Origin of the sequence: Brachymonas sp. J145 (assembly GCF_036312245.1) — a bacterium.
GTDB classification, from domain to species: domain Bacteria; phylum Pseudomonadota; class Gammaproteobacteria; order Burkholderiales; family Burkholderiaceae_C; genus Brachymonas; species Brachymonas wangyanguii.
The window spans coordinates 1-55,982 of record NZ_JAZDCI010000013.1 but is presented as its reverse complement, the minus strand read 5'-3'; the positions used below and the strand labels follow the sequence as shown (position 1 = coordinate 55,982).

56 protein-coding genes (1 of these 56 running past the window's edge) are annotated in these 55,982 nt (G+C 63.4%); 25 read left to right on the top strand and 31 right to left on the bottom strand.

Going from position 1 to position 55,982, the window contains the following annotated elements; translation table 11 throughout:
• The 4 genes from V1261_RS10735 to V1261_RS10720 form a co-directional block, all read right to left on the bottom strand.
• Positions 1-56, bottom strand: partial view of a RelA/SpoT family protein gene (locus V1261_RS10735; protein ID WP_329771755.1) — the 5' end (the start) only. Its footprint begins 2,155 nt before the window's first position; 56 of the gene's 2,211 nt are visible here — the first part of the coding sequence; the start codon lies at positions 54-56; its stop codon lies off the left edge, out of view.
• Positions 57-233: 177 nt separating this feature from the next.
• Positions 234-437 carry a DNA-directed RNA polymerase subunit omega gene (gene rpoZ, locus V1261_RS10730; protein WP_018715455.1) on the bottom strand — a complete coding sequence of 68 codons (204 nt, stop codon included), beginning with the start codon at positions 435-437 and terminating at the stop codon, positions 234-236.
• A gap of 7 nt (positions 438-444) precedes the next feature.
• A complete protein-coding gene (gene gmk, locus V1261_RS10725; protein ID WP_329771753.1) occupies positions 445-1,083 on the bottom strand; it encodes a guanylate kinase in 639 nt (212 codons plus the stop codon).
• Between the two features lie 13 nt (positions 1,084-1,096).
• A complete protein-coding gene (locus V1261_RS10720) occupies positions 1,097-2,035 on the bottom strand; it encodes a YicC/YloC family endoribonuclease (protein ID WP_329771751.1) in 939 nt (312 codons plus the stop codon).
• A gap of 126 nt (positions 2,036-2,161) precedes the next feature.
• Here V1261_RS10720 and rph point away from each other — a divergent pair, with 126 nt between their 5' ends.
• The 3 genes from rph to hemW are packed head-to-tail and all read left to right on the top strand — an operon-like array spanning position 2,162 to position 4,751.
• Positions 2,162-2,893, top strand: a complete 732-nt coding sequence (rph, locus tag V1261_RS10715; RefSeq protein ID WP_329771750.1) for a ribonuclease PH — start codon at positions 2,162-2,164, stop codon at positions 2,891-2,893.
• Between the two features lie 6 nt (positions 2,894-2,899).
• Entirely contained in the window at positions 2,900-3,511 is a 612-nt protein-coding gene (gene rdgB, locus V1261_RS10710) for an RdgB/HAM1 family non-canonical purine NTP pyrophosphatase (RefSeq protein ID WP_329771749.1), read from the top strand.
• A 4-nt stretch (positions 3,512-3,515) separates the two neighbouring features.
• Entirely contained in the window at positions 3,516-4,751 is a 1,236-nt protein-coding gene (gene hemW, locus V1261_RS10705; RefSeq protein ID WP_329771748.1) for a radical SAM family heme chaperone HemW, read from the top strand.
• Positions 4,752-4,766: 15 nt separating this feature from the next.
• Here the strand turns inward: hemW and V1261_RS10700 are convergent, their stop codons facing one another.
• Both V1261_RS10700 and V1261_RS10695 read right to left on the bottom strand, forming a co-directional pair.
• Entirely contained in the window at positions 4,767-5,252 is a 486-nt protein-coding gene (locus V1261_RS10700; protein WP_329771747.1) for a Fur family transcriptional regulator, read from the bottom strand.
• Positions 5,253-5,314: 62 nt separating this feature from the next.
• Complete coding sequence (locus V1261_RS10695) at positions 5,315-6,514, bottom strand: GNAT family N-acetyltransferase (protein WP_329771746.1); 1,200 nt, start codon at positions 6,512-6,514, stop codon at positions 5,315-5,317.
• Positions 6,515-6,679: 165 nt separating this feature from the next.
• Here V1261_RS10695 and V1261_RS10690 point away from each other — a divergent pair, with 165 nt between their 5' ends.
• The 4 genes from V1261_RS10690 (at position 6,680) to V1261_RS10675 (ending at position 11,826) form a co-directional block, all read left to right on the top strand.
• Positions 6,680-8,101, top strand: a complete 1,422-nt coding sequence (locus V1261_RS10690; RefSeq protein WP_329771744.1) for a DUF2868 domain-containing protein — start codon at positions 6,680-6,682, stop codon at positions 8,099-8,101.
• Positions 8,098-9,612, top strand: a complete 1,515-nt coding sequence (locus tag V1261_RS10685) for a GTPase/DUF3482 domain-containing protein (RefSeq protein WP_329771743.1) — start codon at positions 8,098-8,100, stop codon at positions 9,610-9,612. Before V1261_RS10690 ends, V1261_RS10685 begins: the two co-directional genes overlap by 4 nt.
• A gap of 68 nt (positions 9,613-9,680) precedes the next feature.
• Positions 9,681-11,396 (top strand): NAD+ synthase, encoded by a 1,716-nt coding sequence (locus V1261_RS10680; protein WP_329771742.1) that lies wholly within the window; start codon positions 9,681-9,683, stop codon positions 11,394-11,396.
• Positions 11,397-11,487: 91 nt separating this feature from the next.
• The gene (locus V1261_RS10675) at positions 11,488-11,826 is read left to right on the top strand and encodes a P-II family nitrogen regulator (RefSeq protein ID WP_018715466.1); all 339 of its coding nucleotides are present in this window, start codon (positions 11,488-11,490) and stop codon (positions 11,824-11,826) included.
• Between the two features lie 40 nt (positions 11,827-11,866).
• Here the strand turns inward: V1261_RS10675 and V1261_RS10670 are convergent, their stop codons facing one another.
• Genes V1261_RS10670 through V1261_RS10660 form a run of 3 tightly spaced genes read right to left on the bottom strand, consistent with a single transcriptional unit; the run spans position 11,867 to position 13,459 of the window.
• Positions 11,867-12,466, bottom strand: a complete 600-nt coding sequence (locus V1261_RS10670; RefSeq protein WP_329771741.1) for an LOG family protein — start codon at positions 12,464-12,466, stop codon at positions 11,867-11,869.
• Between the two features lie 13 nt (positions 12,467-12,479).
• Positions 12,480-12,899: a diacylglycerol kinase gene (locus V1261_RS10665; protein WP_329771739.1), complete on the bottom strand. Its 420-nt coding sequence runs from the start codon at positions 12,897-12,899 to the stop codon at positions 12,480-12,482.
• Positions 12,896-13,459: an RDD family protein gene (locus V1261_RS10660; RefSeq protein WP_329771738.1), complete on the bottom strand. Its 564-nt coding sequence runs from the start codon at positions 13,457-13,459 to the stop codon at positions 12,896-12,898. The genes V1261_RS10665 and V1261_RS10660 overlap by 4 nt, the downstream gene beginning before the upstream one ends.
• 338 nt (positions 13,460-13,797) lie before the next feature.
• Here V1261_RS10660 and V1261_RS10655 point away from each other — a divergent pair, with 338 nt between their 5' ends.
• The 7 genes from V1261_RS10655 to V1261_RS10625 all read left to right on the top strand — a co-directional run bounded on the left by V1261_RS10655 (position 13,798) and on the right by V1261_RS10625 (position 22,978).
• Positions 13,798-15,570 carry an acetolactate synthase 3 catalytic subunit gene (locus tag V1261_RS10655; protein WP_329771737.1) on the top strand — a complete coding sequence of 591 codons (1,773 nt, stop codon included), beginning with the start codon at positions 13,798-13,800 and terminating at the stop codon, positions 15,568-15,570.
• Positions 15,571-15,681: 111 nt separating this feature from the next.
• Positions 15,682-16,173: an acetolactate synthase small subunit gene (gene ilvN / locus V1261_RS10650; protein ID WP_018715471.1), complete on the top strand. Its 492-nt coding sequence runs from the start codon at positions 15,682-15,684 to the stop codon at positions 16,171-16,173.
• Positions 16,174-16,224: 51 nt separating this feature from the next.
• Positions 16,225-17,241 (top strand): ketol-acid reductoisomerase, encoded by a 1,017-nt coding sequence (ilvC, locus tag V1261_RS10645; protein WP_018715472.1) that lies wholly within the window; start codon positions 16,225-16,227, stop codon positions 17,239-17,241.
• Positions 17,242-17,389: 148 nt separating this feature from the next.
• On the top strand, positions 17,390-18,031 hold the full coding sequence (locus V1261_RS10640) for a phosphatidylserine decarboxylase (protein ID WP_026320670.1): 642 nt from the start codon (positions 17,390-17,392) through the stop codon (positions 18,029-18,031).
• A 55-nt stretch (positions 18,032-18,086) separates the two neighbouring features.
• Complete coding sequence (gene pssA / locus V1261_RS10635) at positions 18,087-18,971, top strand: CDP-diacylglycerol--serine O-phosphatidyltransferase (RefSeq protein WP_018715474.1); 885 nt, start codon at positions 18,087-18,089, stop codon at positions 18,969-18,971.
• A gap of 214 nt (positions 18,972-19,185) precedes the next feature.
• Positions 19,186-20,727 (top strand): 2-isopropylmalate synthase, encoded by a 1,542-nt coding sequence (locus tag V1261_RS10630; protein ID WP_018715475.1) that lies wholly within the window; start codon positions 19,186-19,188, stop codon positions 20,725-20,727.
• Between the two features lie 1,105 nt (positions 20,728-21,832).
• The gene (locus V1261_RS10625; RefSeq protein WP_329771775.1) at positions 21,833-22,978 is read left to right on the top strand and encodes a D-alanyl-D-alanine carboxypeptidase family protein; all 1,146 of its coding nucleotides are present in this window, start codon (positions 21,833-21,835) and stop codon (positions 22,976-22,978) included.
• Positions 22,979-23,059: 81 nt separating this feature from the next.
• Here the strand turns inward: V1261_RS10625 and V1261_RS10620 are convergent, their stop codons facing one another.
• Both V1261_RS10620 and V1261_RS10615 read right to left on the bottom strand, forming a co-directional pair.
• Positions 23,060-23,851: an IclR family transcriptional regulator gene (locus V1261_RS10620; RefSeq protein WP_329771736.1), complete on the bottom strand. Its 792-nt coding sequence runs from the start codon at positions 23,849-23,851 to the stop codon at positions 23,060-23,062.
• Between the two features lie 80 nt (positions 23,852-23,931).
• Positions 23,932-24,690, bottom strand: coding sequence for an arginyltransferase (locus V1261_RS10615; protein ID WP_329771734.1), 759 nt, complete (start codon positions 24,688-24,690; stop codon positions 23,932-23,934).
• 96 nt (positions 24,691-24,786) lie between these two features.
• Between V1261_RS10615 and ung the strand changes: the two genes are divergently transcribed.
• Positions 24,787-25,446: a uracil-DNA glycosylase gene (ung, locus tag V1261_RS10610; RefSeq protein WP_329771732.1), complete on the top strand. Its 660-nt coding sequence runs from the start codon at positions 24,787-24,789 to the stop codon at positions 25,444-25,446.
• Between the two features lie 116 nt (positions 25,447-25,562).
• Here the strand turns inward: ung and aat are convergent, their stop codons facing one another.
• Positions 25,563-26,342 (bottom strand): leucyl/phenylalanyl-tRNA--protein transferase, encoded by a 780-nt coding sequence (gene aat, locus V1261_RS10605; RefSeq protein ID WP_329771731.1) that lies wholly within the window; start codon positions 26,340-26,342, stop codon positions 25,563-25,565.
• A 98-nt stretch (positions 26,343-26,440) separates the two neighbouring features.
• Here aat and V1261_RS10600 point away from each other — a divergent pair, with 98 nt between their 5' ends.
• The gene (locus V1261_RS10600; protein WP_329771730.1) at positions 26,441-26,857 is read left to right on the top strand and encodes a DUF302 domain-containing protein; all 417 of its coding nucleotides are present in this window, start codon (positions 26,441-26,443) and stop codon (positions 26,855-26,857) included.
• A 156-nt stretch (positions 26,858-27,013) separates the two neighbouring features.
• Here V1261_RS10600 and V1261_RS10595 read toward each other — a convergent pair whose 3' ends face one another.
• From V1261_RS10595 to V1261_RS10570, 6 genes are all read right to left on the bottom strand, one after another.
• A complete protein-coding gene (locus tag V1261_RS10595) occupies positions 27,014-28,996 on the bottom strand; it encodes a peptidase U32 family protein (RefSeq protein WP_329771728.1) in 1,983 nt (660 codons plus the stop codon).
• Positions 28,997-29,080: 84 nt separating this feature from the next.
• On the bottom strand, positions 29,081-29,872 hold the full coding sequence (locus tag V1261_RS10590; protein WP_329771726.1) for a peptidylprolyl isomerase: 792 nt from the start codon (positions 29,870-29,872) through the stop codon (positions 29,081-29,083).
• 22 nt (positions 29,873-29,894) lie between these two features.
• A complete protein-coding gene (locus V1261_RS10585; protein WP_329771725.1) occupies positions 29,895-30,173 on the bottom strand; it encodes a BolA family protein in 279 nt (92 codons plus the stop codon).
• Entirely contained in the window at positions 30,170-30,706 is a 537-nt protein-coding gene (locus V1261_RS10580) for a septation protein A (protein ID WP_329771724.1), read from the bottom strand. The genes V1261_RS10585 and V1261_RS10580 overlap by 4 nt, the downstream gene beginning before the upstream one ends.
• An 81-nt stretch (positions 30,707-30,787) precedes the next feature.
• Positions 30,788-31,231, bottom strand: a complete 444-nt coding sequence (gene msrB / locus V1261_RS10575; RefSeq protein ID WP_329771722.1) for a peptide-methionine (R)-S-oxide reductase MsrB — start codon at positions 31,229-31,231, stop codon at positions 30,788-30,790.
• A 71-nt stretch (positions 31,232-31,302) separates the two neighbouring features.
• Complete coding sequence (locus V1261_RS10570; RefSeq protein WP_329771721.1) at positions 31,303-32,781, bottom strand: protein adenylyltransferase SelO; 1,479 nt, start codon at positions 32,779-32,781, stop codon at positions 31,303-31,305.
• Between the two features lie 122 nt (positions 32,782-32,903).
• Between V1261_RS10570 and V1261_RS10565 the strand changes: the two genes are divergently transcribed.
• Complete coding sequence (locus V1261_RS10565; protein WP_329771719.1) at positions 32,904-34,532, top strand: 3-(methylthio)propionyl-CoA ligase; 1,629 nt, start codon at positions 32,904-32,906, stop codon at positions 34,530-34,532.
• A gap of 95 nt (positions 34,533-34,627) precedes the next feature.
• Here V1261_RS10565 and V1261_RS10560 read toward each other — a convergent pair whose 3' ends face one another.
• Entirely contained in the window at positions 34,628-35,221 is a 594-nt protein-coding gene (locus V1261_RS10560; protein ID WP_329771718.1) for a hypothetical protein, read from the bottom strand.
• A 183-nt stretch (positions 35,222-35,404) separates the two neighbouring features.
• Positions 35,405-36,163, bottom strand: a complete 759-nt coding sequence (locus tag V1261_RS10555; protein WP_329771717.1) for a 3-hydroxyacyl-CoA dehydrogenase — start codon at positions 36,161-36,163, stop codon at positions 35,405-35,407.
• A 148-nt stretch (positions 36,164-36,311) separates the two neighbouring features.
• Between V1261_RS10555 and V1261_RS10550 the strand changes: the two genes are divergently transcribed.
• A complete protein-coding gene (locus V1261_RS10550) occupies positions 36,312-37,235 on the top strand; it encodes a patatin-like phospholipase family protein (protein ID WP_329771716.1) in 924 nt (307 codons plus the stop codon).
• A 173-nt stretch (positions 37,236-37,408) separates the two neighbouring features.
• Here the strand turns inward: V1261_RS10550 and V1261_RS10545 are convergent, their stop codons facing one another.
• Positions 37,409-37,981, bottom strand: coding sequence for a phasin family protein (locus V1261_RS10545; protein WP_329771715.1), 573 nt, complete (start codon positions 37,979-37,981; stop codon positions 37,409-37,411).
• A gap of 257 nt (positions 37,982-38,238) precedes the next feature.
• On the opposite strand from V1261_RS10545, the gene V1261_RS10540 reads away from it, so the two are divergent.
• A complete protein-coding gene (locus V1261_RS10540; protein WP_329771714.1) occupies positions 38,239-39,627 on the top strand; it encodes a DNA recombination protein RmuC in 1,389 nt (462 codons plus the stop codon).
• Positions 39,628-39,677: 50 nt separating this feature from the next.
• Here V1261_RS10540 and V1261_RS10535 read toward each other — a convergent pair whose 3' ends face one another.
• The 3 genes from V1261_RS10535 to efp form a co-directional block, all read right to left on the bottom strand.
• Positions 39,678-39,914, bottom strand: a complete 237-nt coding sequence (locus V1261_RS10535; RefSeq protein WP_329771712.1) for a hypothetical protein — start codon at positions 39,912-39,914, stop codon at positions 39,678-39,680.
• A gap of 99 nt (positions 39,915-40,013) precedes the next feature.
• Positions 40,014-40,958, bottom strand: coding sequence for an LOG family protein (locus V1261_RS10530; protein ID WP_329771711.1), 945 nt, complete (start codon positions 40,956-40,958; stop codon positions 40,014-40,016).
• A gap of 111 nt (positions 40,959-41,069) precedes the next feature.
• Positions 41,070-41,624, bottom strand: a complete 555-nt coding sequence (gene efp / locus V1261_RS10525; RefSeq protein WP_329771709.1) for an elongation factor P — start codon at positions 41,622-41,624, stop codon at positions 41,070-41,072.
• Between the two features lie 169 nt (positions 41,625-41,793).
• Between efp and V1261_RS10520 the strand changes: the two genes are divergently transcribed.
• Entirely contained in the window at positions 41,794-42,267 is a 474-nt protein-coding gene (locus tag V1261_RS10520) for a hypothetical protein (RefSeq protein WP_329771708.1), read from the top strand.
• Between the two features lie 19 nt (positions 42,268-42,286).
• Positions 42,287-42,742 (top strand): dUTP diphosphatase, encoded by a 456-nt coding sequence (dut, locus tag V1261_RS10515; RefSeq protein ID WP_329771707.1) that lies wholly within the window; start codon positions 42,287-42,289, stop codon positions 42,740-42,742.
• Positions 42,743-42,748: 6 nt separating this feature from the next.
• Here the strand turns inward: dut and mnmC1 are convergent, their stop codons facing one another.
• Both mnmC1 and V1261_RS10505 read right to left on the bottom strand, forming a co-directional pair.
• Entirely contained in the window at positions 42,749-44,329 is a 1,581-nt protein-coding gene (gene mnmC1, locus V1261_RS10510; protein WP_329771706.1) for an FAD-dependent 5-carboxymethylaminomethyl-2-thiouridine(34) oxidoreductase MnmC1, read from the bottom strand.
• Positions 44,330-44,516: 187 nt separating this feature from the next.
• Entirely contained in the window at positions 44,517-44,789 is a 273-nt protein-coding gene (locus V1261_RS10505) for an oxidative damage protection protein (protein ID WP_329771705.1), read from the bottom strand.
• Between the two features lie 281 nt (positions 44,790-45,070).
• Here V1261_RS10505 and acs point away from each other — a divergent pair, with 281 nt between their 5' ends.
• On the top strand, positions 45,071-47,068 hold the full coding sequence (gene acs, locus V1261_RS10500) for an acetate--CoA ligase (RefSeq protein ID WP_329771703.1): 1,998 nt from the start codon (positions 45,071-45,073) through the stop codon (positions 47,066-47,068).
• Positions 47,069-47,189: 121 nt separating this feature from the next.
• On the opposite strand, the gene V1261_RS10495 is transcribed toward acs, so the two are convergent.
• Positions 47,190-48,209 (bottom strand): class 1 fructose-bisphosphatase, encoded by a 1,020-nt coding sequence (locus V1261_RS10495; protein ID WP_329771702.1) that lies wholly within the window; start codon positions 48,207-48,209, stop codon positions 47,190-47,192.
• 439 nt (positions 48,210-48,648) lie between these two features.
• Here V1261_RS10495 and infA point away from each other — a divergent pair, with 439 nt between their 5' ends.
• Positions 48,649-48,909, top strand: a complete 261-nt coding sequence (gene infA, locus V1261_RS10490; protein WP_329771701.1) for a translation initiation factor IF-1 — start codon at positions 48,649-48,651, stop codon at positions 48,907-48,909.
• A 133-nt stretch (positions 48,910-49,042) separates the two neighbouring features.
• On the opposite strand, the gene pepN is transcribed toward infA, so the two are convergent.
• Positions 49,043-51,736, bottom strand: coding sequence for an aminopeptidase N (pepN, locus tag V1261_RS10485; protein WP_329771699.1), 2,694 nt, complete (start codon positions 51,734-51,736; stop codon positions 49,043-49,045).
• A 30-nt stretch (positions 51,737-51,766) separates the two neighbouring features.
• Positions 51,767-52,880 (bottom strand): peptide chain release factor 2 gene (prfB, locus tag V1261_RS10480; protein ID WP_329771697.1). Its coding sequence is split into 2 segments (ribosomal slippage): positions 51,767-52,798 and positions 52,800-52,880, totalling 1,113 coding nucleotides; the frame shifts between segments, so codons are not numbered across the junction.
• Positions 52,881-53,128: 248 nt separating this feature from the next.
• On the opposite strand from prfB, the gene ppa reads away from it, so the two are divergent.
• Positions 53,129-53,656, top strand: a complete 528-nt coding sequence (gene ppa, locus V1261_RS10475) for an inorganic diphosphatase (protein ID WP_329771696.1) — start codon at positions 53,129-53,131, stop codon at positions 53,654-53,656.
• A 96-nt stretch (positions 53,657-53,752) separates the two neighbouring features.
• On the opposite strand, the gene V1261_RS10470 is transcribed toward ppa, so the two are convergent.
• Complete coding sequence (locus V1261_RS10470; protein WP_329771694.1) at positions 53,753-54,418, bottom strand: arylesterase; 666 nt, start codon at positions 54,416-54,418, stop codon at positions 53,753-53,755.
• 151 nt (positions 54,419-54,569) lie between these two features.
• Here V1261_RS10470 and V1261_RS10465 point away from each other — a divergent pair, with 151 nt between their 5' ends.
• On the top strand, positions 54,570-55,229 hold the full coding sequence (locus tag V1261_RS10465) for an ABC transporter ATP-binding protein (RefSeq protein ID WP_329771693.1): 660 nt from the start codon (positions 54,570-54,572) through the stop codon (positions 55,227-55,229).
• Positions 55,230-55,545: 316 nt separating this feature from the next.
• Here V1261_RS10465 and V1261_RS10460 read toward each other — a convergent pair.
• Positions 55,546-55,982 (bottom strand): integrase core domain-containing protein (locus tag V1261_RS10460; RefSeq protein ID WP_329771692.1); only part of this gene is annotated, 437 nt, incomplete at its 5' end.

The window sequence follows — 55,982 nt, the reverse complement described above, 5'->3', positions numbered from 1 at the left end:
TTCTCGAGCAGGCCGGCAAAGCTGGCGGCAGAGGCAATTTCAGCAGGCGAATTCATGGTGTCTCGGCTCACGATTTTTCAGCGTAGGCAGGACATTCCATGTTAACCGAGATGTTACCTGACTGTCATGAAGCTCAGGGTTAACCGAATGGAATGTTGCGCTGCAGCATATTTTCAACGGGCGCAAAAAAGGCATCTCAGCGGATGCCTTGTGGTGCGTCGGACCTGAGGGGATCAGGTCGGCACTTTCTTGAGCATTTCCAGGCCCACGTGGCCGTCGGCGATTTCACGCAGGGCGGTCACGGCCGGCTTGTTGCGGCTTTCGAGCTTGGCGGCGTGGCCCTGGCTCAGCATGCGGGCGCGGTAGGTGGCGGCCAGTACCAGCTGGAAACGGTTGGGGATTTTCTCGAGGCTGTCCTCGGCGGTGATGCGTGCCATGAAGCGGTTACTCCGGATCGGTGATGTGCAGGGCGGCGAAGGTATCAGCCTTGGCGCGGCGCTGCGAAGCGTACTTGAGTCGCTGGGCGTGCACGATGGTCTTGAGATCAAAAAGTGCACGCTCGAACAATTCGTTGATTATAACGTAATCGAAAGATTTCGCCTGCGCCAGTTCGGTGCGCGCATTGAGCAGGCGCTGCTCGATGGTGTCGGCGCTGTCTTCGCCACGGCGTTCGAGGCGCGAGCGCAGTTCTTCCCAGCTTGGCGGCATGACAAAGATCAGCACCGCTTGCGGAAAGATCTGTTTCACCTGCAGCGCGCCCTGGTAGTCGATTTCGAGCAGGGCGTCATCGCCCTGGTCCAGCCGCTCGATCACGGCCTGGCGCGAGGTGCCGTAGCGATTGCCGTGTACCTGCGCCCATTCCAGGAACTGGCCGTCGGCGACCATCTGCTCGAAACGGGCGGTATCGACGAAATGGTATTCGCGGCCATCCACTTCCTGGCCGCGCGGCGCGCGCGTGGTATGGGAGATCGAGGCGCGGACGCCGCTGTCCACTTCCATCAGGGCGCGCACCAGGCTGGATTTGCCGGCCCCGCTGGGGGCCGCGACGACGTAGAGGTTGCCGGGGTAATCGTGATTCTGCATGTCGGGTTCGGGATTATTCGATGTTCTGGACCTGCTCGCGCATCTGCTCGACCAGCACCTTCATGTCCATGGCAATGCGGGAAGTGTCACTGGACGCCGACTTGGAGCCCAGCGTGTTGGCTTCGCGGTGCAGTTCCTGGATCAGGAAATCCAGGCGCTTGCCGAGTTCGCCGCCTTTTTTGAGCAGGTCCTCGATCGTGTCCAGGTGCGATTGCAGGCGCGTCAGCTCTTCGGCCACGTCGATGCGCAGCGAGAACGCGGCGGCTTCGGCCAGCGCGCGATCCTGTGCCGCATCGCGCGAGACATTGCCGCTGCTGCTGCCGGCCTGCAGCGCGTCTTTCCACTTGTCGAGAAAGCGCTGGCGCTGTGCCTCGACCACCTGCGGGATCAGCGGTTCGGCTTCGGCGGACAGGGCGCGCAGCTGTTGCACGCGTTGCAGCAGGCTGTCGGCCAGCTGCCGGCCTTCGGTTTCGCGTGCTTCGCGCAGCTGGTTCAGCAGCTGGTCGGCGGCCTGCTGGATCCAGGGGCGCAACTCGGCTTCGGGCAGCAGGGCTGGTTGCGAGGGCGGGCTCAGGCGCAGCACGTCGGCCACGCTCAGCGGGGCGGCATCGGGCAGCCAGGTGCGGATGGTGTCCTGTGCGCTGGCCAGCTTTTGCAGCAGCAGCACGCCGGGCACCTGCAGCTGATCGGGCAGGCTGCCAGTGCGCTCCAGGCTGGCGCGCAGCTCGACCTTGCCGCGGCGCAGCTGCTTTTGCAGCTGTTCGCGCAGCGTGTTCTCATAGGGGCGCAGCTCGTCCGGCAGGCGGAAGTGCAGGTCCAGGAAGCGGCTGTTGACCGAGCGCACTTCCAGGCTCAGGCGCCAGGGGGAGGGCGGCGTCTCGCTGTGGTCGGCAGACGCGGTGCTCGGGGTGGATTGCAGGCTGGCGTAACCTGTCATGCTGTAAACTGGCATGGATTTTCTCTCTGGCAGGGGAGGGCCTGACCGTCTATGGCCGGCAATGGTGCAGTATATACGGCACCATTGCCAGGCGGCTTTCCGCGCCCCTGTCCGTCCCACATTTTCTTTCTCGTAGATTCCATGACCCAGACTGCTTCCCGTCCTGCAGGGCGTGCCCCTGACCAGCTGCGCCCGGTACGCATCACGCGCCACTTCACCATCCACGCCGAAGGCTCGGTGCTGGTGGAGTTTGGCAACACCAAGGTGCTGTGCACGGCCAGCGTCGAGGAAAAGGTGCCGCCGTTCCGCCGTGGCAGTGGCGAAGGCTGGGTCACCGCCGAATACGGCATGCTGCCGCGTTCCACCCACACGCGCTCTGACCGCGAGGCCGCCCGCGGCAAGCAGTCCGGCCGCACGCAGGAAATCCAGCGCCTGATCGGCCGCTCGCTGCGCGCCGTGTTCGACTTGGCGCAGCTGGGTGAGCGCAGCATCGTGCTCGACTGTGACGTGCTGCAGGCCGATGGCGGCACGCGCACTGCGGCCATTACCGGTGCTTATGTGGCTGCCTGCGATGCCGTGAATGGCCTGATCCGCAGCGGCAAGCTGACCAGCAACCCGGTGATCGAGCCGGTGGCAGCCGTGTCCGTCGGCGTGGTCGATGGCGTGCCGGTGCTGGATCTGGAATACGTGGAAGATTCCGCTTGCGATACCGACATGAATGTGGTGATGACCGGCGCTGGCCGCTTCATCGAGGTGCAGGGCACGGCCGAAGGCGTGCCGTTCAGCCGCGCCGAGCTGGACCAGATGCTGGCGCTGGCCGAGAAGGGCATCCTGGAACTGCAGGCCTTGCAGGCACAGGCGCTGGCGGAGTAAACCCATATGAAGATCGTTCTGGCATCCAACAACCAGGGCAAGCTGGCCGAGCTGCAGGCGCTGTTCGGCGAGCTGGGCGTGGAGCTGTTGCCGCAGGCGGCACTCGGAGTGCCCGAGGCCGAGGAGCCTTATCACACCTTCCTGGAAAACGCCCTGACCAAGGCGCGCAATGCCAGCCGCCACAGCGGCCTGCCGGCGATTGCCGACGATGCCGGCCTCTGCGTCGATGCCTTTGGCGGTCAGCCCGGCGTGCAGACGGCGTATTACGCCACGCAGTTTGGCTATGCCAAGAGCGACGACAACAATGTCAAGGCGCTGCTGGAGCAGATGCAGGATGTGGACCAGCGCCGCGCCGCCATGGTCAGTACGCTGGTGGCCGTGCGTTCGCCCGATGATCCGGAGCCGCTGGTGGCAGTGGGCCGTGTGGTCGGCGAGATCGCGCGTGAACCGCTGGGCGACGAAGGCTTCGGCTTTGACCCGGTGATGTTCATCCCGGCGCTGGGCAAGACGCTGGCCCAGGTCACGCCCGAGCACAAGAACCAGCTCAGCCACCGCGGCCAGTCCTCGCGCAAGATGCTGGAACTGCTGCGCGAATCCTGGCTGTCCGGCAGCCATTGAAGCGATGAGCAGCATTCCTCCGATCCTGAACGAGGCCGAAACCGGAATGGGCCTGCCGGCCGTGCAGGACTATCTGCGCCCGGGCAGCCTGCAGCTCACCAGCCAGCCGCCGCTGAGCCTGTACGTGCATCTGCCCTGGTGCCTGAAAAAATGCCCGTACTGCGATTTCAACTCGCATGGCCTGCAGGGTGAGCTGCCGGAATCGGCCTATGTGGCGGCCTTGCTGGCCGACCTGCAGCAGGCGCTGCCGCTGGTCTGGGGCCGCAGTGTCGAGAGCGTGTTCTTCGGCGGCGGCACGCCCAGCCTGTTTTCACCGGACACGCTGGCCGGGCTGATCAGCCAGATTCGCGCCTTGCTGCCGCTGGCACCCATGTGCGAGATCACGCTGGAGGCCAACCCCGGCACCTTCGAACGCGAGCGCTTTGCCGCTTTCGCCCAGGCCGGCGTGACGCGCCTGTCGATCGGCGTGCAGAGCTTCCAGGACACCCATCTGCAGGCGCTGGGCCGCGTGCATGACCGCGCCCAGGCGCTGGCCGCGGTAGAAGAAGCGGCGCGCAGTTTCAACACCTTCAACCTGGACCTGATGTACGCCTTGCCAGGCCAGACGCTGGCCGGGCTGGAGCAGGACCTGCAGCAGGCGCTGGCGTTTGCGCCGCCGCACATCAGCATCTACCACCTGACGGTGGAGCCGAACACCTATTTCGCCAAGTACCCGCCGGCTCATCTGCCGGATGACGACACGGCCTACGCCATGCTGGACCTGCTGACCGAGCGCACGGCGCAGGCCGGCATGCAGCGCTACGAAGTCTCGGCTTATGCCCGCCCCGGCCATGGCTGCGTGCACAATCGCAACTACTGGGAGTTTGGCGATTACCTTGGCATTGGTGCCGGCGCGCACAGCAAGCTAAGCTTTCCGCATCGCGTGGTACGCCAGGTGCGCGTGCGCGATCCCGGGCGCTATATGCAGCTGGCGCAGCAGGGCACGCCGGTCGCACAACAGCACGAGGTCGCGCGTGAGGATCTGCCCTTCGAGTACATGCTGAATGCGCTGCGCCTGCGCGACGGCTTTGCGCTGGCCGATTTCAGCGGCCGTACCGGCTTGCCGCTGACGGTGATCCAGCAGCCGCTGGAAGAGGCCGAACGCCGTGGATGGATTCAACGTGATCTGGCGCGTGTCTGGCCGACCGAGCAGGGTTTCGATTTCCTCAGCGACCTGCAGGGGCTGTTCCTGCCGGATTGATGCGCGGCTGCCGACTCAGGGCTTGTCGCTGTCTTCTTCGCAATCGTGGCACAGGCCGTGTACCGACAGCGTGATGTCGGTGCTGCGCAGGCCTGTCTGCTGCAGCCGGGCGTTGAGCTGCTCCAGCAGCGCCGGCAGCTGCGGATCGTCCGGCAGCGCAGTGAGCGAGTGGCACTGCTCGCATTCAAAAAATCCGGATGGCGCCGATTGTGCCAGCGTGAAGTGAGCGGTGCGGCCGCTGTCCTGGATGCGCGTCAGCAGGTTGACCTGTACCAGCCGGTCCAGCACGCGATACAGCGTGACGCGGTCCACCGGCTGGCCGCTGCCATCGGCTTGCAGCGCCTGCATCAGGGACTCATGTGTTTCAGGCGCCTTGCTGGCTTCCAGCAGGAGCAGCACGCGCAGCACATCGCGCGTGGCGCGCAAGCCGCGCGTGCGTACCAACTCGGCCCAGCGCGTGGCGGGCAGGGGGCTGGTGGGCTGGACGGCAGATGTGTTCATGGGATACAAGGGCGGTGCTGGCGCAGGACGCCAGTGTGCCTGTGACTATAGCAAAAGCCGGCTCAGCTGGCGCTGCGCCGCAAGGGATTGCGCAAGGCCAGTTCCTGCAGGTAGTCCTGCATGCCCAGGCTTTCACGGTCGAGAAAGCGCTGTACCGCGTCGGCAAATGCCGGATGGGCCAGCCAGTGCGCGCTGACGGTCGGGCTGGGCAACAGGGCGCGTGCCATCTTGTGTTCGCCCTGGGCGCCGCCTTCAAAGCGCTGCACTCCGTGGTCGATGCACCACTGCAGCGGCTGGTAGTAGCAGGCATCGAAATGCAGGCAATCGACGCGGCGCAGCGCGCCCCAGTAGCGACCATAGGCCACCTGGGGCTGACCGGTGGCATCCAGTTGCAGGCCGATCAGGCTGCAGGCGATGGGCTGGCCATCCTGCTCGGCAATGAACAGCAGCCAGTGTTCCGGCATGGTGTGGGCCATGTCGGCGAAGAATGCCGGTGTCAGATAGGGCGCGTTGCCGTGTTCCAGATAGGTGCGTTCGTAGCAGTGGTAGAAGAACTGCCAGTCCTGTGGCGTGATGTCCGCTCCGCGTGCCCAGCGGAAACACACGCCGGCCTGCGCCACCTTGCGCTGCTCGGCGCGGATCTTCTTGCGCTTGTCCTGCGCCAGGCTGGCGAGGAAATCCTCGAAACTGTGCCAGTCGGCTGCGCCAGGCTGCAGCTGCGCGCGGTTTTGCCAGTGGAATTGCACGCCGTCACGCAGCATCATGTCCTGCGCTTCGGCGCAAGCCAGATCAGCTTCGTCTCCGAGCAGCAGGTGCAGGCTGGACAGCGCGTTGTCATCGGCCCAGGCCACGGCCAGTTGCAGCAGCGCTTGGCGCCAGGCTGGCGACCGTGCCAGCAGACGGCTGCCCGGTACCGGCGTAAACGGCACGGCGATCAGCGCCTTCGGGTAGTAGTCCAGGCCGTGTTCGGCATAGGCACGCGCCCAGGCCCAGTCGAACACGTATTCGCCATAGGAATGGGATTTGAGGTAGAGCGGGCAGGCCGCCATCAGGCAATCGCCTTGCCACAAGGCCAGGAATTGCGGCTGCCAGCCGCTGTCGGCCACGGCACTGCCACTGGCGTGCATGGCCTGCAGGTAGGCGTGGCGCATGAAGGGCGTGGGAGCAGCCTGCAGCGCCAGCAGCGCGTCCCAGTCGGCCGCCGGAATCTGTCCTGGTGCCGATGCCAGTTGCAGCCGCAGCGCCCCATGGCATGCGGCCAAGGCTGACAGGACGGCTGTCGTTTGTGCGCCATAATCGGCCAGAGAGGGCGCGGTACCGGTGTGGTCCGCCTGCCCGATGGATGCTTGCTGCTGATTCGACATGGCCCAGATTATCCGATTCCCCCACTTGCCACTGCCCGGACAGGGTCTTGCCGGAGTGCGCCCATGAGCCTGCCGCACTCCCGCCTGCAACAGTTCAGCACCGCCCAGGCGATCCAGCTGCTCGAAGCGAACGGTCCGCTCGACGATGCCCAGGCGCTGCGCCAGGCGCATCGCCAGAGTACGGATCGCGGCACGCGCGTGCTCTGGCGCGCCTGGCTGCTGGGCGAGCGTCTGGGCCTGCCCGAGGCCTGGCAGCACTGGCGCAGCAGCGCCGGCTGGGTGATGCTGGGGCTGGCCGTGCTGATGCTGCTGTCGTCCTGGGGCGCAGCGCAAACCGTGCTGGGGCAGGGCCGCAGCATCAACGCGGTGGCGGCCTTTGTCAGCCTGCTCGGGCCGCATCTGCTGATGCTGCTGCTCTGGCTGCTGGGACTGGTGCTGTTGCGCAAGCCGCAGGGCGGCGCCCTGCTGGGCACGCTGGCGATGCGCCTGACCGCACGCCTGCCGCTGCAGCGCGGGCCACAGGCAGCGGCGCTGTTCCAGGGCCTGACGCGCACGCTGCAGCAGCAGCGCATCGGTAGCTGGTTCTACGGCGCCATCAGCCACGGCATCTGGGCGCTGTGCTTTGTGCTGATGCTGCTGGCGCTCTGGTTCGGCTTTTCCTTCCACGCCTACCGCCTGAGCTGGGAAACCACCATCCTCAGCGACGATTTCTTCCGTGGCTTTGTCCATCTCACTGGCTGGCTGCCGGCGCAGCTGGGCTTCCCCTTGCCCGATGCCGCCTCGGTGCACGCGGCCGGCCTGGGCGAGGGTGGTGACCAGCGTGCCTGGGCCTGGTGGCTGATGGGTTGCGTGGTTGTCTATGGCCTGATCCCGCGCCTGTTGCTGGCCGTGTTCTGCCTGCTGGCCTGGCGCTGGGGGCAATCGCGGCTGCAGGTGGATCTGAGCGATCCCTATGTGCGCCGCCTGCTGGCACGTTTCGAGGCGCTGGACCCGCCGCCGGAAGTGATCGATCCGGAGCGTGCCGCACCCCTGCAGCCGTCCCGCTACACGCATGATCCGGCGGCCGCGCCCGGCGAGCCGGCCCTGATCGGTTTTGAATTGCCGCCGGATTGGCCCTGGCCACCCGCCAGCCTGCAGCCCGATGACCGCTGCTGGCAGCAGAACCTGAGCGGCAGCAGCGAAGAGCGAGCAGCTCTGCTGCAAAAGGTACAGGAGCTGCATCCAACGCGCCTGCTGGTTGCCGTCTGGGCCGGCAGCAGTCCGGATCGTGGCACGGCGCGCCTGCTGCGTGACCTGCAGGCTGCCAGCGGTGCCACGCTGGCATTGTGGCTGCAGGGCCCACAGGCCACCGATGCGCAGGCGCAGCAGCGCTGGCAGCAGTGGTTGCAGGCCAGTGAGCTGCAGGCGCCGGTCTGGTCGCAGGACGCGCAGGCGCTGGCCTGGCTGCGCCAACCGGTCGCTGCCAACTCCGGAGAGAACGCATGAAACAGCCCCTGCACATCGCTGTCGTCGGCCACACCAATGCCGGCAAGACCTCGCTGCTGCGCACGCTGACGCGGCAGGTGGCGTTTGGCGAGGTGTCCGACCGGCCTGGTACCACGCGCCATGCCGAAAGCATCGAGCTGCGCGTGGACGGTGCCGCCGCCGTGCGCTTCTACGACACGCCGGGGCTGGAAGATTCCGTGGCGCTGCTCGATTACCTCAACACCCAGCCCGGCATCAGCCGCCCCGACAAGGTACGCGCCTTTCTGCAGGGCCCGGAGGCGCGCGGCACCTTCGAGCAGGAGGCCAAGGTATTACGCACCTTGCTGGAGCAGGCCGATGCCGCCATGTACGTGATCGACACGCGCGAAGCGGTGCTGCCCAAGCACCGCGCCGAGTGCGAGATCCTGACCTGGTGCGCGCGTCCGGTGATGCCGGTGCTCAACTTCGTCGCCTCGCCTGATAGCCGCGAACAGGCCTGGGACCAGGCCATGCTCGATGCCAATCTGCATGTACAGATCGCTTTCGATGCAGTGGCACCCTTTATTGGTGCCGAACGCCGCCTGTACGGCGACCTGGCCACGCTGCTGAGTCCGCATCGCGAGGAATTGCTCGAAGTCGTGTCCTGGCTGGAGCAGGAGCAGGAAGCGCGCCGTCGGGCCAGCTGCCGCGCCGTGGCCGATACCCTGATCGATCTGGCCGCCATGCGCCGTGTCATCAGCGCCGAGGAGCACGCCGACAGCGAACGCCAGCAGACCCATGTGCGCGATTTCCGCGAGGCGGTGCTGACGCGCGCGCGCCGCAGCGTCGATGAGTTGCTCGCGATCCAGGCCTTCCGCCCGGACGATGCCGAACTTGCCAGTCTGCCCGGCCTGCAGGGCCGCTGGGAAGATGATTTGTTCAACCCCGAGGTGCTGAAGGAAGCCGGCAAGAAGCTGGGCATGGGCGCAGCCGTCGGTGCCGGCATTGGCGCCGTAGCCGATGTGGCGCTGGCTGGCCTGTCCTTTGGCACCGGTACCACGCTCGGTGCCACCATCGGCGGCCTGGCCAGCCAGGGCTGGCGGCCGCTGTGGCGCAAGATCGACAACCGCATGCAGGGCGTGCAGGAGCTGACGCTGGAAGACCCGGTGCTGCTGGTGCTGACGGATCAGCTGCTGCGCCTGCTGCTGGCGCTGGAGCAGCGCGGCCATGCCGCCATGGACAAGCTGCGCCTGGCCGATGAGGCCAGTGGCGAAGGCAAGCTGGCACACCGCCTGTCGGGCGTGATCGAGGCGCTGGCACCAGCGCGTGGCCATCCCGAATGGGAACAGGTCAAGGCAGGCTGGTCCATGTCCGATCTCAGGCAGCAGGCGCAGGAAAGTCTGACCGATGCGCTGAATCCGTTCAGCGCCGTGCGCGCCGAGTTGGGTCGGCTGGGCGACTGGATGCCGTTCGGCTCCGGCGGCGATCGCGATGCCTGCCTGGCCGAGGTCAGCCAGGCCTTGCGTCAGGTGCTGCCAAGCCCAGGCCGCTGAAGCGGACTAGGACCTGGTTCATAATGCCGCATCGGCCTGCGTGCCCTGACTTTTTCTGATGGCCTGCCATGTCACTGTCCCTTTGTGTCGCCCAGCTCAATCCCACGGTCGGAGATTTTTCCGGCAACGTCCGCCGCATCGTCGAGGCGGCGCGCCAGGCCCATGCGCAAGGCGCGCAACTGGTGCTGACTGGCGAAATGTCGGTCTGTGGCTATTCTCCCGCTGATCTGTGGCTGCGCCCGGCCTTTGTCCAGGCCTGCGAGGAGGCGGTCGATGCCATCGCCGCCGAGCTGGCTGATCTGCCCGATCTCACCGTGGTGGTCGGCCACGTCAGTGGCCAGGCCGATATCCGCACGCGCTCGGTCAGCGTGCAGCAGCGCAGCAATGTGGTTACGGCGCTGCGTGCTGGCCAGCGCATTGCCAGCTATGCAAAGCAGCAACTGCCCAATTACCAGCTGTTTGATGAACAGCGCTACTTTGCGCCGGGCAGCGACAGCTGCGTCATCGAGGTGCAGGGCGTGCGCGTCGGCCTGGTCATCTGCGAAGACAGCTGGTTCGATGCTCCCGCGCAACAGGCTGTCGCCGCTGGTGCCGAGCTGATCGCTGTGCTCAACGCCTCGCCGTACCACATGGGCAAGTCGCGCGATCGCGAAAAGCGCATCGCCAGCCTGGCCGCACTGGTGCAGCGCCCGGTCGTCTACGCCCACATGGTGGGTGGCCAGGACGAAGCCGTATTCGATGGCGGCTCCTTTGCCGTGCAGGCCGATGGCAGTCTGGCCGGCCGTGCCGCCAGTTTTGCCGAAGACAACTGGCTGGTACAGCTGCAGCAGCAGGGCGATCGCCTGAACCTGGCTGCCAGCACCGCCGCCACCTTCGAGCGCGACGGCCAGATCGGCCTGCCGCCGTACCAGTACGGCTACAGCAGCGCCGAGGTCTGGCAGGCGCTGGTCATGGGCACGCGCGACTACGTACGCAAGAGCGGCTTCAGCGATGTGCTGATTGGCCTGTCTGGCGGCATGGATTCGGCGCTGGTGCTGGCGATCGCCGTGGATGCGCTGGGCGCGGACCATGTGCGCACCGTCATGATGCCCTCGCCCTATACCGCCGATATTTCCCTGATCGATGCGCGCGACATGGCCGAGCGCGTCGGCGTGCGCTACGACGAGCTGCTGATCCAGGACACTTTCGAGCAGTTCCGCAGTACGCTGGCGCCGCTGTTCGAGGGCCGTGCGGAAGACACCACCGAAGAGAACATCCAGGCGCGCGTGCGCGGCACGCTGCTGATGGCGCTGTCCAACAAGTTCGGCAGCCTGGTGCTGACCACCGGCAACAAGAGCGAGCTTTCCACTGGCTACTGCACGCTCTACGGCGACATGGCTGGCGGCTTTGCCCCGATCAAGGACGTGCTCAAGACCCAGGTATTTGCACTGGCGCGCTGGCGCAATGCCCACGATCCCTTCGGCACCGGCAGCAACCCGATTCCGGAGCGCATCATCACGCGTCCGCCCAGCGCCGAACTGCGCCCGGACCAGACCGACCAGGACAGCCTGCCGCCCTACGAGGTGCTGGACGCCATCGTCATGCGCTACATGGAAAACGATGTCCCGGTCGCCGAATTGCTGGCGCAGGGCCTGCCAGCCGAAGCAGTCGACAAGGTCACGCGCCTGATCCGCATCAGCGAGTACAAGCGCCAGCAGGCCGCCATCGGCGTGCGCATTTCGCATCGCAGCTACGGCAAGGACTGGCGCTACCCGCTGGTCAACCGTTTCCGCGAAGCAGTTTGAGTCGCAACAAGCCCACAACGCATTTCTGGACACAGGTTTTTGTTGCACAATTGGAACAGCAACCACTTACCCTACAGCAGGAGCACTTTTCATGAAACAGATCACCGCCATCATCAAGCCCTTCAAGCTGGATGAAGTCCGTGAGGCGCTGGCCGAATGCGGTGTCAACGGCCTGACCGTCACCGAGGTCAAGGGCTTTGGCCGCCAGAAGGGCCATACCGAGCTTTACCGTGGTGCCGAATACGTGGTCGACTTCCTGCCCAAGGTCAAGGTCGAGGTAGTGGTGCGTAGCGAAGACGTTGATGCCTGCGTCGATGCCATCGTGCAATCTGCCCGTACCGGCAAGATCGGCGACGGCAAGATCTTCGTCAGCCCGGTCGAGCGCATCGTGCGTATCCGCACCGGCGAAGAAGACGATATCGCGGTCTGATTTTGTCCCCGTTTTTCGCCCTGTTTGAGGGCTGACCCGTTCAGCCCTGCACCAGGTATTCCAGCGTCGGCGCCACCTCGGTGCCCACGTGGATCATCTCCATCTGGTAAGGCTTCATGAAGCCGGCGTTCACCGAGCCTTGCAGAAAGGTCATCAGGTGGTCGTAATAGCCCGCCGTGTTCAGCACGGCCACCGGCTTGTCGTGGTAGCCCAGCTGCTTCCAGGTCCAGGCTTCAAACAGTTCCTCGAAAGTGCCGATACCGCCAGCCAGTGCCAGAAACGCCGTGCAGCGTTCGGCCATCATGTGCTTGCGCTGGTGCATCGTCTCCACGATATGCAGCTCGGTGCAGGCATGATGCGCCCACTCGCGCTCCACTAGCGCCTTGGGAATCACGCCCACCACGCGGCCGCCGGCCTGCAGTGCCGCATCAGCCACCACACCCATCAGGCCATTGTGGCCACCACCATAGACCAGCTGGCCGCCATGGCGCGCGATCCAGCTGCCGACTTCGCGTGCGGCGTCGGCAAAGCGTTCATCCACGCCCGGCTGCGAGGCGCAGTAGACGCAGATGGAAAAACGCGGATCCGGATCGGAAAACAGGCCTTGCACGCTGGAAGCGGGGCTGGGGCGGTCGGTCATGGCAGGCTCCGGTTCAGAACTGGTTGGCAAAGTGCACCCAGAGCATGGTGAACCAGGTCACTGCGCAGAGCAGGGTGCTCAGGAATACGGCGGCGCTGCCAAAGTCCTTGGCCATCTTGGCCAGCGGGTGCAGCTCCAGGCTGGTGTGGTCAATCGCGCACTCGATGCCGCTGTTGAGTAGCTCCACGATCATCATCAGCACCAGCACCGTGGACAGCACCACGGTTTCCAGCCAGGTGCGGCCCAGCAGGATCGCCAGCGGAATGCCGATCACGGTCAGGGTGAGCTCCTGGCGGAAGGCCGGTGACTCGCGCACGGCGGCACGCAGGCCGGCCCAGGAATACTGCGTGGCGTGCCAGAGCCGGCTCAGGCCGCGACGCGTCTTTTGCGGAATGACGGCCTCCTGGGCCTTGCGAACGTCGTCTTCAATCATAGCTGCCACCATTTGCGCTCGCGTTCGGCGCGTGCCGGCGGCTTGCGGTAGACCAGCCGGGTACCGGCCAGCAGATCATGTAGAAATTGCTTGCCTGGCATCAGCAGGCTGAGCAGGGCCCATACAACCACCCAGCACACCAGCAGCAACACGGCCAGGCCGGCGTGTTCAGTCCAGTGGCTGCTGAACGACAGCAGCACCAGCGGTGGCAGGAACCAGATCCAGCCCAGCACATAGCGCAGGCAGGCACGCCCCAGTGTCACAGGCTGTCCGGACTTGTCCGTCATGCGGATATGCCAGGTCTTCATCGCCAGCGTATGGCCCTTGGTCCAGAAGAACACGAAATACAGGCCCAGCAGCAGGAATATGAACAGCTGCTGCCAGTGGCGGTTTTCCAGCGCATGGCGCTGACCAACGGCCACGGAAAACAGGAAGCCGCCCAGGAAGATCACGCCAAACAGCAGGATGCCCTCGTAGAACCAGCAGGCCATGCGACGTCCCAGGCCGGGCGTGATCATGGAGGTGTCGGGGGCAGGGGGGCGGGACGGTGTGGTGCTCATGCGGTATCTGGAAGGCGGGCGCGCATCGGCACAGGCCGATGACCAACCCGGAAGTATATCGGCAGCGTGCGGCTCTGCTGCGACAGACACAAACACCGGTAAACCATGCAAAGTGCAGCGAAAAGCTGACGAAACGCACGGACACTTGTAAAATCCCATGTTTTTGCGGCGCAACAATGCGATAATCTCGCAGTACACAACATATACGGCAAACGGGTCACTGCCCGGCGCGTTACAAAAGCGCCCATGGTTTTGGCCTCAAGTCTCGAAGCCATCTCACAAGGGTGGGCCGAGAGGCACCCAAGGTTTTTCTGCAAGAAATTCGCAAAGGTTCATCAATGGAAACTAGCAATACTCTCCCTGCTGCCAGCGCAGCCAAGTCTTCCCGTGCCCCCATGCTCATGGGCGCCGAAATCCTCGTCAAGTGTCTGGAAGCCGAAGGTGTCAAGCACCTGTGGGGCTATCCCGGCGGCGCCGTCCTCTATATCTACGATGCCCTGTACAAGCAGGAATCGATCCAGCACGTGCTGGTGCGCCACGAACAGGCGGCCGTGCACGCTGCCGACGGCTTTTCGCGTGCCACCGGTGAAGTCGGCGTGGCCCTGGTGACCTCCGGTCCTGGTGCCACCAACGCCGTCACCGGCATTGCCACCGCCTACATGGACAGCATCCCGATGGTGATCATCACCGGTCAGGTCGGCACTGCTGCCATCGGCTACGACGCCTTCCAGGAGTGTGACACCGTGGGCATCACGCGCCCGGTCGTCAAGCACAACTTCCTGGTCAAGGATCCGAAGGACATCGTCAGCACCATGAAGCGCGCCTTCCACATCGCGCGCAGCGGCCGTCCCGGCCCGGTGGTGGTGGACATTCCCAAGGATGTGTCCTTCCAGAAGGTGGCCTGGCACGGCTACCCGGAAACGGTCACCATGCGCTCCTACAACCCGGTGCGCAAGGGCCACGGCGGCCAGATCCGCAAGGCGCTGCAGCTGCTGCTGAACGCCAAGCGCCCCTACATCTACAGCGGCGGCGGCGCACTGCTGGGCAACGCCTGCAACGAGCTGCGCGCGCTGACCGACAAGCTGGGTGCTCCCTGCACCAGCACGCTGATGGGCCTGGGCGCCTTCCGCGCCGATGACCCGAAGTTCCTGGGCATGCTGGGCATGCACGGTACCGTCGAGGCCAACAACGCCATGCAGAACTGCGACGTGCTGCTGGCCGTGGGTGCCCGTTTCGACGACCGCGTGATCGGCAACCCCAAGCACTTTGCCCAGAATGATCGCAAGATCATCCATATCGATATCGATCCCTCCGTCATCTCCAAGCGCGTCAAGGTCGACGTGCCGATCGTGGGCGACGTGAAGGACGTGCTGACCGAGCTGCTGAATGCGCTGGAAGAGTCCGAGACCAAGCCGGACCACAAGGCGCTCGAGCCCTGGTGGGAAACCGTCAACAAGTGGCGCAAGACCGATTGCCTGGCCTATGACCGCGACAACAAGGACGTGATCAAGCCGCAGAAAGTGGTCGAGACCCTGTGGAACCTGACCAAGGACGATGATGTCTACGTCACGTCCGACGTCGGCCAGCACCAGATGTGGGCGGCCCAGTTCTACAAGTTCAACGAGCCGCGTCGCTGGATCAACTCCGGTGGCCTGGGCACCATGGGCGTGGGCGTTCCCTACGCCATGGGCATCAAGCTGGCCAAGCCGCAGGCCGACGTGTATTGCATCACCGGCGAAGGCTCGGTGCAGATGAACATCCAGGAACTGTCCACCATCCTGCAGTACGACACGCCGATCAAGATCTGTTCGCTGAACAACCGCTACCTGGGCATGGTGCGCCAGTGGCAGGAAATCGAATATTCCGGCCGCTACAGCCACAGCTACATGGATGCGCTGCCCAACTTCGTCAAGCTGGCCGAGGCCTATGGCCACGTGGGCCTGCTGATCGAGGACCCGCGCGACGTCGAGGGTGCACTGATCGAGGCGCGCAAGCTGAAGAACCGCACCGTGTTCCTGGACTTCCGTACCGATCCCACCGAGAACGTGTTCCCGATGGTGCAGGCCGGCAAGGGCATCACCGAAATGCTGCTGGGCTCCGACGAGCTCTGATCATCCACCCCCAAGATTGAATCTATTGTCCGCCAAGCCCGCGCATTACCGTGCGCGGGGGAGGGCGGCGAAAGCAGTGGCTTTCGCGCTGACGAAAAGAGGAAAGACATCATGAAACACATCATCGCCATCCTGCTGGAAAACGAAGCCGGTGCCCTGTCGCGAGTGGTCGGCCTGTTCTCGGCCCGCGGCTACAACATCGAGAGCCTGACCGTGGCTCCGACTGAAGACGAAAGCCTGTCGCGCATGACCATCGAGACCTCCGGTTCCGATGACGTGATCGAGCAGATCACCAAGCACCTGAACCGCCTGATCGAAGTCGTGAAGGTGGTGGACCTGACCGAAGGTGCCTACATCGAGCGCGAGCTGATGATGGTCAAGGTGCGTGCCGTGGGCAAGGAACGCGAGGAACTCAAGCGCCTGTCCGACATCTTCCGCGGCCACATCATCGACGTGACCGACAAGAGCTATACCATCGAGCTGACCGGCGACCAGGCCAAGAATGATGCCTTCCTGAACGCCATCGACCGTGGCGCGATCCTGGAAACCGTGCGTACCGGCGCCAGCGGCGTTGGCCGTGGCGAACGTATCCTGCGCGTGTAAACTGCAGCCCGATTCCGTTTTTTATTCCCCCTATACCTACTGGAGATACTCATGAAAGTTTTCTACGACAAGGACTGTGACCTGTCCCTGATCAAGGGCAAGACCGTTGCCATCATCGGCTACGGCAGCCAGGGCCATGCCCACGCGCAAAACCTGAACGACAGCGGCGTCAAGGTCGTGGTCGGCCTGCGCAAGGGTGGCGCTTCCTGGAGCAAGGTCGAACAGGCCGGCCTGAACGTGATGGAAGTGGACGAGGCTGTCAAGGCTGCCGACCTGGTCATGATCCTGCTGCCCGACGAGAACATCCCCGAGGTGTACAACAACAACGTCGCTCCCAATATCAAGCAGGGCGCCACGCTGGCATTTGCCCACGGCTTCAACGTGCACTACAACCAGGTCGTGCCGCGTGCTGACCTGGACGTGATCATGGTTGCTCCCAAGGGCCCGGGCCACACCGTGCGTTCCGAGTACCTGAAGGGCGGCGGCGTGCCGTCCCTGATCGCCATCTACCAGGACAAGTCCGGCAAGGCACGTGACCTGGCGCTGTCCTATGCCATGGCCAACGGCGGCGGCAAGGGCGGCATCATCGAGACCAACTTCAAGGAAGAGACCGAGACCGACCTGTTCGGCGAGCAGGCCGTGCTGTGCGGTGGCGCCGTCGAGCTGGTGAAGATGGGCTTTGAGACCCTGACCGAAGCTGGCTACGCTCCGGAAATGGCCTACTTCGAGTGCCTGCACGAGCTGAAGCTGATCGTGGACCTGATGTACGAAGGCGGCATCGCCAACATGAACTACTCCATCTCCAACAACGCGGAGTATGGCGAGTACGTGACCGGCCCCGAAGTCATCAACGAAGAGTCCCGCAAGGCCATGCGCGCTGCACTGAAGCGCATCCAGGACGGCGAATATGCCAAGATGTTCATCAGCGAAGGTCGCCTGAACTATCCCAGCATGACGGCCCGTCGCCGCCAGAACGCCGAGCACCAGATCGAGGTGGTCGGTAACCAGCTGCGCGCCATGATGCCCTGGATTGCCAAGAACAAGCTGGTCGACCAGAGCAAGAACTGATTGCCAGCCGGCAGGACACGGCCTGGCCGTGTCACAATCGCTGCTGAGCCTGCCGCGCAAGTGGCAGGTCTGGCGGCCCAGCAAAAGCCACCACGGTGGCTTTTGCCGTTTCTGGCGCTCCCCGCAGCGCATGACCCCTGTATACGACATGAACAAGCACTATCCCCATCCCATCCTGGCCCGCGAAGGCTGGCCCTTCATCGCCGGCAGCATCATCGTGGCACTGCTGCTGCATGTGTTCTTCAGTGGCTGGGTGGCCCTGCCGTTCTGGATCATCGCACTGTTCGTGGTCCAGTTCTTCCGTGACCCGGCACGTCCGATTCCGCAGCAGGCGAATGCCGTGCTGTCGCCTGCCGATGGCCGCATCGTCAAGGTCGAGAAGGTGCGTGATCCTTACGCCGACCGTGATGCGCTGCTGATCAGCGTGTTCATGAACGTGTTCAACGTGCACAGCAACCGCGCCGCAGTTGATGGCACGGTGACCAAGGTGCAGTATTTCCCTGGTTCCTTCGTCAACGCGGACCTGGACAAGGCCTCCACCGAAAACGAGCGCAATGCCGTGGTGATCGACAGCAACGGCACCACCGTGACGCTGGTGCAGGTGGCGGGTCTGGTGGCGCGTCGCATCCTGTGCTACGTCAAGCCCGGCGAGGTGCTGACGCGCGGCCAGCGCTACGGCTTTATCCGCTTTGGTTCACGCGTGGACGTCTACCTGCCGCTGACGGCACAGCCGCAGGTCGCGCCTGGCGACAAGGTGTCTGCCACCACCACGATTCTGGCAGTGCTGTAAGATGCCATGACCGCCCCGTGCCAGCCGGGCAGGGGGCTTTTCCCGCAGGAATCGCATGCAATCCGACGATCACGATATCGATACCCCACCCACCAGCGCGCCGGCGCGCAAGACGCCGCGCAAGGGCATTTACGTGCTGCCCAACCTGTTCACGCTGGCAGCACTGTTTGGCGGCTTCTATGCCATCGTCATGGCGATCAACGGCCGTTTTGACCTGGCCACCATTGGCGTGTTCGCCGCCATGGTGCTGGACAGCCTGGACGGCCGCGTGGCACGCCTGACCAATACCCAGAGCGCCTTTGGCGAGCAGATGGATTCGCTGTCCGACATGGTCAGCTTTGGTGCGGCGCCGGCGCTGATTGCCTACCTGTGGGCACTGCAGCCGCTCGGCCGCTGGGGATGGATTGCTGCCTTCATCTACTGTTCCTGTGCCGCGCTGCGCCTGGCGCGTTTCAATGTCAACACCGGCGTGGTCGACAAGCGCTTCTTCCAGGGCCTGCCGTCGCCGGCCGCGGCCGCACTGGTCACCGGCTTCATCTGGCTGACCAACGAGATGATCACGGCGCACCGCGATGTGCCCTGGTTCAAGGCTTTCCTGGAGCTGTTCATTCGCCGCGGTGAGGATCTGGTGCGCGGCGACCTGTCCTGGGTCATGTTTGCCATCACGCTGTTTGCCGGCCTGACCATGGTCACCAACGTGCCGTACTACAGCTTCAAGGACTTTGGCGGCCGCCGCAGCGTCCCCTTTGTCTGGGTCGTGCTGCTGGTACTGCTGATTGCCCTGATCAATATCGAACCGCCGACCATGCTGTTCCTGCTGTTCGTGGCCTATTCGATCAGCGGTTATGGGCTGTATGTCTGGCGCAAGTCGCGCGGCCAGTACGTGAGCATCGTCGCCACCTCGACCGACGAGCCCGATGAAAAAGGCCTGCACCAATAAACGGGCTTTCATATTCTGTGCTACAGTAAAACCCATGAAAAGCTTTGCGATCTCCCTACTACTGGCCAACGTCCAACGGGCGGGGTAAGTAGCGCGCGCAAAAACCTTTCAGCACAGGCCCGTTTGCACCCGCAGCGGGCCTTTTCGTTGGTGTCGTCACGGGTGCTGAACCGACCGTCCCATCCTTACCGCATACCAACCCAAGGAAAACACCATGTCCGACAAGCTCATCATTTTCGATACCACCTTGCGTGACGGCGAACAGTCGCCCGGCGCTTCCATGACCCGTGACGAGAAGATCCGCATTGCGCGCCAGCTGGAGCGCCTGCGCGTGGACGTGATCGAGGCCGGCTTTGCCGCCAGCTCCAACGGTGATTTCGAGTGCATCCAGGCCATCGCCAACACCATCAAGGATTCCACCGTCTGTTCGCTGGCGCGCGCCAATGACCGCGACATCAGCCGTGCGGCCGAAGCGCTCAAGGGCAGTGACCGTGCGCGTATCCACACCTTTATCGCCACCAGCCCGCTGCACATGGAGATGAAGCTGCGCATGACGCCGGAAGAGGTGCTGGAGCAGGCACGCCGCTCGGTGCGCTTTGCCCGCAACCTGGTAGCCGATGTCGAGTTCAGCGCCGAAGACGGCTACCGCAGCGACATGGACTTCCTGGTGCGCGTGTGCGAGGCGGTGATCAACGAGGGTGCTACCACCATCAATATTCCCGATACCGTGGGTTACGCCGTGCCCGAGCTGTATGGCAACTTCATCAAGACGCTGCGCGAGCGCGTGCCGAACAGTGACAAAGCGATCTGGAGCGTGCACTGTCACGATGACCTCGGCATGTCGGTGGCCAACAGCCTGGCCGGCGTGGCCATTGGCGGCGCACGCCAGGTCGAGTGCACCATCAACGGCCTGGGCGAGCGCGCCGGCAACTGCTCGCTCGAGGAAATCGTGATGGCGGTGAAGACGCGCAAGGACTATTTCAACCTGGAAGTCGGCATCGACACCCAGCAGATCGTTGCGGCCAGCCGCCTGGTCAGCCAGATCACCGGCTTTGTCGTGCAGCCGAACAAGGCGGTGGTTGGTGCCAACGCCTTTGCCCACGCCAGCGGCATCCACCAGGACGGCGTGCTCAAGGCGCGCGACACCTACGAAATCATGCGTGCCGAAGATGTGGGATGGAGCGCCAACAAGATCGTGCTGGGCAAGCTCAGTGGCCGCAATGCCTTCAAGCAGCGCCTGGAAGAACTCGGTATCCAGCTCGAGAGCGAGGACGAGATCAACAAGGCCTTTGCCAAGTTCAAGGAACTGGCCGACCGCAAGAGCGAGATTTTCGACGAGGACATCATTGCGCTGGTGGGCGACGAATCCGTGACCGGCGACAAGGAGTACTACGGCCTGGTGTCGCTGTCGCAAAGCAGCGTGATGGGTGCCCAGCCGCAGGCGGAAGTGGTGTTTACCGTGGGCGACCAGCAGGTCACCGGCAATTCCACCGGCAACGGCCCGGTCGATGCCTCGCTCAAGGCCATCGAGTCGCATGTGAACAGCGGTGCCGAAATGGTGCTGTATTCGGTCAATGCCATCAGCGGCAATACCGAAAGCCAGGGCGAAGTGACGGTGCGCCTGCAGCAGGCCGGCCGTATTGTCAACGGTGTGGGTGCCGACCCGGATATCGTGGTGGCATCGGCCAAGGCCTATATCAGTGCGCTGAACAAGCTGCACAGCAAGGTCGAGCGCGTCCACGCACAAGGCGTCTGATGCCCGGCTAGCATTGCCCATACCACGGCCTGTCTGCGGACAGGCCGTTGTTGTTTATGCGGGCGCGTTGCAATTGCCTGCAGTTGTTACACAAGCGGTCCCAACAGGCGTATAAATGGAGCTTGTCAGGTTTCTGAAAGACCATGTTCGCCAAATATTACAAATTAATGCTGTCTTAAGTTCATTTCCCAAGTCGTTGATATTGCGCCGGTTTTTATAGGGTGTAAACTTCTGTCATCGACGATCGGAAATCATTTCAAGGAAGTACACCATGTCCAATCGCCCCCAATTTGCGCAAAAAGGCTTTTTGACATTCCTTTCACAAGGTGCCTTGTGCGTAAGCGTGGCCTGTGCCACGCTGGCGCTGCCGGCACATGCCGCCAAGCCGGACGCCAAGGCCAAGCCGGCTGCGGCCAGTGCCAAGAAAACCAGCGTAGCCGCCAAGAGCAATGACAACAAGGCGGCTGACAAGGCCGCGCCCAAGGCAGAACGCGTTGCCAGGGGTAAGGCTGACAAGGATGAAGTCAAGACCACCACCCGCGTAGCCAAGGCGGGCAAGGACGACAAGGCCGCTACCACCAAGGTAGCCGCACGTGCCGCCAAGGATGACAAGGCAGAAGCCCCGGTCAAGGGCAAGGCCGCTACGGCCGAGCGTGCCTCCACCCGCAAGGGCGTGCGTCAGGCAGACGACAAGCCGGTGCTGCAGGTGCGTTATGCCGCAGGTGGCGTGAGCAAGGGCACGGCCGTGAAAGAGCCGGAAGTCCGCGCCGGCAAAGGTGCCAAGGCGGCTGCAACAGCAGAGCGCCCGGCACGTCGCCTGGGCAAGGCCGAGCGCCTGAAGGCTGAGCGCGAAGCGCGCCTGGAAGCCGAAGAACTGGCGCGCAAGCAGGCCATCGAGGCCGAACGCGAAAAGCGCGTGGCCGAAGCTGCGCGCCTGGAGCGCCAGCGCGAACTGGACCGTCAGCGCGAGGCAGAGCGCCAGAAGCGCCTGGCAGCGGCTGCCAAGGCGAAGCGAGACAACGAGCTGGAACAGGACCGCATTGCCACGTTGCTGGCCGAGCGCAACTCCAGGGTGCGTGAGGTAGGTGCGCCGGCTCCTTCCGTAGTGGCTGCGCCCGCAGCCGCTAGTGTGATCGCTCCGGCTGCCGTGCTGGCCGCCGCCAGCGCAGCACCAGCCCTGTCGCTGGTGCCGAGCCAGCCGGTCGCGGCCCGCCCGGTGGCAGCTCCGGCGGTGACTTACACCAGTACCCGCGTAGCCGCTCCGGCCGTGGTAGCAGCAGCGCCGGCACCGGCACCGATCGTGGTGGCGCCGGCTCCTGCACCGGTACGTACGCTGGTAGCCGCAGCCCCGGCACGCGTGCAACCCGAACAGAACCATTTCGTGCGCGTTTCCGTGCCGCAGCGTGATACCCTGGGCCGTATTGGTGGCCTGGGCAATGACAGCATGATGTCGCCGGCTGGCCTGCATTCCAGCGTGGCTTTCGTGATGGACCAGCAGACCGGCGAGGTGCTGCTGAACAAGAATGGCCGCATGGTGAGTTCGATTGCCTCCATCACCAAGCTGATGACGGCCGTGGTCATCATGGACGCCAACCTGTCCATGGACGAGCGCATCACCATCACCTATGACGACGTGGACCGCCTGAAAGGCAGCAGCTCGCGTCTGGCCGTAGGTACCACGCTGACACGCCAGGAGCTGTTGCACCTGACACTGATGTCTTCCGAGAACCGTGCGGCGCATGCACTGGGTCGTACCTATCCGGGTGGCATGAGCGAATTCGTGCGTACCATGAACATGCGCGCCATGATGCTGGGCATGAATGACACGCGTTATGTCGAGCCGACGGGCCTGAACAGCGCCAACCGTTCCAGCGCACGTGACCTGGCGTTGCTGACCAAGGTCGCCTACAGCTATCCGTTGATTCGCAACTACACCACCTATCCGGGTGCCGAGTTTGCCGTCAATGGCCGTTCGACCCGTTTCAACAACACCAACCGCCTGGTGCACAGCGTCAACTGGGACATCGGCCTGCAGAAGACCGGTTTCATTTCCGAGGCAGGCCGTTGCGTGGTGATGCAGAGCAATATCAATGGCCGCAACGTGCTGATCGTGCTGATGGATTCTTCCTCCAGCAACAAGCGCGTGGAAGATGCCGAGGCGATCCGCAACTTCGTGGAAGCCAAGTCGCGTGGTAGCCGTGGTTTTGCTTCCACCATCGCTTCGCGCGGCGCGGTGGACATGGCTTACTGAAGCCGGTAGCCAGCACACACGACAAAGGCGGGTTCGGATGAACCCGCCTTTTTCATGGGCACCCTGGGGGGCGTGCCGTGCTCAGGGACGATAGCCCATGTTGTGCGAAATTTCGTCGGCCGCTGTCTGCAGCTTGTCGACCCAGCCTTCATCGATGCGGTTGGCCGGTGCCGAGATCGACAGGCCGGCGATCAGCGTGCCCTGGTCGTTGTAGATGCCGGCGGCCATGCAGCGCACGCCCAGCTCCAGTTCCTCGTTGTCGCGTGCCAGGCCAATCTGGCGTACCTGCTGCAGCTCGCGCTCCAGCTGCGGCAGCTGGGTGATGCTGTTGCGCGTCTGGCCGCGCAGGCCGGTTCGCGTGGCGTAGGCACGCACGCGCTGGGCATCGTCACGTGACAGGAACAGCTTGCCGGTAGAGGTCAGGTGCAGCGGCGCGTGGGCACCGATGGCACGTACCACCTGCATGCCGGAACGTTCGCTGTAGGCGCGCTCGATATAGACGATTTCATCGCCCTGGCGCACGCTCAGGTTGATCGGCTGCTGGATCTGGCGGTGCAGCTCGCGCATCACGCGCAGGGCGGCATCGCGCACGCTGATGCGTGCCTTGACCAGGTTGCCCAGTTCCAGCAGGTGCATGCCCAGGCGATAGCTGCCGGTATCGGGACGATCGACAAAACCGCCGATCACCAGATCGTTCAGGATGCGGTGCGCGGTGCTGGGATGCAGCCCGGAGCGTTCGCTGATTTCCTTCAGGCTCAGTGGTTCGTCGCGCTCGGCCAGGATGTCGAGCAGCACGAACATGCGCTGCAGCACCTGGATGCTGATGTCGGCGTACTTGTCGGAATCGCCCGGAGAGGAGGTGTTTGCTTGCATGGGGATGGCGTCAACGGAAAACCGTATGGGCTGCTGTGACAGTAAAACCCCATTCTACAATATGAAAAGATGACGGGTGTTCAGGGCCGTGGCTGAAACAGCGGCGCGCTGCAGTCGGCAAAGCGCATCCAGCGGTCGTCCAGGCGCAATTCGAATGGGCGGTAGCGCACCTTGTAGCGCATCTTGTCTGACTGCTCGATCCAGTAGCCCAGATAGACATGGCGGCGGCGCGTGCGACGTGCCAGCTCGATCTGCCAGAGTATGGCGTAGCTGCCATAGGAGGCACCGGCATCGGACTCGTAAAAGGTGTAGACGGCCGAGAGGGCGTTTGGCGTAACGTCGATGATGGAGACGATCTTGAGTTCGCCATACAGCCGGAATTCGACCAGCATGCTCTCCAGCGGGCTTTCGAGCAGGAAGTTGCGATAGTCTTCGGGCGTGTTGTCGTCCATGCCGCCCCCATTGTGGCGCGCGTGCTGGTAGCGGCGGTACAGGTCGTAGTGTTCGTCGGTGTAGGCCAGTGGCAGCAGTTCGGTGGTCAGGTCGCCGTGCTGGCGCAGGGCGCGCCGCTGGCTGCGATCAGGCCGGAAGGCCTGCACCGGAATGCGCATGGGGACGCAGGCATGGCATTCGTGGCAGGCCGTGCGGTAGGTGGTGACGCCGCTGCGGCGAAAACCCTGTTCCAGCAGTGCATCGTAGCTCCAGGAATCGACTTTCTGGATCGGAACCACCACTTGCGATCGTGCCTCTTGTCCGGGCAGGTAGCCACATGCATAGCTGGCGGTGGAGCGCAGCTGAAACAGGTGTTGTTGCAAGGAATGCGGGCTGTGATCGGACATGCTGTCATGGTAGCGCATGTCATGGATTGGTGGTAATCAGGTTTTCCATGACGTATGATGCTGGCGCAAGAATAGGCCCTGCATAGGAGATTCGTTGTGCATACCTGGACCGACGCCATTGGCGCAGAAAAACAGCAGCCGTATTTCACCGATCTGTGGGCGCGCGTGCGCCAGGCGCGGCAGCAGGGTGCCACCATTTATCCGCCGACTGATGAGGTGTTCAGCGCGTTTTCGCTGACGCCGTTCGAGTCCGTGAAGGTGGTGATCCTGGGGCAGGATCCCTACCACGGGCCAGGTCAGGCGCACGGGCTGGCGTTTTCGGTCAAGCCCGGCATTGGCGTTCCACCATCGCTGCAAAACATCTACAAGGAGCTGGCGAACGATATTCCCGGCTTTGTCATGCCGCAGCACGGCTTTCTGCAGCACTGGGCCGAGCAGGGCGTGTTGCTGCTGAACACGGTGCTGACGGTGCAGGCCGGGCAGGCACATTCCCATGCGAGCTGGGGATGGGAGACGTTTACCGACCGCGTGGTGGAGCAGCTGAACCAGGGCCGTGATGGACTGGTGTTCCTGCTCTGGGGCAGCCATGCGCAGCGCAAGGGCGCCATGATAGACCGGCAGCGCCATCTGGTGCTCAAGGCGCCGCATCCGTCACCGCTGTCGGCCTACCGCGGCTTCTTTGGTTGCGGGCATTTTTCGAAGGCAAATGCCTGGTTGCAACAGCATGAACAGGCGCCGGTGGACTGGCAGGTGTGAGACTCTGTGTTACGCGAAGAATGCGTTGCAAGCTATTGATATTACAAGATATGCTCGACTTCATGTAAAACATGAGGTGCAAGCCCGGTGCTTGTCATATCATGTGAATCATGACATCACATATCTGATGTATCTACATGATATTCATCAATATTTAGGCCAAGTAACTGCCAATCATGCCGTTCCGACTGCCAATGCATGGCCGGCAGTTGTTGCTGGCGCCGGATGGAGCGGATAAAGTCTGCGCGCGGGATCGGGCTGGCGCCCAGACTGGCCAGATGCGGTGTCTCTTGCTGGCAGTCGATCATCTCCACACCATGGCGCAGGCACAGGCCGACCAGCGCTGCCAAGGCGATCTTGCTGGCATCGGGCACGCGCGTGAACATGCTTTCGCCATACACGGCGCGGCCCAGCGCCACGCCGTAGAGACCGCCCACCAGCCGGCTATCGATCCAGGTTTCCACGCTGTGTGCCAGGCCGCGTGCATGCAGTTCGCCGTAGGCGGCACGGATATCGTCGGTGATCCAGGTGCCGCCCTGGTCGGTGCGCGGACCGGCGCAGGCCAGCATTACCTCGTCAAAGCAGCTGTCGATACGGATCTCGCAGCCGGGAGTCTGTATGAAGCGTTGCAGCGTCTTGCGCAGCGACTTGTGCAGGCGGAAGCTCCCGGGGCGCAGCACCATGCGCGGATCAGTACTCCACCACAGGATCGGCTGGTCGTCGCTATACCAAGGGAAGATGCCATGGGCGTAGGCCTGCTCCAGCGTATCGGCATCGAGCACGCCGCCGGCAGCGAGCAGGCCGGGGAAAGGGGTGTTGTCGTCCAGCGCCTGCGCGGGAGGCGGGAAGGGCTGGTGCGGGTCTAGCCAGGGAATGGTGAATTGGGAGGCGGGCATCGTGATTTCCTGTTGCCTGTCATCTTAAGGCTGGCAAGGCTTGTGTTAGGCTGGATCAGCTTCCCTATCCCCATCCCTGCCTTTCAGGAGTCACGCTTATGAGCCATCCAGTGCACACGACCATTGACGGACTGGTCCAGCGACCCAGCCCGCTCTCTGCCCGGCAAACCGCCGACCGGGTCGAATCGCTGGTCCGGGAGCGCGGCCTGACGGTGTTTGCGCGTATCGACCATGCAGCGGGTGCGGAGGCGGCTGGGTTGGCGCTGCGACCGACCGAGCTGTTCATTGTTGGCAATGCCATGGGCGGTACGCCACTGATGGTCAGCGCGCAGACTGCTGCTATCGATCTGCCGTTGAAGATCCTGGTCTGGGAAGACGAAGCAGGGCAGGTATGGCTGGGCTACAACGATCCGGTCTGGATCGCGCAGCGCCATGGCGCGGCCGACAGCCCGGTGGGCCTGAAGCTGCGCGCCGTGCTGCAGCAACTGGCCGAAGCAGCCGTCCAGCAGACTTGAGGCAGGCAAGCCGAAAGCTGAAATGCCGTTTTCTCGCAAGCAGGGCAGACGAAGCCGTGGCAGCTGACTAAACGGCTGGCCGGACAGCGCAGTTGCTGTACCGCGGCATCATCCTGCGTACGTTGCCCAAGGTGCAGCCCCGCCAGACAGCTCGCCTCAACCCTGCGTCCGGTAGAACTGGACTGGCACTTCCATCGTCGCGCGGTCTGCGGCCGGTACCACGCCACGCTTCTTGATGTGCGGCTGCAGCTTGCCCATGACGTGCATCTCGCAAGGCTTGCAGTCGAACTTGAGCGTATAGGTCTCGTCTTCGTGCGTGATGGTGAGCGGTTCGGCGCGCACCTGGCCTTGCACGCCTTTCACGCCCTTGGCTTGCTTCGGGCACATGCTGAGCGAGTAGCGCACGCAGTGCTTGGTGATCATGAGCGGCACTTCGCCTTCTTCCTCGTGCGCTTCGTAGGCTGAGGCAATCACCTGCACGCCATGCCTGGCATAAAAATCACGCGCCTGGTGGTTGAAGACGTTGGCCAGATAGGTCAGGGTGTCTTCCGGGAACTGAGCCGGTGGCTCGACTGGTGTGGCGCGTTGCGGGCGCTCGTAGCCCTGCAGGCGCGCTTCGTCGAGTGCCTCGATGGCGGCGCGACGCAACGCATTCAGCTGGGAGGCCGGGATGAACCAGGGCTGGGCCGTGGCCACATCGACCGATACGGCCTGGTAGCAGGTGGCGCCGAGTTTGGCCAGATGCTCTTCGAGTGCCTGCTGGCCACGGGCCAAATCGCGTGCCGGCTCCTTGCTGCAGGCCAACGTGGCGCTGCCGGCATGGCCTTCGGCATCAATCAGCTGCAGCTGCACGCCGTCATCCGTATCTTCCAGCCGGATCCAGACGGCGATGCGACGCTCGGCGCTCGGGCGCTCCAGCGTGCGCACCCAGTCCATGTCACGGTTGCGGTTGATGATGGTGTCGGCGCGCAGGTCACGCAGGCTGGTGATCGGATCCTTGGGGAAGACGCGCCAGTGGCCGGCCTGGCCCAATGGCTCGGCACGGTTGATCTGCAGGCCAACCAGGTTGTTGCGCAGGTCGTGGTAGCACAAGCCATCGCCGTTGTGCAGCACGCTGGCGGTGTCGTCGGTGATCAGGTCCACGCTGTCGGGGTTGACCTTGCGCACGTAGCCAATCGGGCGGCCCGGGTTTTTCGGGCTGTCAAAGGCGCCGATGGTCTGCTGGCGGCCATGGGTGAAGTAGTCGGTGCTGCCGCGGTTGAAGTTCTGCGCCGGATCGGGCGTGAAGCCGAAGCTGCACTGGCCGCTGCTGCCCGGCGCCAGTTCGGGGCGCTGTTCCAGGATCGCATCGAGCAGGCTGCGGTAGTGGGCGGTGATGTTCTTCACATAGCCCATGTCCTTGTAGCGGCCCTCGATCTTGAAGCTGCGGATGCCGGCGTCGATCAGCGCTTCCAGGTTGGCGCTCTGGTCGTTGTCCTTCATGGACAGCACGTGCTTGTCCTTGGCGACGATGCGGTTCTGGCTGTCGGTGACTTGCCAGGGCAGGCGGCAGGCCTGGCTGCAGTCACCACGGTTGGCGCTGCGACCGGTGCTGGCATGGCTGATATAGCACTGGCCGCTGTAGGCCACGCACAGTGCGCCGTGGATGAAGTGCTCCAGATTGCAGCGCACCGGGTCGGTAGCGGCGCGGATGGCGGCGATCTGCTCCAGATCGAGTTCGCGCGCCAGCACGATCTGGCTGAAGCCGACGTCCTGCAGGAAGCGTGCCTTTTCCGGCGTGCGGATATCGGTCTGCGTGCTGGCATGCAGCTGGATCGGCGGCAGGTCGATCTGCAGCAGGCCCATGTCCTGGATGATCAGGGCATCGATACCGGCCTCGTAGAGCTGCCAGATCTGCCGGCGCACCGGCTCCAGCTCATCATCGCGCAGGATGGTGTTCTGCGTGACGAAGATGCGGGCATGGTAGCGGTGGGCAAACTCGGCCAGTCGCGCAATGTCCTGCACGCTGTTGGCGGCGTTGACGCGCGCACCATAGGCTGGCCCGCCGATATAGACGGCATCGGCGCCGTGGCGGATGGCCTCGATGCCGATGTCGGCGTCGCGGGCGGGGCTGAGCAGTTCAATCTGGTGCGGGAGCATGGCAGAATCGGGTGCGGAAAAAATGTCAAAGGGCGAACCGCCATGGTAGCGGTTCGCCCGGAAAATACCAGTGCTGGCGCGCGTTTACTGGATGCGTGCCTTGCTGATCAGGTCTTGCTGCATGGCTTCGACCTTGTCCTGCTGCAGCTTCTCGGCCAGCATGGCCTTGACCTGCTCGAACGGCGGGATGTTCTGTGCCGGACGCGCATCGTCCTGGCGGATGATGTGGTAGCCAAACTGGGTCTTCACCGGCTTGCTGACTTCGCCTTTCTTCAGTGCCTGCAGGGCGGCCGAGAACTCGGGCACGTAGGCCGCTGCCGGCGCCCAGTCCAGGTCGCCACCGAGTACGGCCGAGCCCATGTCCTTGGACTTGCTGCGTGCCAGGGTTTCGAAGTTGGCGCCCTTGGCCAGTTCGGCCAGCACGGCATTCGCTTCTTCCTCAGTGTCGAGCAGGATGTGGTGCGAGCGGTATTCCTGCTGGTCGCCGACGGCACGGTCGTATTCGGCCTTGATCTCGGCATCGGTCACCGGATGCTGCTTCAGGTGGTCTTCGGCCAGCAGGTTGACCAGGATGGCGTCACGCGCACTTTGCATGCGGGTGGCGAATTCAGGCGTCAGGTTCAGGCCACGCTGCTCGGCTGCCTGTATCAGCGCGGCATCCTCGATCAGCTGCTTGCGCACGTTGGCTTCCATTTCGGGCGGAATCGGCTGGCCGCTGCGGGCGGCTTCGGCACGCACCAGGTTCATCACGCCTTCGAACTTGGCGATCGGCACCGGCTTGCCATTGACGATGGCGATGTTCTGCGCCAGCACGGCAGTAGCGGTCACGGCCAGTGCGATGCCGGTCAGGGAATACAGGACTTTTTTCTTGATCATGGAGTGCTCGGGGGAAAGGGAATCAGTCTTTCAGGATGTCGATGGCGAGCGCGTGCAGGCCTGCCTCGATTTCTTGTTGCAGTGCATCATACACAAGGCGGTGGCAGGCCACGCGCGTCTTGCCGGTGAACACCGGGGCAGCGATGCGCACGCGGAAATGGGTGCCGTAGCCGAGGCCGTTGGCACCGGCGTGGCCGGCATGGTTGCCGGATTCGTCAATCACTTCCAGGCGCGTGGGTTGCAGGGCCTGCTCCAGCTTGTGTTGCAGCAGGTCGGCGGTTGGAATGGCGGCGGTGTTCATGAGGGTTCCTTGTCCTTCCAGTGGCGGGCAATGTACAGGCCCTGTCCGATCACGAACAGGATCGGGAAGACATAGCCCCAGAGCTTGAAATCGACCCATTGGGCAGTGGTGAAGTAGTGCGCGACGAGGCCGTTGATGGCGGCCATGAACAGGCAGTAGCCGATCCAGGCAATTGTCAGGCGATGCCAGACCGGCTGCGGCAGCACCATCTGCGAGCCGAGCAGGATCTGCAGCACGTTCTTGCGCATGCCCCACAGCGCGACCGCCAGGGCGATGGCCATGGCGGCGTAGAGCACGGTGGGCTTCCACTTGATGAAACGGTCATCGCGCAGGATCAGCGTGAGTGCACCAAACACCAGGATCAGCGCCAGTGTCGCTTTCTGCATGGTGTTGAGCTGGCGGTCCATGGCGTAGAGGATGGCCATCTGCACCACGGTGGCAGCCATCAGCACGGCGGTGGCCGTATAGATGTCGCCCAGCTTGTAGGCGGCAAAGAACAGGATGATCGGGATGAAGTCCAGCAGTTGTCTCATGGGCGGTGCGCAAAAGCGGCCGCATGCAGCGGCCAAACCACTATTCTCCCTGATTCAGGGATCATCCTGCAGACAAAAGGGTTACGGATGGTAGTCCGGATCAGTATCGTCGGGCTCGGCCGGCACGAAATCGAGCGAGGCCGAGTTGATGCAGAAACGGTCGCCGGTGGGCGCCGGGCCATCGGGGAAGACATGGCCCAGATGCGAGCCGCAGTTGCTGCACAGCACTTCCTCGCGGATCATGCCATGGCTGGTGTCGCGGCGGCTGACCACGGCATCAGCGCTGATCGGCTGGTAGTAGCTCGGCCAGCCACAGCCGGCATCGAACTTGGTCTGGCTGGCGAATAGCGGCTGGTCGCAGCAGATGCAGCGGTAGACGCCTTCGGCATAGTGGTCGGCGTAGACACCGGTAAAGGCGTGTTCGGTGGCGGCTTCACGCGTGACCTGGTAGGCGACCGGTTCGGCGTTCTTGCTGGCGAGTACTGCTTCCCATTCGATCGGGGTTTTCTTGACGGGGAAATCCATGGTTGCCTCCTTCGTGATGGTTTGTGCCAGTGTAGGACAAATGGCGGTGTGAATGTGTCAGACGGAGCCGCTCAGGACGAGCAGCTGATGGAGAGCTGGCTGGCCCAGTCCGGCGCCGGTTCGGCATAGGCGCTGCCATCCCAGCGCGTCTCATAAGGGTGGGTGCAGGCTTCGAGCAGGTCGCGCACGCCCTGGTCGTCGCCTTGTTCGGCGCGTTCGATGGCGAGCTGGCACAGGTGATTGCGCGGCACCACGGCCGGGTTGCTGCGCAGCATCTGCTGGCCGGCGTCGGGCAGGGCGTGCTGTTGCAGCAGGGTCTGGTAGCTGTCCAGCCAGGCTTGCAGGCCGGCACGGTCAGGCGTCAGCGCCAGCACGGCATCGAACTGGCCGGCACCGCCGTGCACTGCCAGCGAGAGCCGACGCCAGAAAGCGGTGACATCGATGCGGCCGGCCTGCATCAGCTGCTGCAGCTGCTGGCCCAGATCGCGCACCGGTGCATCGGCCTGCAGGCCCAGCTTGGCGGCCATGCGCTGCGCCAGGGCATCTGCATGCTGTTGTGCAAAACCGTCCAGCGCCTGCTTGGCCTGGTCCACCTCGCCAATCAGCGGCAGTAGCGCCTGGCCGAGCGCGTACAGGTTCCACAGCGCGACATCGGGCTGCTGCCCGTAGGCGTAGCGGCCATGGCTGTCGCTGTGGTTGCAGATATGGTTGGCATCGAAGCCGTCCATGAACTGGTAGGGGCCGTAGTCGATCGTCAGGCCGAGGATGCTCATGTTGTCGGTGTTCATCACGCCGTGGCAGAAGCCGATCGCCTGCCAGTCGGCCAGCAGGGTGGCGGTGCGGCGCGTGACTTCCTGGAGCAGCGCGGCATAGGGCGATCCAGCTGCCTGGCGGCATTCCGGATAGAAGGTATTGATCACGTAATCGGCCAGCTGGCGCAGTTCGGTATCCATCTGGCGTGCGGCAAAGTGCTCGAAATGGCCAAAGCGTACAAAGCTCGGGGCAAAGCGCGTGACGATGGCAGCCTGTTCCACGCGTTCGCGGTAGACCGGCAGTGGCGAGGCGCTCAGGCAGAGTGCGCGCGAGGTCGGGATACCCAGCGCTTGCATGGCTTCGGAGGCGATGAACTCGCGGATCGAGGAACGCAGCACGGCACGGCCATCGCCGCGGCGCGAGTAGGGCGTGAGGCCGCTGCCCTTGAGCTGGATTTCCTGCAGCTGGCCCTGGGCATCCGGCAGCGCGCCCAGCGTGAGCGCACGGCCATCGCCGAGCTGGCCGGCCCAGACGCCAAACTGGTGGCCGCTGTAGACGCTGGCCCAGGTCTGGCTGCCGGAAGGCAGGGCATTGCCGCTGAACAGCTGCAGCGCCTGCTCGCCCTGCAGCCAGGCTGGATTCAGGCCCAGGTCGGCAATCGCCTGCGGGCTGTGTGCGACCCAGCGCGGATCGGGCACCGGCACCGGTGGCAGCTTGCTGACAAAGGCATCGCCCAGGGCGGCCAGGCCGGGCTGCCACTGCGGTTCGTGCGGGAGGGAAGGGGAATCGGCTTGCATGGCCGCATTGTGCGGCAGACTGCAATTTCCTTGTGCCAGACGGGATTGTCGCCAAGGAAAATACGGCACAATGGAACAGGATAGCTATCGCTACATCATTACTACACACAAGGAGATTGCCCATGCTAGGCCAGATGCAGGTTCAGCAACTGCTGATTTCGTCCCTGATCGAGTTTGCTGCCGCCAACCACAGTGATACCGAGATCGTGTCGCGCCGCGTGGAAGGTGATATCCATCGCTACACCTGGGCCGATGCGGCATCGCGCTCGCGCCAGCTGGCGAATGCGCTGGACGCCCTGGGCCTCAGTAGCGATGCCCGCGTGGGCACGCTGGCCTGGAACGGCTACCGCCACCTGGAGCTGTACTACGGTGTCAGCGGTACCGGCCGCGTGGTGCACACCATCAACCCGCGCCTGCACCACGAGCAGATGGCCTGGATCGTCAACGACGCTGGCGATGAGGCCCTGTTCTTCGAGATCAACTTCCTGCACCTGGCGCAGCAGATCCGCCCGCTGTGCCCGGGCGTGAAGCACTGGGTCATGCTGTGTGATGACGAACACCTGCCGGCTGACCATGGCATTCCCGGCCTGGTCAGCTACGAAAGCCTGATCCGCCATCGCAACACCACCTACGACTGGCCCACGTTTGACGAGAACACCGCGGCCGGCCTGTGCTACACCAGCGGCACCACGGGCAATCCCAAGGGCGCGCTGTACTCCCACCGCTCCAACATCCTGCACGCCTACGCCGCCGTCATGCCCGACGCCATGTGCCTGAGCGCGCGCGACGTGGCGATGCCGGTGGTGCCGATGTTCCACGTCAACGCCTGGGGCACGCCCTACAGCATGGCCATGATCGGTTGCAAGGTGGTGTTCCCCGGCCCCAACCTCGATGGCAAGTCGCTGTATGAGCTGATCGATACCGAGAAGGTGACGTTTGCCGCCGGCGTGCCGACGATCTGGCAGATGCTGCTGATGCACGTGCAGATGAACAAGCTGGAATTCACGCACTTCAAGCGCACCGTGATTGGCGGTTCAGCCTGTCCGCCGGCCATGATCGATGCCTTCGAGCAGATGGGTGTCACCGTGATCCACGCCTGGGGCATGACCGAGTTGTCGCCGCTGGGCGCGCTGAGCACGCTCAAGGCCAAGCACGACCAGTTGCCGCTGACCGAGCAGAAGCGCCTGCTGGCCAAGCAGGGCCGCCCGATGTTTGGCGTCGAGCTCAAGATCGTCGATGCCGAAGGCCAGGCGCGCCCGCACGACGGTGTCGCCTATGGCAACCTGATGGCACGCGGCAACTGGGTGGTAGACCGCTACTATGGCTTTAAAGAGAGTGCCCTGAGTGAAGACGGCTGGTTCCATACCGGCGACGTGGCCACCATCGATGCCGATGGCTATATGCAGATCACCGACCGCAGCAAGGACGTCATCAAGTCCGGCGGCGAGTGGATCAGTTCCATCGATATCGAGAACATCGCCATGGGCCACCCGGCCGTGGCCATGGCCGCCTGCGTCGGCATGCCGCACCCCAAGTGGGACGAGCGTCCGGTGGTGGTGGTGGCACTCAAACCGGGCCAGCAGGCCACGCGCGAAGAGCTGCTGGCCTACTACGATGGCAAGATCGCCAAGTGGCAGACGCCGGATGACGTGGTGTTTGTCGACGAGATCCCGCTCGGCTCTACCGGCAAGATGCTGAAGAACAAGGTCCGTGATCTGCTGGGCGACTACAAGCTGCCCGATTTGCGCTAAACCCTGATCTTGCGGCTACTGCGGTAGTTTGGATAAGACAACGGCCATGCAGTCATTCACTGCATGGCCGTTGTCATTGGGGGCTGTCAGCGCGCTCAGTCGCGTCCCTTGCCATTCCCTTTGCCGTTGTTGCCCTTGCCCTGGTGGCCGCGCTCGCCATCGCGGCGATCCCAGCGGCGCTTGTCGTCATCGCGGTGCCAGCGGCGATCATCATCGCGATCTTTCAGGCGCACCGGCTGGCCGCGCGGATCCAGGTTGGCATTGCCGTTGTAGTACTTGCCTTTGCCGTAATGGCCATAGGCATTGCCGTTGTTCTTTTTCAGCGCCTTGGCGCGCGGGGAATTCGCGTTGACGAAATACACCGGGCGGTTGCAGCTCTTGTAGTCCTTGCAGTAACGTTTCCAGTCCTTGCGATGCGCATCTGGCACATACAGATAGACCGGCTGGTTGATATAGCCGGTACGCGTGATGATGCGCGGATCGTTGTAGTAGACCGGCGGGCTGACGCGGCTGTCACCCAGCACGATCTGGCCATAGACGCCGTGCGTCAGCGGGGCACCGACGGTGATGTTGTTGTACCAGGGGTTCACCGTGACGGTGGTCTGGGCCTGGGCACCCGTGGCAGCCAGCAGGGTGCCCATGCCGATGCCTGCAGCCAGCAGGATCTTGTGCGTGAGGCGGTTTGTCATGGGACTCTCCTTGTTCTGTCGTCCAGGACTGGACGGATGTGACTCTTCGCGCATTGTGCGCCCGGCACCGGTTGCCGGTGTATGTGCCTGTAACAAGAGAAAGCCAGCCCGGGGCACAAGGCTGGGGCTGGCTTACGCTTGCGGACACTTGTTACCAGTGTCCGCACAGGGCAGGGCGACGGATCAGCGCATGCCCATGCGGATGGCGCCGTCCAGGCGGATCACTTCGCCGTTGAGCATGTCGTTGTCCAGGATGTGCTTGACCAGCTTGGCGTAGTCATCCGGGCGGCCCAGACGGCTCGGGAAGGGTACGCTGGCAGCCAGAGAATCCTGCACTTCCTGCGGCATGCCGAACAGCATGGGCGTGCCCATGATGCCCGGGGCAATCGTCATGTTGCGCACGCCGTTGCGCGCCAGGTCACGTGCCACCGGCAGCGTCATGCCGATCACGCCGCCCTTGGACGAGGCGTAGGCGACCTGGCCGATCTGGCCTTCGTAGCCGGCAATGGAGGCGGTGGAGATCATCACGCCGCGCTCGCCGGTCGGCTCGGGGTCGTTCTTGCACATGGCCGTAGCGGCCAGGCGAATCATGTTGAAGGAGCCGATCAGGTTGACCGTGATCACTTTCTGGAACAGTTCCAGGCTGTGCGGGCCGTTCTTGCCCACGGTTTTTTCGGCCGGTGCGATGCCGGCGCAGTTCACCAGACCGACCAGCTTGCCCAGACCGGTGGCGGTATCGACCACTTTCTGGCCATCGGCCTCGTCCGCCACGTTGGCCTTGACGAACACGCCGCCCAGCTCGGCCGCCACGGCCTTGCCGCGCTCTTCATTCATGTCGGCGATGACGACCTTGCCGCCTTCGGCTGCCAGCATGCGAGCCGTGCCTTCACCCAGGCCCGATGCGCCACCCGTGACAATAAAAACCTTGCCCTTGATCTCCATGTTGTGCTCCTTGTGATTGACGTTTACGTAAAGGTAATGTCTGATTGTAGTGGGACAGGGCGCTGTCCGCCATGTTTTTCTGCGCCTTGCCGATGATTGTGCATGAATCCTGTGCATCATCGGGATATTGAGACACAGAGGAGGACGCATGTCGCGCATGCCCGGAAAAACCAAGCTGCTGGCCAGCTGTCTGCTGGCCGGCCTGATGACCCTGACGGGGTGTACCGTGACCACGCCGTATCCGGTGGTCAAGGAGCCGCCATCTCCGGTCGTGAACAGACCGGCCGTGGCGCGCAAGCCGGTATTGGCGCTGGCGCTCGGCGGCGGTGCAGCGCGCGGCTTTGCCCACGTGGGTGCGCTGCAGGCGCTCGATGCCGCCGGCATTCGGCCCGATATCGTGGTCGGCACCTCGGCCGGCAGCGTGGTGGGTGCCATCTATGCCAGCGGCCTGCGTGGTGATGCCTTGCGCCAGGCCGCCGAGAAAGTGGAGCAGACCTCGATCACCGACTGGCAGCTGCCGCTGCTGAACCGTGGTGTGCTGCGTGGCGTCTCGCTGGAGCGCTTCATCAACGAGCAGGTCGGCAATCGCAACATCCAGTCCATGCCGATGCGGCTCGGCATCGTCGCCACCGACCTGCAATCTGGCGAAGGCATCCTGTTCCGCAGTGGCAACACCGGCCAGGCGGTACGCGCTTCGAGCGCCGTGCCGGGCGTGTTCGAGCCGGTGCGCATTGGTACGCGCGATTATGTCGATGGTGGCCTGGTGGCACCGGTGCCGGTGCTGTATGCGCGCCAGATGGGTGCCGATGTGGTGGTTGCCATCGACATCAGCAGCAAGCCGGGCGATGCCGCCACCACCGGCCAGCTGCAGGTGCTGATGCAGACCTTCACCATCATGGGCAAGACCATCAGCAAGTTCGAGCTGACCCAGGCCGACGTGGTGCTGCGTCCACAACTGACTGGCATGTCGAGCGCCGATTTCAGCAACCGCCAGAAATCCATCGAGGCGGGACGGGCGGCCATGCAACAGGCACTGCCGCAGATCCGGGCCGCGCTGCAGCCGAAGCGCTAAACCAGCGACGGCTGTCGCAGACAAAAAAAGCCCCGCACGAGGCGGGGCCAATTGCATCTGCTACCGGCATTGCACCGGGAACGAGACACAAGGAGACAACTGGTGTCTGGCTGCGGGTAGCTTTATGGAAAGTCCCGCAGCATGGAAGTTCTTGTTAAGAAGCGGAAGCCTGATTACTTGGCAACCGGCTTCTTGGCAGCAGCAGCTGCAGAAGCAGTAGCCGTCTTGGTAGCGTTCACGGCGGTGTTGGCCATGGCGTTGAAGTTGGCTTCAGCAACGTCGGAAGCTTGCTTCACGGCTTTTTGCACGGATTCGAAAGCGGTGTTGGCAGCAGACACGGCGTTCTTCATCATGGCAACGCCAGCTTCGGAACCAGCCGGAGCGTTCTTGCTCATGTTTTCAACAACGGCGTTCACTTTGCTCTGGGCTTCGGTCGTCTGGGCTTCGAACACCTTGGTGAACTCGGCAGCGGTACCGGAAGTGATGTCGTACAGGTGACGGCTGTAAGCAGCAGTCTTCTCAGCCAGGGGCTGGAACAGGGAAGCTTGCAGAGCCAGCAGTTCCTGGGCGTCCTTGACGGACATGGCAGCCTGGGTGGTTTCAGCGGCGTCGGTCAGGGCGGCCTTGGCAGCGCTCACGTTCAGGTCGATCAGCTTCTCAACGCTTTCGAAAGCCTTGTTGGTCAGACCAAACAGGGTTTCCATGTTAGCTTTGTGAGCGGCGGCGATTTGTTCAGCGGTCAGCATAGTAGTATCTCCAAAAATGCACTATCAGGTGAAGAACTGCGGTTGATTATCTGGAATCCTTGCAGACCCCGCGCCGACGCCACAGCTTCCATCGGCTTTATGTTGCGCTGCAACATGACTCGTATTATAGGGGTGTTGTGTGACAGATCAAGCGATTTTTGTGCATTGCAGCAAAAAACCACTGCAGCTTTGCAACACCTTGTATCTGCAACTGGCATGACCCCTTGTGCCTGCCCCTGTTTTCCCATTCGTAGCCCATGTTTGATACCGATCCCTTCCTGCTGGCCGGCCTGCTGTTGCTGCTGCTCAACCTGATCCTGCTGCTGGTGCTGTTGTGGCGCCTGCAGAATCGCCAGGCGCTGCATGACATGCGTGAATCCCTGTTTGATGACCTGCGCGATCTGGTGCTGCACGGCAATGAGCGGCTGGAGCGCGAACTGCGCCAGGAGCTGGCCGAAACCAGTCGCAGCAATCGCCAGGAGCAGGGCGATGCTCTGGCACGCTTCCAGAACAGCCTGCTGCAACAGGGCGCCGAAGCTGCACGCAACCAGCACCAGCAGTTGGATGTCATGGCGCAGCAACTCGGCCAGCTGCAGCTGCGCCTGCTGGAAACGCTGGGCCAGCAACTCGATCGTGTGCACCAGACCAGCGCCGAACAGCTGCAGGGCGTGCGCCAGACGCTGGAGGCGCAGCTGCAGCAACTGCAGGAAGGCAATACACGCAAGCTGGAAGAAATGCGCCAGACCGTGGACGAAAAACTGCAGTCCACACTGCACACGCGGCTGGACCAGAGCTTCCGCCAGGTCGCCGAGCGGCTGGAGATGGTGCAGCGCGGCCTGGGCGAGATGCAGGCGCTGGCGCAGGGCGTGGGCGATCTCAAGCACCTGCTGACCAATGTGAAGACGCGCGGCATGTTCGGCGAGGCGCAGCTGGGTGCCTTGCTGGAACAGGTATTTGCGCCGGAGCAGTACGCCAGCCAGGTGCAGCTGCACCCGGAAGGCCGCCATGCGGTGGACTTTGCCATTCGCCTGCCGGGCCGTGGCGATGCCAGCCAGCCGGTCTGGCTGCCGATCGATGCCAAGTTTCCGAATGAAGACTACGAGCGCCTGCTCGAAGCGCAGCAGCGTGCCGATGCCATGGCGGCGGATGAGGCAGCGCGCCAGCTGGAAACCCGCATCCGCCAGGAGGCCCGCGCGATTGCCGAACGCTATGTGCGCCCGCCGTACACCACCGATTTCGCCATCCTGTTCCTGCCGTCCGAAGGCCTGTATGCCGAGGTGCTGCGTCGTCCCGGACTGGTGGAAAGCCTGCAGCGCGAGCATCGCATCACGCTGGCCGGACCGACCACGCTGCTGGCCATGCTCAACTCGCTGCAGATGGGATTCCGCACGCTGGCTCTGGAACAGCGCAGCAGCGAAGTCTGGCAGGTGCTGGGCGCGGTCAAGACCGAATTTGGCAAGTTTGGCGAGGTGCTGACGCGCGTCAAGAGCCAGACCCAGACCGTGCTGCGCACGCTGGACCAGGCCGAGGTACGCAATCGTGCCATGCAGCGCGTGCTGCGCCAGGCTGAAGCCTTGCCGCAGGACCAGAGCAGCGCGCTGCTGGGCCAGGACGATGCAGGGGATGGCGAATCGCAACAGCCCTGACAGCACAAGGCCTGCACGCAGCAGGCCTTGTTGCAGGGCAGGTGGAGGTGTCAGTCGATGATGATCACGGCACCATCCGGACCGACGCTGCACTTGCCATTCTTCTGATGTCCCGGCGGGCAGAAGCCGCCACCAGGCAGGCAGTTGCCCTTCTTCGCCTGGCCGGGCGGACAGACGCCGGAATTGGCCGGGCCGCCGGAACCGTAGTAGCCACCATCCGGGCCTACTGCCACGGTGCAGCCAGCCAGCAGGGCGCCCAGAAAAGTCGCAGAGAGCAGGGCTTTCATGTCGATCTCCTTGTCGTTGTTGCTATCCGCCCATCCTGACATGCTTCGCGTAAGCCAATGGTTGCGACAGGTAGCTGCCGGTAACAACACGCAAGCAGATCAGCCTGGCTGCTTCTCGTCGTCATCCAGTGCACCGCAACCGGCATCGTGCAGGACGGATCGCACGCCCTCATCGTCGCAGTTGAGCTGGTAGAACTCGCGGATGCAGCGCCAGGCATCTTCCGGCGTATCCACGTAGCTGATCAGCTGCAGGTCTTCCGGCGAGATCATGCCTTCCTCGGCCAGCACTTGCAGATTCAGCACACGCTTCCAGTAATGGCTGCCATACAGCACGATCGGGACCGACTTGGTCTTGCGCGTCTGCACCAGCGTCATTACCTCGAACAGTTCGTCCAGCGTGCCAAAGCCGCCGGGGAATACCACCAGGCCGAGTGCGCGCATCATGAAATGCATCTTGCGCAGCGCAAAGTAGTGGAACTTGAAGTTCAGCGCCGGCGTGACGTAGGGGTTGGAAAACTGCTCGTGCGGCAGCGTGATGTTCAGACCGATGGTGGGTTCACCGGCTTCGCTGGCACCGCGGTTGGCGGCTTCCATGATGCCGGGACCGCCGCCAGTACAGATATACAGATGCGTATCGCGCGGCTTGCCGATGCTGTATTCGGCCACCAGCCGGCCAAAGGCGCGTGCCGCCTGGTAGTGTTCGGCGCCGCGCGCCATGTGCTCGGCGCGCTGCAGCAACGCCGGGTCACCGCTGCGTTCAGCTTCCTGGCGCGCCTGGGTCGCCATTTCGGGCGAGGGCAGGCGGGCGCTGCCGTAGACCACGATGGTGTGGTCAATCTCGCGCTTGTCCAGCTCCATCTCGGTTTTCAGCATCTCGATCTGCAGGCGGATGCTGCGGGTTTCGCTGCGCAGCAGGAATTCGGGATCGGCAAAGGCCAGTCGATTCGAATCCGGATGCAGCAGCGTGCCCTGGTCGGTCAGGGTCTGCAGGTCGTTCCAGGCACGTGCCAGGCGTTCCTGGCTCAGGTTGACAGTTTGTTCCATGCGAAAGCGGCTTTCAGGGTTTGGCTGGCGCGCAGGGCGCCCAAAACGACAAAAGGCTTCCGGAGAAGCCTTTTGTTCACGATGTCTAGGTGACGGCTGTCACCTGTCATCTTATACGCGCTTGCGGTACTCGCCAGTGCGGGTGTCGATTTCGATGCGGTCGCCCTGGTTCACGAACAGCGGCACGGACACTTCAAAGTCGGTCGCGATCTTGGCCGGCTTCAGCACCTTGCCGGAAGTGTCGCCCTTGACGCCCGGCTCGGTCCAGGTGATTTCACGCTCGACGCTGGTCGGCAGCTCCACGGAGATCGCCTTGCCGTCGTAGAACACGACTTCGGCTTCCATGCCTTCTTCCAGGTAGTTCAGGGCGTCACCCATGTTGTCGGATTCGACTTCGTACTGGTTGTACTCGGAATCCATCCACACGTACATCGGGTCAGCGAAGTAGCTGTAGGTGCACTCTTTCTTGTCCAGGATGATGTGATCCATCTTGTCGTCGGCCTTGAACACGACTTCGGTACCGAAGTTGTTCAGCAGGCTCTTGAGCTTCATGCGCACGGTAGCAGCGCCGCGGCCGCCACGGGCGTATTCGGTCTTCAGGACAACCATCGGGTCTTTGCCGTGCATGATCACGTTGCCGGCGCGGATTTCTTGTGCGATTTTCATGATGAGTAACTGGGTTGTGCCGCGCGCATCGGGCGGCTGGTACAGGCAGGCCCGGTGCAGTCTCGTGCAGTATGATGGGCGCTGGAAGAGTTGCAGTTTACTAGCTGCAAACCCTTATTTTACCCCTAATTGCCCCCCGCTTGTCCAGCCAGCACCCCTGGCTCCTGTCATGGCATCCAACCCGATCCAGTCCCTGTTGCAACAGCTGTCTTCCGGACAGGGCTCCAGTGCCAGCCAGCCCTGGGCGCCGCCGCCGCATGGCGACTTCGAGCGCTATGCGCAGCAGCTGGTGCAGGACAACAACCGGGCGCTGCTGCAAGACCTGCAGCGGCAGACCGGCAACACCGATCTGGGTTCCTGGCGCTGGCGACTGCAGCAGTGGGCCATGCAGCACAACCAAGGCCAACAGCCCGCCCGCCTGCCGGTGCCTGTCACCCCGCCTCCGGCCCCAGCGGCCACTACGCCCCCGGCAGCGCCGCGCCCGGTACGCCGCAAGTCGCGCATGCCCTCGATCATGATGTCGCTGGTAGTGCTGCTGATCGTGTTGCCGGATGACCTGAAACCGCTGCCGGTGGTCGGTTTTATCGCTGCCATGTTTATTCCGCCCATCCGCAACTGGCTGCTGCAGGACCAGCAGCCCTGACTGATCCATTAGCTAGCCCATGCCACCCCAAGTCGAACTCAAGATACTGGACGCCCGCCTGCACCAGCAAATGCCGGCCTATGCCACACCCGGCAGCGCCGGCCTGGACCTGCGCGCCTGCATCGATGCGCCGCTGGAGCTGGCGCCTAACGCCTGGCAGCTGGTACCCACCGGCATGGCGATCCACTTGGCCGATCCCGGCTATGCCGCCATGCTGCTGCCGCGTTCCGGCCTGGGGCACAAGCACGGCATCGTGCTCGGCAACCTGGTCGGCCTGATCGATAGCGATTACCAGGGCCAGTTGATGGTCAGCCTGTGGAATCGCACCGATACACCGTTCGTGATCGAGCCGATGGAGCGCGTGGCGCAGATGGTGATCGTGCCGGTGCTGCAGCCGCAATTCACGCTGGTGGAAGAGTTCTCTGGCAGCAGCGCGCGCGGCGAGGGTGGCTACGGCTCGACCGGTCGCCAGTAAGCCGGATCAGCTTGTCTTGTCCAGCCAGCGGCTGGCCGCCAGCAGGCGCGCCAGCCGCTTTTCCAGTGGCCAGGGCTCGTCGTGCAGCTGCGCGGCCAGCAGCTCGCCCGCCAGCACCGACAAGCTGAGCCCGCGCGCGCCCATGCCGCAACTCAGGTGCAGGCCTTGCAGCGCTCCCGGCTGAGCGGACAGGGCACCAACGGCCGGCAGGCGGTCCGGCAGCGTGGCGCGTACGCCGGCCCAGCCGTGTATCCGGCCGCGCTCAAAATCGTCTTGCAAGATATCAGCTGCAGCCGGGTGCAATAACTGCAGTTTCTGCCAGATCTCGGGAAATTCCTGATCACGCACATCAGGTGAATTGTCAGAGCGGGTAAAGGTGGATCCGGTAATCCAGGCCGATCCGTTCTGCGCCGCTGTCTGCCACGGAATATGGCAGGCCAGGCTGCCCTTGCCGTTGACCGGCACGGCGGGCAAGGCGTCATGCGCCTGATCCTGCCAACCCCAGGCGACCTGGCCGCGCAAGGGGTTCAGCGGCAAGGTTTGCTGCAGCGATTGCAATAGCTGGCGCGAATCGAATCCGGCTGTCAGCACCAGCCAGTCCGTCTCGCCGATCAGCGTGCCGGCGGCGTCCAGCAGCTGCCAGGGGGCATCGGCCTGGCTGCGTTGCAGCGCATGCACCGCCGTGTTGCCAATAAAGCGGATATTCGGGTGTTCCAGTTGCGCCTGCACCAGGCGCCAGGGCTTGATCCAGGCGGCGCAGTCGTGCCAGACCGCGGCGGCATGGTCGGGCAGGCCGCCGTCCTGGATTTGCCGTGAGGTTGCGGCGCTGGCCCAGGGACGGCTTGCGCTGATCCAGTCCGGGGCATCGCCCGCATCGGCTTGCCACTGGCGCGGCAGCTTGCTCTTGCCATCCACGCAGTGCTCCAGCACTCCGGTAGCGGCCCAGTCTTCGCCGGGTTGCAGCAATTGTGCGGCGCGCTGCAGCGTGCTGCGGATGCCGGCACGGATCACGCGTGATGTCAGGGTGTCATCGGCCGAGCTGTGCGGCACCACCAGGCCAACCAGCAGGCCGGAAGCACCAGCGGCCGGACGCGCAGCCCGATCCAGTACCGTGACCTGCCAGCCGCGTTCGGCCAGACTGCGCGCCACGGCACTGCCAGCCAGGCCGGCACCAACGATGGTGGCCTGACGCGGAGCCGCAGCCGGTGCCGACGCCGTACGCCAGCGCGGCGCAAAACGCAGGGTGTCGGCAGCCAGCTCGGTGGCTGGTTCCCAGCCACGCGCACGCAGCTGCGCCAGCCAATCTTCAGGGAGTGGGGTGCCGGATCGGTCCAGCTGCAGCAGCGTACCGTGCCGAGCCAGCGCACTCAGACCGGCGGCCAGGCCTTCACGCTGGGAGCGATCGGCTTGCAACAGCAGGCTGGCGGACAGGCTGATATGGGCAAAGTGTCCGCTGGCTTCACGCAGCAGCTGCCAGGGATCGCCGATGGCCAGATGCAGGTCCAGCCGGCCCGGCAGCAGCGGCAGCCGATGCCAGCCCGGTAGCAGACCCCAGGCCTGTTGCCGGATCGCCTGCTGCAATTGCACCTGATCTGCAGGCGTGCGTGCCAGCGGTTGGCAGGCTTGCTGAAGCCAGTCTGTGCTGGGTGCCTCAGGGCAGATCCAGACCAGTTGTCGGCTGCCCGGATGTTCCGTGCGGACATGCGCGAGTGGCGGCAGGGCAGTCTGCCCCGGCGCGAAAATCGTCAGCGCATGCGGCACGAAAGAGAAAGGATCAGGCCTGCGGCGGCACGTAGCCGGCAGCCTGGTCGGCACCGGCGCCAAAGAAATGGTTTTCCATCTGGCGAGCCAGGTACTGGCGGGCGCGCGCGTCGGCCAGGTTCAGGCGGTTTTCGTTGACCAGCATGGTCTGGTGGCGCAGCCAGTCCATCCAGGCTTCCTTGCTGACGCTGTCAAAAATGCGCTGGCCCAGTTCACCGGGGTAGGGTGCACGTGCCAGACCTTCGGCTTCCTTGCCCAGCTTGATGCATTGAACCATGCGTGTCATGTCGTATTCCTTTTCATTCAGTCAGTAGGGGAGCCGCCGTGGCGGCTTCGATGCGGGAATTGTAGCGACCAGCCGGCATTTGCCGGGCAAGCCCTGTTTCGCATAAGGCTTTGCCATGAAATCTCAGCCCTTGTGCAACTAGGGTTATCACGGTTCACGAAGCTGATAAATGTCATGGGCAGGACACTTGCCAAGTGTTACTATTCTTGTCTAGGCAGATGCTGGCAAAAACGCATCGCCAGGAAAATCACCAAGGAAAACCCACTGTCCAGGAGACAAGCATGACAGCACAACCCGGTGCAATTGAATCGGTTCTGGTTGAAAACCGTGTATTCCCCCCGTCCGAAGCCACCATGGCTGGCGCCCGCATCAAGGGCATGGAGGCCTACCAGGCCCTGTGCGACGAGGCCGAGAAGGACTATGAAGGTTTCTGGGCGCGCCTGGCCAAGGAATACGTGGTCTGGGACAAACCCTTCACCAAGGTCCTGAATGAATCCGACGCGCCTTTCTTCAAGTGGTTTGAAGACGGCGAGCTGAATGCTTCTGCCAACTGCCTCGACAAGCATATGGGCACCCCCACCGAGAACAAGACCGCCATCATCTTCGAGGCCGACGGCGGCGAAGTGACCAAGGTGACCTACAAGGAACTGCTGGCCCGCGTCAGCCAGTTTGCCAACGCGCTCAAGGCCGAAGGCGTCAAGAAGGGCGATCGCGTCATCATCTACATGCCGATGACGATCGAGGGCATCGTGGCCATGCAGGCTTGTGCCCGTATCGGTGCCACGCACAGCGTGGTGTTTGGCGGCTTCTCTTCCAAGGCCGTGCAGGAGCGTATCGTTGACGCTGGCGCCGTGTGCGTGGTTACCGCCAACTACCAGATGCGCGGCGGCAAGGAACTGCCCCTGAAGGCCATCGTCGATGAAGCCCTGCAGGAAAAGGGCACCGATTGCGTCAAGAGCGTGCTGGTGTTCGAGCGCACCCCCACCAAGTGCAACATGGTGGAAGGCCGCGACAAGACCTTCTCCCAGGTGCTGGAAGGCCAGAGCACCGAGTGTGCGCCTGAATCCGTCGAGGCTGAGCACCCGCTGTTCGTGCTGTACACCTCCGGCTCTACCGGCACGCCCAAGGGTGTGCAGCACAGCACCGGCGGCTACATCCTGGGTGCCAACCTGACCATGCACTGGACTTTCGACATCCGTCCGGATGACGTGTTCTGGTGTACCGCTGACATCGGCTGGATCACTGGCCACACCTATATTGCCTACGGTCCGCTGGCTGCCGGCGCCACCCAGGTGGTGTTTGAGGGCGTGCCCACGTACCCCAATGCCAGCCGCTTCTGGAAGATGATCGAGGATCACAAGGTCACCATCTTCTACACGGCACCCACGGCCATCCGTTCGCTGATCAAGATGTCCGACAATGATCCGTCCGTGCATCCCAACCAGTTTGACCTGTCCAGCCTGCGTATCCTGGGCAGCGTGGGGGAACCGATCAACCCCGAAGCCTGGATGTGGTACTACAAGAACGTTGGTGGCGAACGCTGCCCGATCGTGGATACCTTCTGGCAGACCGAAACCGGTTCGCACGTGCTCACGCCGCTGCCGGGTGCTACGCCGCTGGTGCCGGGTTCCTGCACGCTGCCGATTCCGGGTGTGCAGGTCGCCATCGTGGACGAGTCCGGTCAGGACATGCCCAACGGTGCTGGCGGTATCCTGGTGATCAAGCGTCCGTGGCCGAGCATGATCCGTAACGTCTACGGTGATCCCGAGCGCTTCAAGAAGAGCTACTTCCCTGAAGAGCTGGGCGGCTACTACCTGGCAGGCGACGGTGCCGTGCGCAGCGAAGACCGTGGCTACTTCCGCATCACCGGCCGTATCGACGACGTGCTGAACGTGTCCGGCCACCGCATGGGTACCATGGAAATCGAATCCTGCCTGGTGGCCAAGTCCGACCTGGTGGCAGAAGCTGCCGTGGTGGGGCGTCCTGACGAAGTGTCTGGCGAAGCCATCTGCGCCTTCGTGGTGCTGAAGCAGGGCCGCCCGGCGGATGACGAATCTGCCAAGCGCATTGCCAAGGAGCTGCGTGACTGGGTCGCCCACGAGATCGGCCCGATCGCCAAGCCCAAGGACATCCGCTTTGGCGACAACCTGCCCAAGACCCGTTCCGGCAAGATCATGCGCCGCCTGCTGCGCAGCCTGGCCAAGGGCGAGGAGATCACGCAGGACACCTCCACGCTGGAGAACCCGGCGATCCTGGGTCAGCTGGGTGATACCTACTGATCCGGTGAGACAGGCGGCAGGCTGAATCTGTCGCCTGAACTGCGCAAGCAACAACAAGGCCACCCTCGGGTGGCCTTGTTGTTGTCATCCCCGCTGACTGTGCCAGCTGGGAAGAGGCGGCTTATTCACCGGCAGCTTCCTGGTGGTACTGCGCCACACGCTCCACCTCATTCTTGCTGCCCAGGATCACGCTCACGCGCTCATGCAGCTGCGTGGGTTGCACATCCAGGATACGCTGCGTGCCGGTGCTGGCAGCACCACCCGCCTGTTCGATCAGCCAGGACATCGGATTGGCCTCGTACAGCAGGCGCAGCTTGCCCGGCTTGTTCGGCTCGCGCTTGTCCCAGGGATACATGAAGATGCCGCCGCGCGTCAGGATGCGGTGCACGTCGGCCACCATGCTGGCAATCCAGCGCATGTTGAAGTTCTTGCCGCGCGGGCCTTCCTCGCCGGCCAGGCACTCGTCGATATAGCGGCGCACCGGCGGCGCCCAGTGGCGCATATTGCTCATGTTGATGGAAAACTCTTTCGTGTCTTCCGGGATGCGCACGTTTTCCTGCGTCAGCACAAAGCTGCCCAGCTCGCGGTCCAGCGTGAACATGGCCACGCCATCGCCCACTGTCAGCACCAGCGTGGTTTGCGGGCCATAGACGCAGTAGCCGGCTGCCACTTGCTGGCGGCCCGGCTGCATGAAGTCGGCTTCGCTCACGCCATCGTGGCTGGCATCTTTCCTGAACACGCTGAAGATGGTGCCGATGCTCACGTTCACATCGATGTTGCTGGAGCCGTCCAGCGGATCGAACATCAGCAGGTATTCACCGTGCGGGTAGCGGTTGGGCACCAGGTAGATGCCGTCCATCTCCTCGGACGCCATGGCGGCCAGGTGGCCACCCCATTCGTTGGCCTCGATCAGCACCTCGTTGGCGATGATGTCCAGCTTTTTCTGCACCTCGCCCTGCACGTTTTCGCTGCCGGCAGTGCCCAGCACCTCGCCCAGCGCGCCCTTGTTCACGGCAAAGCTGATGCGCTTGCAGGCACGCGCCACCACTTCCAGCAGCAGGCGCAGCTCGCCGGGGATGCGGCCGTCCAGGCGCTGTTGTTCGACAAGATAGCGGGTCAGGCTGATATTACGGGAGGGCATGGTCGTCTCGATACGAAAAAAGTCAGTGATCCCGAGATTATAGGGAAGCCGGTGGCTGCCGTTGCCAGCACGGGACGGGTAGCGCGCGGTGGCGTGCCGGTCAAGGGATAACCCTTGACGTAGCCAGAATAAAGTTGTAAAATCCAATTTTTGCTGCTGCATTCATTTACTTCCGCAAGCAGCCACAGTTGTACAGCCTCTGGCATCTGCTGCCAGATCCCGCGCCAGCCCGTTCCGGCAGCGGTGTTCACAGGCTGAGAGGTTTCTTCACCATGCCAACACCTGCAGGCCAGCATCCCGCTGAAGCCCGCGGCGGCTGCGTTTTCCTCTGTGGTTTCTGATTGCGTGTGAATTTTCGGCCCACCAGGCCGCCAGGCACAGCCGGTCATCCCGCCGGTGCCCACACAGCAGCCGTATGAAACCAATACAGGAGAATCTCATGGCCAAGGAAGAGCTGATTGAAATGCAAGGTGTCGTGGACGAAGTGCTGCCCGACTCCCGTTACCGCGTGACCCTGGAAAACGGCCACCCCATCGTGGCGTACTCCAGCGGCAAGATGCGCAAGCACCACATCCGTATTCTGGCGGGTGATACCGTGTCCCTGGAGCTGTCGCCCTACGACCTGAACAAGGGCCGCATCACTTTCCGTCGTCTGGAGCCGCGCACCGGTGGTAGTGCTCCGGCCTACCGTCGCCGCTGATCACTGCGCGCCGCCTGCCTGACAGGTAGCACATAGAAGAAGAGCCTGGCAGCTTGGCTGCACAGGCTCTTTTTATTTGCCTATGGGGATGGCGACTTCCCCCTGCCAGGCAGGCAAGGGCAAGCTGCAGGCATCAGTCTGCCAGCGCGCGCTCCACCACTTCACGCACATCCGGGCTCAGCTCCTTCTTGCCAGCGACGCGGCGGATGGCTTCGCCAGCGGCGGTGCGGTAGGGCTCGGCCAGGCGTTTCCAGTGGTCCATGGCACGTGCCAGGCGGGCTGCGATCTGGGTGTTGATGGCATCAAGTGCCAGCACCTGATCGGCCCAGAACACGTAGCCGGCGGCATCGCGGCGGTGGAAGGCGCCGGGGTTGCCGTGGCAGAAGGCCGAGACCAGGCTGCGCACGCGGTTCGGATTGGTCAGCTGGAAGGCCGGGTGCTGCATCAGCTGGCGCACCTGCGGCAGCACGTCGCCGCTGGCATCGCTGCGCGTGGCCTGCATGGCAAACCACTTGTCTACCACCAGCTGTTCGCCCTGGAACTGCTGGTAGAAGCGCTCCAGCGCCGGCTGTGCCAGCGGGCTGCGTGCCTGCAGCAGTGCCTGCAGTGCGCCGATGCGATCGGTCATGTTGCCGGCATCCTTGCTGCGCTGGTAGGCCTTGCCCGGCCAGACGCTGTCGCCATGGTCGGCGGCGGCGCGGCACAGGTTTTGCAGCGCCAGATTGGCCAGCGCACGGCGGCCAACGCTGACAGGGTCCAGGCGGTAGGCGCCGGTATCCTGGTGCGCGTGCCACAGAGCTTCCCATTCACCGGCCAGCGCATGGGCGATCTGCTGGCGCAGGGCTTCGCTGACTTGCTGGATGCGCTGCGGATTCACCACATCCAGCTGTTCGGCGATTTCGTGCTCGGACGGCATGCCCAGCAGCAGGTGCTGGAAGGCCGCATCCAGTTCCGGGTGCAGCAGCACGGTTCGCAGCGCGTCCAGCGTGCCGCTGTCCAGTACCTCGGTCACCTCGCCATCGACGCGCACGGCGGCCAGGATCTGGCGCATGATCAGGCGCTGCGCGGCTTCCCAGCGGTTGAAGGCATCGCTGTCGTGGGCCAGCAGGTGCAGCTGGCTGGCGGCGTCTTCACCTGCCACTTCCAGCTGTACCGGCGCGGAGAACTGGCGCAGCAGCGAAGGCGTGGGCGCGGCGGTCAGGCCGGTAAAGCGGAACTGTTGCTCGGCCTCGGTCAGCACCAGCACGCGCTCCAGCGGGGCATCGGTATCACCTTCCAGCTGCAGCGGCACCGGCTGGCCGCTGGCATCGATCAGGCCCATGCGCACCGGGATCAGGAAGGGCTGCTTGCTGGCCTGGCCGGGCGTGGCCGGGCAGGACTGGCGCAGCGTCAACGTGTACGTGCCGCTGGCGGCATCGAACTGGCCACTGGCCTGCAGGCGCGGCGTGCCCGACTGGCTGTACCAGCGCTTGAACACGTCGAGCTGCTGTGCCAGCGCGCTGTCCGGATTGGCATCGGCCATGGCCTGGGCAAAGTCGTCGCAGGTGACGGCCTGGCCGTCGTGGCGCTGGAAGTACAGCTCCATGCCGCGGCTGAAACCGTCACGGCCGACCAGGGTCTGAACCATGCGCACGACTTCGGCTCCCTTCTCGTACACGGTGGCGGTGTAGAAGTTGGAGATTTCCTGGTACTGGTCCGGGCGCACCGGGTGTGCCATCGGGCCGGCGTCTTCGCTGAACTGGTGGCTGCGCAGCACGCGCACATTGCCGATGCGGCAAACGGCGCGCGCGCTGGGCGTATGCGCCAGGTCTTCGCTGAATTCCTGGTCACGGAAGACGGTCAGGCCTTCCTTCAGGCTCAACTGGAACCAGTCGCGGCAGGTGATGCGGTTGCCAGTCCAGTTGTGGAAGTATTCGTGGCCGATCACGCTTTCGATACCGTCAAAATCGGCATCGGTGGCGGTCGAGGGCTTGGCCAGCACATACTTGGTGTTGAAGATGTTCAGGCCCTTGTTTTCCATGGCGCCGGCGTTGAAATCGCTGGTGGCCACGATCATGAAGCGCTCCAGATCCAGCTTGAGGCCGAAGCGCGCTTCGTCCCAGGCGATGGCGTTCTGCAGCGAGCGCATGGCGTGCTCGGTCTGGTCCAGGTCGCCCGGGCGTACGTAGACCTGCAGCAGGTGCTCCTGGCCATCACGCGTGCGGATGCGCTGCTCGCGCGCGACCAGCTTGCCGGCGACCAGCGCAAACAGGTAGCTCGGCTTGCGGAACGGGTCTTCCCATACGGCGTAGTGGCGGCCGTCGTCCAGCGTGCCCTGTTCCAGCAGGTTGCCGTTGGACAGCAGCACCGGGTAATCGGCCTGGCTGGCGCGCAGCGTCACCTTGTAGGTGGCCATCACGTCCGGGCGATCCAGGAAGTAGGTGATGCGGCGGAAGCCCTGGGCTTCGCACTGCGTGAAGAAGCAGCCCTGGCTGGTGTACAGGCCCATCAGCTCGGTGTTCTTGCTGGGGTTGCAGGTGGTGAAGATTTCCAGCGCGATCGGATCGCTGCCTTCAGGCAGGTTTTCCAGCACCAGCTGGTCACCGTCCAGCTTGAAGGAGCAGCCCTGGCCGTTGACCAGCACGCGCGCCAGGTTGAGCGCCTCGCCGTCCAGGCGCAGCGGTTGCAGCGGCACATCGGGATTGCGGCGCAGCGTCATGCGGTTGAGCACGCGCGTCTTGACCGGATCCAGGTCGAAGGTCAGGTCCACATGGTCGATCCAGAACGCCGGGGAGGCGTAATCCTGGCGGTAGACCGTGGGGGAGGGGGTTTGGGCTTCTCGGTACATCTCTCTCGTTCTCGGGTTGCTGTGGCGCGCTTACGCGCTGCCCACATTGGCCTTCAGGGAGGCTTCGATGAACACATCCAGATCGCCATCCAGCACTTTCTGGGTGTTGTTCACCTCGACGTTGGTGCGCAGGTCCTTGATGCGGCTGTTGTCCAGCACATAGCTGCGGATCTGGTGGCCCCAGCCCACATCGCTCTTGGTGGATTCGAGCTTTTCCTGCTCTTCCATGCGCTTGCGCATTTCGTGCTCGTACATGCGCGAACGCAGGCGCTGCCAGGCCATGTCACGGTTGCTGTGCTGGCTGCGGCTGTCCTGGCACTGCACCACGATGCCGGTCGGCACGTGCGTCAGGCGCACGGCGGAATCGGTCTTGTTGATGTGCTGGCCACCGGCACCGGATGCGCGGTAGGTGTCCACGCGCACGTCGGCCGGGTTGATGTCGATTTCGATCGAGTCATCGATTTCCGGGTAGACGAACACGCTGGCAAAGCTGGTATGGCGGCCACCGGAGGAGTCGAACGGCGACTTGCGCACCAGGCGGTGCACGCCGGTTTCGGTACGCAGCAGGCCAAAGGCGTATTCGCCATCGATCTTCAGGCTGGCACTCTTGATGCCGGCGACGTCGCCCGGGGTTTCCTCCTGGATCTCGACGCTGAAGCCCTTGCGTTCGGCGTAGCGTACGTACTGGCGCAGCAGCATGCTGGCCCAGTCGCAGGCCTCGGTACCGCCGGCGCCGGCCTGGATGTCAAGGAAGGCGTTGCTCGGGTCGGCCGGCATGTCGAACATGCGGCGGAATTCCAGTGCCTCGACGCGCTCGGTGATGGCAGCGGCATCGGCCTCGATGGCGAGCAGGCTGTCCTCATCGTCTTCTTCCTGGACCATCTCGTACAGCTCGGTGCTGTCGGAAATTTCCTGGGTCAGCTCATCCAGCACCACGACGACGCCGTCGAGCTGCTTTTTTTCCTTGCCGAGTTCCTGCGCCTTTTTCGGGTCATTCCAGACCGCCGGGTCTTCGAGGCCGGCGTTGACGGTTCTCAGTCGTTCTGCCTTGGCAGGGTAGTCAAAGATACCCCCGTAGGTCGTCCACGCGCTCGGCGAGGTCGGCCAGGGTGGTGCCAATGGCGTTGATGCGTTCTGCTTCCATGAGGAGTCCTTATATATCTTGAAGTGTCTGGGGGATGCGGGAAGGGCGCGCGCAGGGGCGCGGCACGCGATGCGGAGCGGATCAGGCCGCTATGGCGCAAGAAGGCGGTACTTCGCGCAAGTTAGCCTGTCATTGTCGCATGCTTTGCCAGACGGGGCACGGGTTTGCCGGATGCCGGAAAGCGCCCGGACTGCGTTAAAATCTGCGCGATTCGTAACCGTTTTTCACACCAACACTGAGAGCACCCCATGTCCCTCGACAAAGTTACCCCTGGTTCCAAGCTGCCCGAGACCTTCAACGTCGTGATCGAGATTCCGGCTGATGCCGCTCCGGTCAAGTACGAGGTCGACAAGGACTCTGGTGCCGTGTTCGTGGACCGTTTCATGACCACCGCCATGCACTACCCGGTCAACTACGGCTACGTGCCGCAAACCCTGTCCGGCGACGGCGACCCGGTGGACGTGCTGGTGATGACGCCGTTCCCGCTGCAGGCCGGCGTGGTGATTCCCTGCCGTGCGCTGGGCATCCTGAAGATGGAAGACGAGGCCGGCATGGACGGCAAGGTGCTGGCACTGCCCACCACCAAGATTTGCCCGCAGTACAACCACATCAACAAGCTGGAAGACCTGAACCCGCTGACGCTGGAAACCATCTCCCACTTCTTCGAGCACTACAAGGACCTGGAAAAGGGCAAGTGGGTCAAGGTGCTGGGCTGGGGCGGCCTGGACGAGGCGACCAAGGAAATCACCGACGGCGTGGCCAACTACAAGGGCTGATCGCGCATCGCACTGGCTGTCTGCCTTGGCGGGCAGCCATCCCATGCAAAAGGGGGAGCATCCAACCGGGTGCTCCCCTTTTGCTTGTGGAGTGGGTCAGCGTACCGTGGCCAGTACCTTTTTCAGCTCTGGCAGCACATTGCGCATGATGATCGGCTGTGCCGTGGCATTGGGGTGGATGCCATCGGCCTGGAAATACTGGCGCGCGTTGGCGGCATCGCCCACGCCCTTGAGCAGGAAGGGCACCAGCGCGACCTTGCGCTCCTTGGCGATCTTGTCGTAGACCTGTGTGAGGCGGCGCGTGTAGTCGGCGCCGTAGTTGGGTGGTACCTGGATGCCGAGCAGCAGCACCTTGGCACCAGTCTGGCGTGCCATGTGTACCATGCTGTCGAGGTTGTCCAGCGTCTTGTCGAGCGACAGGCCGCGCAAGGCGTCGTTGGCGCCGAGTTCGATGACGACGAGCTTGGGCTTGTGCGTCTGCAACAGCGCCGGCAGACGGGCGCGGCCGCCTGCGCTGGTGTCGCCGCTGATGCTGGCATTGTGGATCTGCGCCTGGGCCTTGTCGGCATCGAGCTGCTTTTGCAGCAGGGCGACCCAGCCGGTGCCGCGCGCCAGGCCGTATTCGGCGCTGAGGGAATCGCCCACGACCAGGATCTTGCGCGGGCTGGCGGCGAGCACGCCTTGCCAGGGCGCGGCCAGGCCGACGGCAGCGAGGGCAGACAGAAGCAGGCGACGTTGGAGATGGTGGCTGTCAGGAGTCATGTCCATTCGGATGGGTGCGATGGGAAATAGTTCCATTGTGCGCTGCAGCGTGAGCCGGGGTTGCTACGATTCGTACAGCAATTTCCCTGTTTTAGATAAAGGCCACCCCATGAGACCAGAACAGACCCCCGCGACACCAGATCAGCGCGCCATGCTTTCCGTCCGCCAGTTGGGCAAAACGGTGGACGATGCCGGCGGGCCGCTGACGATTTTGCAGGACATCAGTTTCGAGATTGCGCGTGGCAGCACCACGGCGATTGTGGGCGCATCGGGATCGGGCAAGAGCACGCTGCTGTCCTTGCTGGCCGGGCTGGATGTGCCGAGTACCGGTAGCGTGCTGGTGGATGGCGAAGACCTGTTTGCGCGGGATGAAGATGCACGCGCCGAGCTGCGTGCACGCAAGATGGGTTTCGTGTTTCAGAACTTCCAGCTGATGGCGAACCTGACGGCGCTGGAAAACGTGATGCTGCCGCTGGAGTTGCAGCAGCGCAAGGATGCGCGGCAGCAGGCGCTGGCGATGTTGGAGCGGGTAGGGCTGGCTGCGCGCCAGGGGCATTATCCGCGGCTAATGTCGGGGGGCGAACAGCAGCGTGTGGCATTGGCGCGGGCGTTTGTGGTGCGTCCGGATCTGCTGCTGGCGGATGAGCCGACGGGCAGCCTGGACCATGCGACTGGCGCGCGGGTGATGGCGCTGATGCTGGAACTGAACAGGGACCTGGGGACGACGCTGGTGCTGGTGACACATGACCGGGAGCTGGCGGGGCTGTGCGACAGGAGGCTGGCCCTGGAAGGAGGGAGGCTGCAGGAGTAGTTGCGCTTGTAACAGGAAGAGGTTTCGTGAAATATTACCGATCTGCAAGTGACCAGAAAGAAATCGCTAATGCTAGACTGAGGTAGTAGATGTAAAAGTCTTAATAAATGCCGTGTTAATGTTGCATGAATATTTATCTAAACTAAATTTATCTACATGTAAAATATTTATATTCCTTGCGTATCAATTTCGCAAGGAATTTTAGATGTCACAACCTTTTGTTTGCGATAGTTGATTAAAGAGGGGCATATATGAACAAGGCATAAAAGTCAGTCTGGAGTTGACCCACTTCGGTGGACGGGTACTGGTTTGATACTCAAACCGTTTCGGGTGTTGTCTCGGCATGCACATGGGCATCCTCGACAACATCAAACAGGGCTTCGTTGCTCCTTTCAAAGTTCAGGGGTGCGAGGTAGCCCAGGCCACTGTGGCGGCGCCGGGGGTTGTACCAGCCTTCAATCCAGGTGAAGACCGCCATGCGGGCCTGCGCCTTGCTCTGGAAGGTGCTGCGCTCGATGAGTTCGCCCTCTAGGCTGGCAAAGAAGCTCTCGGCCATTGCGTTGTCGTACGCATCGCCCACGGTCCCCATCGAAGGTCGCACCTGCATCTGCCGGCAGCGCTCGCCAAAGGCCAGGCTGGTGTACTGGCTGCCTTGGTCCGAGTGGTGGATGACGCTCTTGGGTTTGCGCTGCTCAAGGGCCATGTTCAAGGCCTCGAGAACAAGGTCTGCGGTCATGCGTTCTCCCATGGCCC

Coding starts and splice junctions, on each gene's coding strand:
- V1261_RS10700 (WP_329771747.1), bottom strand. CDS start 5,252: ATGAACACATCTGCCGTCCAGCCCACCAGCCCCCTGCCCGCCACGCGC.
- V1261_RS10550 (WP_329771716.1), top strand. CDS start 36,312: ATGTCGCGCATGCCCGGAAAAACCAAGCTGCTGGCCAGCTGTCTGCTG.
- V1261_RS10465 (WP_329771693.1), top strand. CDS start 54,570: ATGCTTTCCGTCCGCCAGTTGGGCAAAACGGTGGACGATGCCGGCGGG.
- V1261_RS10560 (WP_329771718.1), bottom strand. CDS start 35,221: ATGACAAACCGCCTCACGCACAAGATCCTGCTGGCTGCAGGCATCGGC.
- V1261_RS10655 (WP_329771737.1), top strand. CDS start 13,798: ATGGAAACTAGCAATACTCTCCCTGCTGCCAGCGCAGCCAAGTCTTCC.
- V1261_RS10495 (WP_329771702.1), bottom strand. CDS start 48,209: ATGCCCTCCCGTAATATCAGCCTGACCCGCTATCTTGTCGAACAACAG.
- dut (WP_329771707.1), top strand. CDS start 42,287: ATGCCACCCCAAGTCGAACTCAAGATACTGGACGCCCGCCTGCACCAG.
- V1261_RS10630 (WP_018715475.1), top strand. CDS start 19,186: ATGTCCGACAAGCTCATCATTTTCGATACCACCTTGCGTGACGGCGAA.
- V1261_RS10585 (WP_329771725.1), bottom strand. CDS start 30,173: ATGAACACCGCCGCCATTCCAACCGCCGACCTGCTGCAACACAAGCTG.
- V1261_RS10570 (WP_329771721.1), bottom strand. CDS start 32,781: ATGCAAGCCGATTCCCCTTCCCTCCCGCACGAACCGCAGTGGCAGCCC.
- V1261_RS10580 (WP_329771724.1), bottom strand. CDS start 30,706: ATGAGACAACTGCTGGACTTCATCCCGATCATCCTGTTCTTTGCCGCC.
- V1261_RS10555 (WP_329771717.1), bottom strand. CDS start 36,163: ATGGAGATCAAGGGCAAGGTTTTTATTGTCACGGGTGGCGCATCGGGC.
- rdgB (WP_329771749.1), top strand. CDS start 2,900: ATGAAGATCGTTCTGGCATCCAACAACCAGGGCAAGCTGGCCGAGCTG.
- V1261_RS10670 (WP_329771741.1), bottom strand. CDS start 12,466: ATGACCGACCGCCCCAGCCCCGCTTCCAGCGTGCAAGGCCTGTTTTCC.
- V1261_RS10540 (WP_329771714.1), top strand. CDS start 38,239: ATGTTTGATACCGATCCCTTCCTGCTGGCCGGCCTGCTGTTGCTGCTG.
- V1261_RS10470 (WP_329771694.1), bottom strand. CDS start 54,418: ATGACTCCTGACAGCCACCATCTCCAACGTCGCCTGCTTCTGTCTGCC.
- V1261_RS10505 (WP_329771705.1), bottom strand. CDS start 44,789: ATGACACGCATGGTTCAATGCATCAAGCTGGGCAAGGAAGCCGAAGGT.
- hemW (WP_329771748.1), top strand. CDS start 3,516: ATGAGCAGCATTCCTCCGATCCTGAACGAGGCCGAAACCGGAATGGGC.
- ilvN (WP_018715471.1), top strand. CDS start 15,682: ATGAAACACATCATCGCCATCCTGCTGGAAAACGAAGCCGGTGCCCTG.
- V1261_RS10565 (WP_329771719.1), top strand. CDS start 32,904: ATGCTAGGCCAGATGCAGGTTCAGCAACTGCTGATTTCGTCCCTGATC.
- V1261_RS10640 (WP_026320670.1), top strand. CDS start 17,390: ATGAACAAGCACTATCCCCATCCCATCCTGGCCCGCGAAGGCTGGCCC.
- V1261_RS10680 (WP_329771742.1), top strand. CDS start 9,681: ATGTCACTGTCCCTTTGTGTCGCCCAGCTCAATCCCACGGTCGGAGAT.
- V1261_RS10600 (WP_329771730.1), top strand. CDS start 26,441: ATGAGCCATCCAGTGCACACGACCATTGACGGACTGGTCCAGCGACCC.
- V1261_RS10690 (WP_329771744.1), top strand. CDS start 6,680: ATGAGCCTGCCGCACTCCCGCCTGCAACAGTTCAGCACCGCCCAGGCG.
- infA (WP_329771701.1), top strand. CDS start 48,649: ATGGCCAAGGAAGAGCTGATTGAAATGCAAGGTGTCGTGGACGAAGTG.
- V1261_RS10520 (WP_329771708.1), top strand. CDS start 41,794: ATGGCATCCAACCCGATCCAGTCCCTGTTGCAACAGCTGTCTTCCGGA.
- pepN (WP_329771699.1), bottom strand. CDS start 51,736: ATGTACCGAGAAGCCCAAACCCCCTCCCCCACGGTCTACCGCCAGGAT.
- V1261_RS10620 (WP_329771736.1), bottom strand. CDS start 23,851: ATGCAAGCAAACACCTCCTCTCCGGGCGATTCCGACAAGTACGCCGAC.
- rph (WP_329771750.1), top strand. CDS start 2,162: ATGACCCAGACTGCTTCCCGTCCTGCAGGGCGTGCCCCTGACCAGCTG.
- pssA (WP_018715474.1), top strand. CDS start 18,087: ATGCAATCCGACGATCACGATATCGATACCCCACCCACCAGCGCGCCG.
- V1261_RS10535 (WP_329771712.1), bottom strand. CDS start 39,914: ATGAAAGCCCTGCTCTCTGCGACTTTTCTGGGCGCCCTGCTGGCTGGC.
- msrB (WP_329771722.1), bottom strand. CDS start 31,231: ATGGATTTCCCCGTCAAGAAAACCCCGATCGAATGGGAAGCAGTACTC.
- efp (WP_329771709.1), bottom strand. CDS start 41,624: ATGAAAATCGCACAAGAAATCCGCGCCGGCAACGTGATCATGCACGGC.
- V1261_RS10720 (WP_329771751.1), bottom strand. CDS start 2,035: ATGCCAGTTTACAGCATGACAGGTTACGCCAGCCTGCAATCCACCCCG.
- ilvC (WP_018715472.1), top strand. CDS start 16,225: ATGAAAGTTTTCTACGACAAGGACTGTGACCTGTCCCTGATCAAGGGC.
- acs (WP_329771703.1), top strand. CDS start 45,071: ATGACAGCACAACCCGGTGCAATTGAATCGGTTCTGGTTGAAAACCGT.
- V1261_RS10545 (WP_329771715.1), bottom strand. CDS start 37,981: ATGCTGACCGCTGAACAAATCGCCGCCGCTCACAAAGCTAACATGGAA.
- gmk (WP_329771753.1), bottom strand. CDS start 1,083: ATGCAGAATCACGATTACCCCGGCAACCTCTACGTCGTCGCGGCCCCC.
- V1261_RS10590 (WP_329771726.1), bottom strand. CDS start 29,872: ATGATCAAGAAAAAAGTCCTGTATTCCCTGACCGGCATCGCACTGGCC.
- V1261_RS10615 (WP_329771734.1), bottom strand. CDS start 24,690: ATGTCCGATCACAGCCCGCATTCCTTGCAACAACACCTGTTTCAGCTG.
- V1261_RS10665 (WP_329771739.1), bottom strand. CDS start 12,899: ATGATTGAAGACGACGTTCGCAAGGCCCAGGAGGCCGTCATTCCGCAA.
- V1261_RS10660 (WP_329771738.1), bottom strand. CDS start 13,459: ATGAGCACCACACCGTCCCGCCCCCCTGCCCCCGACACCTCCATGATC.
- rpoZ (WP_018715455.1), bottom strand. CDS start 437: ATGGCACGCATCACCGCCGAGGACAGCCTCGAGAAAATCCCCAACCGT.
- V1261_RS10685 (WP_329771743.1), top strand. CDS start 8,098: ATGAAACAGCCCCTGCACATCGCTGTCGTCGGCCACACCAATGCCGGC.
- V1261_RS10595 (WP_329771728.1), bottom strand. CDS start 28,996: ATGCTCCCGCACCAGATTGAACTGCTCAGCCCCGCCCGCGACGCCGAC.
- aat (WP_329771731.1), bottom strand. CDS start 26,342: ATGCCCGCCTCCCAATTCACCATTCCCTGGCTAGACCCGCACCAGCCC.
- V1261_RS10675 (WP_018715466.1), top strand. CDS start 11,488: ATGAAACAGATCACCGCCATCATCAAGCCCTTCAAGCTGGATGAAGTC.
- V1261_RS10530 (WP_329771711.1), bottom strand. CDS start 40,958: ATGGAACAAACTGTCAACCTGAGCCAGGAACGCCTGGCACGTGCCTGG.
- ppa (WP_329771696.1), top strand. CDS start 53,129: ATGTCCCTCGACAAAGTTACCCCTGGTTCCAAGCTGCCCGAGACCTTC.